The organism is Sporosarcina sp. Y1011 (assembly GCF_057669885.1).
Genome location: NZ_JBYHFP010000001.1, coordinates 57,672 through 115,342, shown reverse-complemented (window position 1 = coordinate 115,342; position 57,671 = coordinate 57,672). Strand labels below are relative to the sequence as shown.

58 protein-coding genes and 1 other annotated feature (2 of these 59 cut by a window edge) are annotated in these 57,671 nt (G+C 38.6%); of the genes, 19 read left to right on the top strand and 39 right to left on the bottom strand.

The annotated features are described in order from the left end of the window. The 3 genes from AC25Y5_RS00570 to AC25Y5_RS00560 all read right to left on the bottom strand — a co-directional run. Window positions 1-130 carry the start of a thioredoxin family protein gene (locus AC25Y5_RS00570; RefSeq protein WP_488138621.1) on the bottom strand. Its footprint begins 188 nt before the window's first position, so the window shows 130 of its 318 coding nt (coding positions 1-130); it begins with the start codon at window positions 128-130; its stop codon lies off the left edge, out of view. Window positions 131-235: 105 nt separating this feature from the next. Next, complete coding sequence (locus AC25Y5_RS00565; RefSeq protein WP_488138620.1) at window positions 236-1,033, bottom strand: GNAT family N-acetyltransferase; 798 nt, start codon at window positions 1,031-1,033, stop codon at window positions 236-238. A 109-nt stretch (window positions 1,034-1,142) separates the two neighbouring features. Beyond that, window positions 1,143-1,649: a DUF3231 family protein gene (locus AC25Y5_RS00560; RefSeq protein ID WP_488138619.1), complete on the bottom strand. Its 507-nt coding sequence runs from the start codon at window positions 1,647-1,649 to the stop codon at window positions 1,143-1,145. 201 nt (window positions 1,650-1,850) lie between these two features. On the opposite strand from AC25Y5_RS00560, the gene AC25Y5_RS00555 reads away from it, so the two are divergent. Next, window positions 1,851-2,813, top strand: a complete 963-nt coding sequence (locus tag AC25Y5_RS00555) for a M23 family metallopeptidase (RefSeq protein WP_488138909.1) — start codon at window positions 1,851-1,853, stop codon at window positions 2,811-2,813. A 171-nt stretch (window positions 2,814-2,984) separates the two neighbouring features. Here AC25Y5_RS00555 and AC25Y5_RS00550 read toward each other — a convergent pair whose 3' ends face one another. Continuing rightward, complete coding sequence (locus AC25Y5_RS00550; RefSeq protein ID WP_488138618.1) at window positions 2,985-4,001, bottom strand: LLM class flavin-dependent oxidoreductase; 1,017 nt, start codon at window positions 3,999-4,001, stop codon at window positions 2,985-2,987. Between the two features lie 156 nt (window positions 4,002-4,157). Then, window positions 4,158-4,385, top strand: a binding site (T-box leader). A 70-nt stretch (window positions 4,386-4,455) separates the two neighbouring features. Here AC25Y5_RS00550 and AC25Y5_RS00545 point away from each other — a divergent pair. Continuing rightward, window positions 4,456-5,616: a pyridoxal-phosphate-dependent aminotransferase family protein gene (locus AC25Y5_RS00545; RefSeq protein WP_488138908.1), complete on the top strand. Its 1,161-nt coding sequence runs from the start codon at window positions 4,456-4,458 to the stop codon at window positions 5,614-5,616. Next, a complete protein-coding gene (gene serA / locus AC25Y5_RS00540) occupies window positions 5,617-7,203 on the top strand; it encodes a phosphoglycerate dehydrogenase (protein WP_482099963.1) in 1,587 nt (528 codons plus the stop codon). A gap of 121 nt (window positions 7,204-7,324) precedes the next feature. On the opposite strand, the gene AC25Y5_RS00535 is transcribed toward serA, so the two are convergent. The 3 genes from AC25Y5_RS00535 to AC25Y5_RS00525 all read right to left on the bottom strand — a co-directional run bounded on the left by AC25Y5_RS00535 (window position 7,325) and on the right by AC25Y5_RS00525 (window position 9,942). Beyond that, the gene (locus tag AC25Y5_RS00535) at window positions 7,325-7,579 is read right to left on the bottom strand and encodes a GlsB/YeaQ/YmgE family stress response membrane protein (RefSeq protein ID WP_482105621.1); all 255 of its coding nucleotides are present in this window, start codon (window positions 7,577-7,579) and stop codon (window positions 7,325-7,327) included. A gap of 268 nt (window positions 7,580-7,847) precedes the next feature. Then, window positions 7,848-8,642, bottom strand: a complete 795-nt coding sequence (locus tag AC25Y5_RS00530; protein WP_488138617.1) for an HAD family hydrolase — start codon at window positions 8,640-8,642, stop codon at window positions 7,848-7,850. Between the two features lie 211 nt (window positions 8,643-8,853). After that, window positions 8,854-9,942 carry a branched-chain amino acid aminotransferase gene (locus AC25Y5_RS00525; RefSeq protein WP_488138616.1) on the bottom strand — a complete coding sequence of 363 codons (1,089 nt, stop codon included), beginning with the start codon at window positions 9,940-9,942 and terminating at the stop codon, window positions 8,854-8,856. A 313-nt stretch (window positions 9,943-10,255) separates the two neighbouring features. Between AC25Y5_RS00525 and thpR the strand changes: the two genes are divergently transcribed. Then, window positions 10,256-10,801, top strand: a complete 546-nt coding sequence (gene thpR, locus AC25Y5_RS00520; protein WP_488138615.1) for an RNA 2',3'-cyclic phosphodiesterase — start codon at window positions 10,256-10,258, stop codon at window positions 10,799-10,801. Window positions 10,802-10,943: 142 nt separating this feature from the next. Then, entirely contained in the window at window positions 10,944-11,645 is a 702-nt protein-coding gene (locus AC25Y5_RS00515) for a DUF421 domain-containing protein (protein WP_488138614.1), read from the top strand. Window positions 11,646-11,748: 103 nt separating this feature from the next. Here AC25Y5_RS00515 and AC25Y5_RS00510 read toward each other — a convergent pair whose 3' ends face one another. The 6 genes from AC25Y5_RS00510 to AC25Y5_RS00485 all read right to left on the bottom strand — a co-directional run bounded on the left by AC25Y5_RS00510 (window position 11,749) and on the right by AC25Y5_RS00485 (window position 19,088). Continuing rightward, window positions 11,749-12,198 (bottom strand): SRPBCC family protein, encoded by a 450-nt coding sequence (locus AC25Y5_RS00510; protein WP_488138613.1) that lies wholly within the window; start codon window positions 12,196-12,198, stop codon window positions 11,749-11,751. A gap of 153 nt (window positions 12,199-12,351) precedes the next feature. Further along, window positions 12,352-13,074, bottom strand: coding sequence for an amino acid ABC transporter ATP-binding protein (locus AC25Y5_RS00505; RefSeq protein WP_482105615.1), 723 nt, complete (start codon window positions 13,072-13,074; stop codon window positions 12,352-12,354). A gap of 16 nt (window positions 13,075-13,090) precedes the next feature. Next, complete coding sequence (locus tag AC25Y5_RS00500) at window positions 13,091-13,801, bottom strand: amino acid ABC transporter permease (RefSeq protein WP_488138612.1); 711 nt, start codon at window positions 13,799-13,801, stop codon at window positions 13,091-13,093. Window positions 13,802-13,856: 55 nt separating this feature from the next. Beyond that, window positions 13,857-14,651: a basic amino acid ABC transporter substrate-binding protein gene (locus AC25Y5_RS00495; protein WP_488138611.1), complete on the bottom strand. Its 795-nt coding sequence runs from the start codon at window positions 14,649-14,651 to the stop codon at window positions 13,857-13,859. 219 nt (window positions 14,652-14,870) lie between these two features. Then, window positions 14,871-17,096, bottom strand: coding sequence for an RNA polymerase recycling motor HelD (helD, locus tag AC25Y5_RS00490; protein WP_488138610.1), 2,226 nt, complete (start codon window positions 17,094-17,096; stop codon window positions 14,871-14,873). 243 nt (window positions 17,097-17,339) lie between these two features. Further along, entirely contained in the window at window positions 17,340-19,088 is a 1,749-nt protein-coding gene (locus tag AC25Y5_RS00485) for an EAL domain-containing protein (protein ID WP_488138907.1), read from the bottom strand. Window positions 19,089-19,315: 227 nt separating this feature from the next. On the opposite strand from AC25Y5_RS00485, the gene AC25Y5_RS00480 reads away from it, so the two are divergent. Next, window positions 19,316-19,897, top strand: a complete 582-nt coding sequence (locus tag AC25Y5_RS00480) for a hypothetical protein (RefSeq protein ID WP_488138609.1) — start codon at window positions 19,316-19,318, stop codon at window positions 19,895-19,897. 67 nt (window positions 19,898-19,964) lie between these two features. Here the strand turns inward: AC25Y5_RS00480 and AC25Y5_RS00475 are convergent, their stop codons facing one another. The 8 genes from AC25Y5_RS00475 to AC25Y5_RS00440 all read right to left on the bottom strand — a co-directional run bounded on the left by AC25Y5_RS00475 (window position 19,965) and on the right by AC25Y5_RS00440 (window position 27,371). Continuing rightward, window positions 19,965-20,639, bottom strand: a complete 675-nt coding sequence (locus AC25Y5_RS00475; protein ID WP_488138608.1) for a hypothetical protein — start codon at window positions 20,637-20,639, stop codon at window positions 19,965-19,967. A gap of 63 nt (window positions 20,640-20,702) precedes the next feature. Then, complete coding sequence (locus tag AC25Y5_RS00470; protein ID WP_488138607.1) at window positions 20,703-24,344, bottom strand: multicopper oxidase domain-containing protein; 3,642 nt, start codon at window positions 24,342-24,344, stop codon at window positions 20,703-20,705. 19 nt (window positions 24,345-24,363) lie between these two features. After that, window positions 24,364-24,666: a hypothetical protein gene (locus tag AC25Y5_RS00465; RefSeq protein ID WP_488138606.1), complete on the bottom strand. Its 303-nt coding sequence runs from the start codon at window positions 24,664-24,666 to the stop codon at window positions 24,364-24,366. A gap of 18 nt (window positions 24,667-24,684) precedes the next feature. After that, a complete protein-coding gene (locus AC25Y5_RS00460) occupies window positions 24,685-24,975 on the bottom strand; it encodes a hypothetical protein (RefSeq protein WP_488138605.1) in 291 nt (96 codons plus the stop codon). Between the two features lie 47 nt (window positions 24,976-25,022). Next, a complete protein-coding gene (locus AC25Y5_RS00455; RefSeq protein WP_488138604.1) occupies window positions 25,023-25,745 on the bottom strand; it encodes a hypothetical protein in 723 nt (240 codons plus the stop codon). A 117-nt stretch (window positions 25,746-25,862) separates the two neighbouring features. Next, complete coding sequence (locus tag AC25Y5_RS00450; RefSeq protein WP_488138603.1) at window positions 25,863-26,441, bottom strand: SCO family protein; 579 nt, start codon at window positions 26,439-26,441, stop codon at window positions 25,863-25,865. 40 nt (window positions 26,442-26,481) lie between these two features. Then, the gene (locus tag AC25Y5_RS00445) at window positions 26,482-26,952 is read right to left on the bottom strand and encodes a hypothetical protein (RefSeq protein ID WP_488138602.1); all 471 of its coding nucleotides are present in this window, start codon (window positions 26,950-26,952) and stop codon (window positions 26,482-26,484) included. After that, on the bottom strand, window positions 26,952-27,371 hold the full coding sequence (locus AC25Y5_RS00440; protein ID WP_488138601.1) for a hypothetical protein: 420 nt from the start codon (window positions 27,369-27,371) through the stop codon (window positions 26,952-26,954). The genes AC25Y5_RS00445 and AC25Y5_RS00440 overlap by 1 nt, the downstream gene beginning before the upstream one ends. Before the next feature lie 166 nt (window positions 27,372-27,537). On the opposite strand from AC25Y5_RS00440, the gene AC25Y5_RS00435 reads away from it, so the two are divergent. From AC25Y5_RS00435 to AC25Y5_RS00425, 3 genes are all read left to right on the top strand, one after another. Then, window positions 27,538-29,574 carry a PKD domain-containing protein gene (locus AC25Y5_RS00435; RefSeq protein ID WP_488138600.1) on the top strand — a complete coding sequence of 679 codons (2,037 nt, stop codon included), beginning with the start codon at window positions 27,538-27,540 and terminating at the stop codon, window positions 29,572-29,574. 29 nt (window positions 29,575-29,603) lie between these two features. Then, entirely contained in the window at window positions 29,604-30,338 is a 735-nt protein-coding gene (locus AC25Y5_RS00430; RefSeq protein ID WP_488138599.1) for a collagen-like protein, read from the top strand. Between the two features lie 846 nt (window positions 30,339-31,184). Beyond that, on the top strand, window positions 31,185-31,901 hold the full coding sequence (locus tag AC25Y5_RS00425; protein ID WP_488138598.1) for a 3-ketoacyl-ACP reductase: 717 nt from the start codon (window positions 31,185-31,187) through the stop codon (window positions 31,899-31,901). A gap of 106 nt (window positions 31,902-32,007) precedes the next feature. Here the strand turns inward: AC25Y5_RS00425 and AC25Y5_RS00420 are convergent, their stop codons facing one another. The 6 genes from AC25Y5_RS00420 to AC25Y5_RS00395 form a co-directional block, all read right to left on the bottom strand. Beyond that, entirely contained in the window at window positions 32,008-32,253 is a 246-nt protein-coding gene (locus AC25Y5_RS00420; protein ID WP_488138597.1) for a hypothetical protein, read from the bottom strand. Between the two features lie 88 nt (window positions 32,254-32,341). Continuing rightward, the gene (locus tag AC25Y5_RS00415; RefSeq protein WP_488138596.1) at window positions 32,342-32,530 is read right to left on the bottom strand and encodes a hypothetical protein; all 189 of its coding nucleotides are present in this window, start codon (window positions 32,528-32,530) and stop codon (window positions 32,342-32,344) included. Between the two features lie 183 nt (window positions 32,531-32,713). Continuing rightward, entirely contained in the window at window positions 32,714-32,935 is a 222-nt protein-coding gene (locus AC25Y5_RS00410; RefSeq protein WP_488138595.1) for a DUF6366 family protein, read from the bottom strand. Window positions 32,936-33,112: 177 nt separating this feature from the next. Further along, the gene (locus AC25Y5_RS00405; RefSeq protein ID WP_488138594.1) at window positions 33,113-33,565 is read right to left on the bottom strand and encodes a hypothetical protein; all 453 of its coding nucleotides are present in this window, start codon (window positions 33,563-33,565) and stop codon (window positions 33,113-33,115) included. 574 nt (window positions 33,566-34,139) lie between these two features. Further along, window positions 34,140-34,691, bottom strand: coding sequence for a DUF420 domain-containing protein (locus AC25Y5_RS00400; protein ID WP_488138593.1), 552 nt, complete (start codon window positions 34,689-34,691; stop codon window positions 34,140-34,142). 105 nt (window positions 34,692-34,796) lie between these two features. Then, on the bottom strand, window positions 34,797-35,594 hold the full coding sequence (locus tag AC25Y5_RS00395) for an ABC transporter ATP-binding protein (protein ID WP_488138592.1): 798 nt from the start codon (window positions 35,592-35,594) through the stop codon (window positions 34,797-34,799). Between the two features lie 223 nt (window positions 35,595-35,817). On the opposite strand from AC25Y5_RS00395, the gene AC25Y5_RS00390 reads away from it, so the two are divergent. The 3 genes from AC25Y5_RS00390 (at window position 35,818) to yyaC (ending at window position 38,477) form a co-directional block, all read left to right on the top strand. Next, window positions 35,818-36,723 carry an AEC family transporter gene (locus AC25Y5_RS00390; RefSeq protein ID WP_488138591.1) on the top strand — a complete coding sequence of 302 codons (906 nt, stop codon included), beginning with the start codon at window positions 35,818-35,820 and terminating at the stop codon, window positions 36,721-36,723. An 80-nt stretch (window positions 36,724-36,803) separates the two neighbouring features. After that, on the top strand, window positions 36,804-37,244 hold the full coding sequence (locus tag AC25Y5_RS00385; protein WP_488138906.1) for a YusW family protein: 441 nt from the start codon (window positions 36,804-36,806) through the stop codon (window positions 37,242-37,244). Window positions 37,245-37,865: 621 nt separating this feature from the next. Continuing rightward, a complete protein-coding gene (gene yyaC / locus AC25Y5_RS00380) occupies window positions 37,866-38,477 on the top strand; it encodes a spore protease YyaC (RefSeq protein WP_488138590.1) in 612 nt (203 codons plus the stop codon). 18 nt (window positions 38,478-38,495) lie between these two features. Here yyaC and AC25Y5_RS00375 read toward each other — a convergent pair whose 3' ends face one another. From AC25Y5_RS00375 to AC25Y5_RS00365, 3 genes are all read right to left on the bottom strand, one after another. Beyond that, window positions 38,496-39,818 carry a CitMHS family transporter gene (locus tag AC25Y5_RS00375; RefSeq protein WP_488138589.1) on the bottom strand — a complete coding sequence of 441 codons (1,323 nt, stop codon included), beginning with the start codon at window positions 39,816-39,818 and terminating at the stop codon, window positions 38,496-38,498. Window positions 39,819-40,056: 238 nt separating this feature from the next. Beyond that, a complete protein-coding gene (locus tag AC25Y5_RS00370; protein WP_488138588.1) occupies window positions 40,057-40,761 on the bottom strand; it encodes a response regulator in 705 nt (234 codons plus the stop codon). Between the two features lie 2 nt (window positions 40,762-40,763). Continuing rightward, window positions 40,764-42,392, bottom strand: a complete 1,629-nt coding sequence (locus AC25Y5_RS00365) for an ATP-binding protein (protein ID WP_488138587.1) — start codon at window positions 42,390-42,392, stop codon at window positions 40,764-40,766. 228 nt (window positions 42,393-42,620) lie between these two features. Between AC25Y5_RS00365 and pssA the strand changes: the two genes are divergently transcribed. Together pssA and asd are read left to right on the top strand one after the other, a co-directional pair. Next, on the top strand, window positions 42,621-43,154 hold the full coding sequence (gene pssA, locus AC25Y5_RS00360) for a CDP-diacylglycerol--serine O-phosphatidyltransferase (protein WP_488138586.1): 534 nt from the start codon (window positions 42,621-42,623) through the stop codon (window positions 43,152-43,154). Window positions 43,155-43,177: 23 nt separating this feature from the next. Next, window positions 43,178-43,954 (top strand): archaetidylserine decarboxylase, encoded by a 777-nt coding sequence (gene asd / locus AC25Y5_RS00355; protein ID WP_488138585.1) that lies wholly within the window; start codon window positions 43,178-43,180, stop codon window positions 43,952-43,954. Window positions 43,955-44,050: 96 nt separating this feature from the next. On the opposite strand, the gene AC25Y5_RS00350 is transcribed toward asd, so the two are convergent. Further along, window positions 44,051-44,923, bottom strand: coding sequence for a LysR family transcriptional regulator (locus AC25Y5_RS00350; RefSeq protein ID WP_488138584.1), 873 nt, complete (start codon window positions 44,921-44,923; stop codon window positions 44,051-44,053). Window positions 44,924-45,054: 131 nt separating this feature from the next. On the opposite strand from AC25Y5_RS00350, the gene AC25Y5_RS00345 reads away from it, so the two are divergent. Next, window positions 45,055-46,212: an AbrB family transcriptional regulator gene (locus AC25Y5_RS00345; RefSeq protein ID WP_488138905.1), complete on the top strand. Its 1,158-nt coding sequence runs from the start codon at window positions 45,055-45,057 to the stop codon at window positions 46,210-46,212. A gap of 204 nt (window positions 46,213-46,416) precedes the next feature. On the opposite strand, the gene AC25Y5_RS00340 is transcribed toward AC25Y5_RS00345, so the two are convergent. The 3 genes from AC25Y5_RS00340 to AC25Y5_RS00330 all read right to left on the bottom strand — a co-directional run bounded on the left by AC25Y5_RS00340 (window position 46,417) and on the right by AC25Y5_RS00330 (window position 49,895). Continuing rightward, window positions 46,417-47,862, bottom strand: coding sequence for a DEAD/DEAH box helicase (locus AC25Y5_RS00340; protein WP_488138904.1), 1,446 nt, complete (start codon window positions 47,860-47,862; stop codon window positions 46,417-46,419). Between the two features lie 290 nt (window positions 47,863-48,152). After that, complete coding sequence (locus AC25Y5_RS00335) at window positions 48,153-48,824, bottom strand: ABC transporter ATP-binding protein (RefSeq protein WP_488138583.1); 672 nt, start codon at window positions 48,822-48,824, stop codon at window positions 48,153-48,155. Window positions 48,825-48,827: 3 nt separating this feature from the next. Next, the gene (locus AC25Y5_RS00330; RefSeq protein WP_488138582.1) at window positions 48,828-49,895 is read right to left on the bottom strand and encodes an ABC transporter permease; all 1,068 of its coding nucleotides are present in this window, start codon (window positions 49,893-49,895) and stop codon (window positions 48,828-48,830) included. Window positions 49,896-50,165: 270 nt separating this feature from the next. Between AC25Y5_RS00330 and AC25Y5_RS00325 the strand changes: the two genes are divergently transcribed. Continuing rightward, complete coding sequence (locus AC25Y5_RS00325; protein WP_488138581.1) at window positions 50,166-51,194, top strand: EAL domain-containing protein; 1,029 nt, start codon at window positions 50,166-50,168, stop codon at window positions 51,192-51,194. A 79-nt stretch (window positions 51,195-51,273) separates the two neighbouring features. Further along, window positions 51,274-52,191: a MerR family transcriptional regulator gene (locus AC25Y5_RS00320; protein ID WP_488138580.1), complete on the top strand. Its 918-nt coding sequence runs from the start codon at window positions 51,274-51,276 to the stop codon at window positions 52,189-52,191. A 43-nt stretch (window positions 52,192-52,234) separates the two neighbouring features. Here the strand turns inward: AC25Y5_RS00320 and AC25Y5_RS00315 are convergent, their stop codons facing one another. Beyond that, window positions 52,235-52,648 (bottom strand): pyridoxamine 5'-phosphate oxidase family protein, encoded by a 414-nt coding sequence (locus tag AC25Y5_RS00315; protein ID WP_488138579.1) that lies wholly within the window; start codon window positions 52,646-52,648, stop codon window positions 52,235-52,237. 305 nt (window positions 52,649-52,953) lie between these two features. Next, entirely contained in the window at window positions 52,954-53,916 is a 963-nt protein-coding gene (gene corA / locus AC25Y5_RS00310; RefSeq protein ID WP_488138578.1) for a magnesium/cobalt transporter CorA, read from the bottom strand. A gap of 233 nt (window positions 53,917-54,149) precedes the next feature. Here corA and AC25Y5_RS00305 point away from each other — a divergent pair, with 233 nt between their 5' ends. Beyond that, window positions 54,150-54,491: a DUF5658 family protein gene (locus AC25Y5_RS00305; protein WP_488138577.1), complete on the top strand. Its 342-nt coding sequence runs from the start codon at window positions 54,150-54,152 to the stop codon at window positions 54,489-54,491. Window positions 54,492-54,580: 89 nt separating this feature from the next. Here the strand turns inward: AC25Y5_RS00305 and AC25Y5_RS00300 are convergent, their stop codons facing one another. Together AC25Y5_RS00300 and AC25Y5_RS00295 are read right to left on the bottom strand one after the other, a co-directional pair. Beyond that, the gene (locus tag AC25Y5_RS00300) at window positions 54,581-54,898 is read right to left on the bottom strand and encodes a spore coat protein (protein WP_482105582.1); all 318 of its coding nucleotides are present in this window, start codon (window positions 54,896-54,898) and stop codon (window positions 54,581-54,583) included. After that, window positions 54,895-55,824, bottom strand: coding sequence for a ferritin family protein (locus AC25Y5_RS00295; RefSeq protein WP_488138576.1), 930 nt, complete (start codon window positions 55,822-55,824; stop codon window positions 54,895-54,897). Before AC25Y5_RS00295 ends, AC25Y5_RS00300 begins: the two co-directional genes overlap by 4 nt. 174 nt (window positions 55,825-55,998) lie before the next feature. On the opposite strand from AC25Y5_RS00295, the gene AC25Y5_RS00290 reads away from it, so the two are divergent. Continuing rightward, window positions 55,999-56,622, top strand: a complete 624-nt coding sequence (locus AC25Y5_RS00290) for a YIP1 family protein (protein WP_488138575.1) — start codon at window positions 55,999-56,001, stop codon at window positions 56,620-56,622. Window positions 56,623-56,781: 159 nt separating this feature from the next. Here AC25Y5_RS00290 and AC25Y5_RS00285 read toward each other — a convergent pair whose 3' ends face one another. Beyond that, window positions 56,782-57,671, bottom strand: partial view of a Ger(x)C family spore germination protein gene (locus AC25Y5_RS00285; protein ID WP_488138574.1) — the 3' portion only. 235 nt of this gene lie beyond the right edge of the window; only the last 890 of its 1,125 coding nucleotides appear in the window; the start codon falls outside the window, past its right edge; the stop codon is at window positions 56,782-56,784.

Here is a 57,671-nt window from a genome sequence, read left to right as displayed (position 1 = left end):
CCGCTTCAATTCGAGGTAAAATCGGTTCAATGACACGGCAATCCCCACACCAATCAGCTGAGAACATAAAGATTATACGCTCCTCACTTTTCAATTTTTCAAATTGCTCGATCGATTGCAACTTCTCCATTCGAATCACTCCTTATTTTAAATTATCTATAATTTTAATTCTATCATCAAAAAAAGTGGCAGTCACCAACTCGGCCTTTAAACGACTCATTTTTTTAACAACCAACTATTTTTTGAAGCTCCACATGGACCATTTTCCGATGTCTACAAAGCCAATCCGTTTGTAAATAGAACCTGCATCGGGATTATCGTAAAACAGACATATCATCTTACCTTCTTTGAGAAGTTCTTCGCAGATCACCGACATACAAAATGAAGCCAACCCTCTTTTTTCGTGACCTGGTAACGTTCCTACACCTACAATCATTGCAGACTGGCTATTCTCAGCCGTACTCGATGCAGAACTAATTATTCGACCGCCCTCTTCGATGAAATAAGACCGTGCTGACCCATTGCTAAGTGAATCACGTTTATGTTCAACACTCATCGTACTCATTGCAAATTCAGGTATCCCTTGCATTTGATCAATGATTATTTCAGCGTCTTCAGGTACAGCTTTCTTCACAACTATTCGTGCGGGAACTACCGGCAAGTCATTTGCCTTCTCACATTTCGCATAATAAAGTACTCGAGGATTGGTTGGTTTCAAAGTCAAATGCGGTTCCAATTTAAGAACAATATGTTCAATTCCAGATATGAACTCGTATTTTTCATCAAAATTAATTATTTCTGCTATTCCTTGCGCATCGAATTCCCCAGGTGCATAGACTATGAAGTTTCCAGCATATTTTAACAGAACACCACGTAATTGATCATCCTCTGTGACATCTCCCCATAATTTCTGAATGGGATTATCAAACCCATAGGCTTCGATATCTCCAATAATAAAAAGGTTTTCTGTTGGTTTTTGAGAGACAAAATCTAAAGTTAGTTGCCTGTCTTCCTCAGTAAGTAGTCGAATCAATCAGAACACCTCTTTTACTTTTATTCCTAAGTTTACCAAGAGGTGCTCGATTTCACAATATGAAAAGGACCTTGTCAATAAAGCTGACAAGGTCCTTCTAATCCAGACGTTAGCTAGGAACACTTTTATGAAGCGGCGGAGGAATAATCCACCCTTTTTCTTTATTCAAAGTTAACAATTTAAAACCGAACAGCATTTTATCCGCGTGGAATTTACTGAACATCATTGCGACATCTTCCCGCAAGCATTGTCCCATTACTTGACTGCATGACACAAGACCCTGCCCGACATTAATGGACATTGCAGCACTGATTTCTGGGTCCATAAATCTCGCTCCGACCGGTATCTCTTCTGCATTCGCTTTAGGTCGTTCTGGCAATGAAGGGGGCAATGCGATTCCATTCTCTTTCAGAACATTTTCAAGCTGCTTGTTTTCTGATTTCATCGTTTTTATTGCCTCTTCTAGGAGTTCAATGAGATCTTCGTCACCTGCATGATTAACAAATGCTTCGTAGCCACTAATTAGCCCATTATTGGCCAAAACAAATGCCCATGATCCTATTACTTCTCCGTAGTGCAACGGTTGGTCTTTTGGATTTCCATCTAAAATTCCCAAATTAATTATCTCTCCTTTTTTCTCCACTTGTTTAAATGGATCTCAACCTTATTATGTGAAGATATAAAAGTTATATACATCATTTTGTCTAACTCGGAAATTTCACAATGCTACACAGTTATGAATTAATCAATTTAGGGAATTCTAATTAAATGGCTTAAAAGGGAGGGTATTTTTGTGCGACATTGGATTTTGTTTCCGATGTATATCATCACATTGTCGTTTCTATTCTTTACTGTTGTTGTAGCAAAGGAAGAACCATCAAGAGAAACAATTCTGGAAGAACGAATGCAATATTATTTACGTTTCGAGAATGTAACTGTTCCGTGGTATTATTTAGCAGCCGTCGATCAGTATGAACGTAATATCCAACAGGTTCGAACTGATATACCCAAGAAAGATGGAACCATCGCAATCCACTTTTTAGATGAGTATTGGATTGGCTCACTTAATCCAGATAAAGACGATACATCTTCTGAATCGATTGCCTACTTTGGCGGAAATGGCCTTGATGGTAATGGAGACGGTGTTGCAGATAATAATAATGCAGAAGATGTGCTTTTTACAATGGCCACTTACTTAAGTAAGTATGGACAAGATGAAGAGGATTTCAAATTAGCTTTAGAAAATTATTACAAGCGTGAAGAAACTGTTAGGCAAATCATGACGATCGCGAAACTGTATAAGCACTATGAAACGCTGGATTTGGATGAACATGCTTTCCCTATTCCCACCAATTATAATTATAGTTACAATGGAACCTGGGGGGCAAAAAGAGGCTGGGGCGGCCGAAGAATTCATGAAGGAACCGATTTATTTGCAGGTTATGGTGTCCCCGTGCGAGCCACGTCTTATGGAGTAGTTGAAATAATGGGCTGGAATGAATTTGGAGGTTGGCGGGTCGGTATTCGAGATACACATAATACGTACCACTATTTTGCCCATTTAGCTTATTTCAATAAAGATATCACAGAAGGTGACATCGTTGAACCAAGAACAATCATCGGTTCAGTAGGCAGCTCAGGTTATGGTAAAGAAGGGACATCAGGTCGTTTCCCTCCCCATCTCCACTACGGGATGTACAAATATAACGGACGGACAGAATGGGCTTTTGATCCGTATCCTTCGCTCAAAGTTTGGGAACGACAAGATAAGCAGAGATGAATAAAAGTGTAAAGCATCGGTTATCATACCGGTGCTTTTATTTTCGAATTTGTTTCCCCCTCTTATCTTCCCAACGTCTATCATCAATATTTACCATAAAAAGACTTTTATTGAGTAATTTTTCATGGTAAAAAGCCGCACCCCTTCATAAAGGTCGCGGCTTTTATTTATTCAATTCATCAATTCTGCAACAATTTCATAAGAACGCAATCGATCTTCATGATTGAATATTTGCGTGTTAATAATTAATTCGTCTGCTCTCGTTTCTTGAATGAAACTTTCGAGCTTTTGTTTTACAGTTTCCGGACTGCCGACGATTGTTGTACGAGAATCAAGCGTTTGCGCAATAGATGCCTTTTGTTGTGGTGACCAAAAGTCTTCGATATTGTCGACGGGTGGTTTTAGTTGTGACGGCATTCCCGTAGTGATACCAAGGAATTGTAGTTGCTGTGAAGTTGCCAACCATTGAGCCTTCTCATCCGTCTCCGCTGCGATGACGTTGACGCCAAGCATGGCATACGGTTCCTTAAGAAATTTAGATGGTTTGAAATTCTGATGGTAAAGCTGCATTGCTGCCATTGTATAGGCGGGTGCAAAATGACTTGCAAAAGAGAATGGCAAACCTTTCTGCGCTGCGAGCTGTGCACTGAAACCGGATGAACCAAGAAGCCATATCGGAATATCGAGTCCTTCACCTGGAAATGCGCGAACACGGGCTGATCTGTCCGGTTCAAAATAAGATTGAAGTTCTGCCAACTGTTCAGGGAAATCATCGCCAGTGCTTTGCAAAGTACGGCGTAGCGCAAAGGCTGTTGCCTGATCCGAACCGGGTGCACGACCTAAACCGAGGTCAATTCTTCCCGGATAGATTGATTCGAGTGTACCGAACTGCTCTGCAATGACAAGCGGCGCATGGTTAGGTAGCATAATTCCCCCCGAACCGACGCGAATCCGTTTTGTCGCTCCAGCAATATGCCCGATAAGGACTGATGTCGCAGAACTTCCAATACCTGGCATATTGTGATGCTCAGCAAGCCAGTAGCGGTTGAACCCCAATCGCTCTACGTGCTGTGCCAATTCCGCACTATTTTTGAAGGACTGCGTAGCGTTGCTGCCTTCATTTATCGGAGAAAGATCTAGAACTGAAAATGGAATCGAATTGAATTTTTTTATATTATCAACAACCAAATCTAATCACTCCTTATTTTGTTCTCACTAGAAAGGATACCGTTTCTGCATGTATTGTTCTATCAATTGGTCTCAGATAAAAAATTGATATCTTTAAAAATGATGCTTGACATTAGTTTTTCATTTGTTATGATTAATTCTAATTCCATAACTAATCTAACTATTTTGATGGAGACACACTTTATCTACTGAAATCTCAAGAGAGCTGATGGATGGTGCAAATCAGTGATTTCTTTGTAGAGTAGCACTCCGGAATAGATAAGCCGAAACATTTAGTAGGTTTATCCGTCACATGCGCGTTAAGCATGCTAACTAAGACTGTCGCTTTTATTGGACAGTAAAAAGGGTGGTACCGCGTGAGTATTAGAGCTTTTCGCCCCTTACATTCATTTGTAAGGGGAGGAAGGCTTTTTTTATATTTATTTTTATTTCCATAATCGAGAGGAGAATGAAGATGTTACAAGACCAAATGCTACTACGAATTCCGGGACCGAGCCCCATCTCACCAAGTGTACAACGGGCGATGAGTCAACCAATGATCGGCCACCGGGGACAAGAGACATCGACTATGCTTAGAAATATCAAGCCTGGACTGCAAAAGGTTTTTGGCACGAGTCAAGACGTTCTAATATTGACCGGCAGCGGGACAGCAGGTTTGGAAGCTGCCGTTGTAAATATTGTCAATCCCGGCGATGAAGTATTAGTCATTGTAACAGGAGCATTCGGTGAACGTTTCACAAAAATTTGTGAAGCTTACAATATCAAGGTTCATAGTGTGGATGTCGAATGGGGACAAGCACTGGATCCTTTGCAGATTAAAGGTCTATTGCAAAATAACCCCGATATTAAAGCCGTATTTTCTACATATTGTGAGACGTCATCGGGTGTATTGAATCCTATTAAGGAGCTGGCACAAGCAGTCCATGAAGTCTCGGATGCTTTAATCATTGTAGATGGCGTTTCTTGTGTCGGTGGTGTAGAGACGAAAATGGATGACTGGGGAATCGACGTATTAGTGACAGGTTCTCAAAAAGCGTTCATGCTTCCAGCAGGGCTCGCTTTTATCGCAGCGAGCGACCGCGCATGGAACATCATTGAAAACAATCCCCAACCTCGCTATTATTTGGATTTAATTAGATATCGTGACAATTTGTTAAAAGATACAACTCCATTTACACCTGCATTATCTTTGTTATTCGGTCTGGAACAAGTGCTTCAACTAATGGAGAATGAAGGATTCGAACAAGTGAACGCACGTCACACATTGATGATGAATATGACGCGCGCCGCTTTCCGTGCGTTAGGAATCCCTTTACTAACAAGTGACAAGGATGCCTCCCCCACTGTCACTGCCGTAAAACCGGATGACTTCGATGCAGAAGCGTTTAGAAAAGTCATTAAACAAGAATTTGGTTTAATTGTTGCAGGCGGACAACAACATTTAAGCGGCAAAATATTCCGTATTGGCCATATGGGTTACTGTTCACCGGCAGATGTTCTGCAAACGATAAGTGCAATGGAAATCGGCCTACTCAAAATCGGCAAAAAGATAGATTTAGGTAAAGGGACTGCAGCAGCACAGCAAGTCTACGTAAACGAAGGAGTGTTGGTCTAAATGACTTTTAATATACTAATCAGCGATCCATTAAGTGAAGATGGTATTTATCCGTTAAGACAAGCTGAAGGTTTGAACATCGTTATTGAAACAGGTTTCTCACCAGAACAATTGGCTGATAACATTAAAGATTATGACGCACTGCTTGTCCGTAGCCAAACACAAGTGACACGTGAAATCATTGAAAAAGCGACAAATTTGAAGATCATAGGACGTGCTGGTGTCGGCGTCGATAACATCGATTTGGATGCGGCAACTGAACACGGAATTATCGTCGTCAACGCTCCAGATGGCAATACGAACTCTGCTGCTGAACATACAATGGCAATGTTGATGGCTCTAGCACGTAAAATACCACAGGCATTCAATTCGTTGAAAAATCAACAATGGGACCGTAAATCATTTATTGGCGTTGAATTAAAAAACAAGACGCTGGGTGTTGTAGGACTAGGACGAATTGGAGCGGAAGTTGCAGCAAGAGCGAAAGGACAACGCATGAATGTCATTGCCTATGATCCTTTTTTAACTGAAGAAAAAGCGAAAAAAATGGGAATTACAGCAGGTTCTGTTGAAGACGTGCTAAAAGCCGCTGACTTCATAACAGTTCACACCCCACTTCTGAAAGATACTCGTCACATGATCAATAAAGAAGCATTCGACTTGATGAAAGATGGCGTCCAGATCATTAACTGTGCACGAGGCGGTATTATCGACGAAGATGCACTCTATGATGCCATTGTTGCTAAAAAAGTAGCAGGTGCTGCACTCGACGTTTTTGAAACAGAGCCATTTGTTGGTCATAAACTGCTGACACTTCCCGAAGTAATTGCAACTCCTCACCTAGGTGCAAGTACGATTGAAGCGCAAGAAAGTGTGGCAATCGACGTAAGCCAAGATGTTGTAACATTTTTAAACGGCGGAGCTGTCCAGAATCCTGTTAATCTGCCTTCCGTTTCTAAAGAAGCACTGGCCAAAGTTGAGCCATTCTTTAACTTAGTTGAAAAACTTGGTGTATTCCTGTCCCATTTAGCAGAAGGTGTCATTCAAGAGGTAAATATATATTACTCAGGAAATCTCGCAGAATCTGATGTCCGCCCTTTAACTCGAAACACGCTAAAAGGACTTTTAAAACGTAACCTCGGTACACATGTGAATGATGTAAACGCGAAATTTTTGGCAGACCGTTTTGACATCAAGGTAAATGAACATAAAACTTCAACATCTAAAGGCTTTTCAAATTTAGTTACTGTAGAAGTATCGACAACGAAAGGTTTAAGACGTGTTGCCGGAACTTTGCTTAACGGTTTAGGCGCACGTATTGTGAAAGTCGATGACAACCTCGTAGATGTTACACCTGAAGGTCACTTGTTGTTCATTAACCATAAAGATCAGCCCGGTGCCATCGGGCGAGTTGGAACGTTGCTAGCAATCGAAAACATCAATATTGCGACGATGCAGGTTGGTCGATCGAATGTCGGCGGAGATGCCATAATGATGCTAACCGTTGATAATCATGTTGAACAGAATAATGTTGATCGATTGAAAAAGCTTGAAGATATTTTCGATGTTATTGCAATAGACTTGTGAGTTTTATTTAGTAAACGGACTTACGTTATCACAAACTCCACTATTTCCATAAAAAGAACGAGCATCATTTTACATTGATGCTCGTTCTTTTTTCAGTATATAACTGATACATGTCTTTTGGTTAAAACGTTTTACGCATAGACTTCATGAGAAAGCTAACAATAATCACAAAAATTAGTGCCCCTATAATAGCAGGAACAATATAAAAGTCCGCAAGTTTAGGTCCCCAATTCCCCAGCAATCTTCCACCAATCCATGCACCAATTACACCAGCTATGACGTTACCTATGACTCCGCCCGGCATATCTTTACCTAAAATGATTCCTGCAAACCATCCAATAATTCCGCCTAGAATTAAAAATAATATCAAACCCATACTGTACATCTCCTTTTAAGTAATTTGGATTTTCATGAATCATTATTCCAATGACTATAGTAATTGAAACTTCGGGAAGGAGAACTAAACCTAAATCTCACACTAAATTAATACGCTTCAGAGACTATGAATATACCTTTTCGATAAAATCCTCAAAAAAAGATCTATTCACAAAAGTGAATAGATCCGGGAAATCCCTAAGTATTGAATTGTTTAATCTTCAAGTTTCAGAGTCCCACGCGTCACAGGTTCCCCACTATTTAACAGTTCACTTTTTCCTCAACTCTTCTAGTATGGGAAATAGTTCTTCTAAATGACGAATCTCATAAGTGGGTATTATTTCTTCACTTGGTTGTTTGTTCTCGCGGTTAATCCAAACGGAACGCATTTTCACTCGAGAGGCACCTAAAATATCTGTCATCAAATTATCTCCAACCATGATCGCTTCATCCGCGGTTACATCGGTTTGAGTGAGGACGTGCTGGAAAATGGATGGATCTGGCTTTCCAATTCCAAATGCGCCCGAAATGATAATCTTTTCAAAGTAAGGCGCTATTTCCGAAGTAATTTCCAGTTTCGTATATTGTAAACTTGGAGAACCATTCGTCAGTAGAACGAGTTTGTATGTATCTTTCAATAGATCTAGCACTTTTAATGATTCTTCATATACAAACGGACTTTTTTTCCGTTCTTCGGGGAATAGTTCGGCTAAATCACTTCCAAGTTTTACATCGTCAATACCAAGCCCCTTAAGTCCTCTTGTCCACGCTTCCTTCCGATAGCTTGGAACAATTTCTTTCATTCTCTGGAAGGAGTCGCCTTCATCATTAAAATTCCCCCAAAGACCTTCAAAAGGATTAATGCCAATTGTTTGTGTGAATTCATATATATCATAAGTTTCATAAATTTTCCTGGCTTCGAACCTGACAGCTTTTTCAAGTACCACCGGATCAATATCATGTTTCTGTGCGGCAATTTCACAGGTTTTCTTGAATGCAACTGCGACACTTTTATTATCCCATAGCAACGTATCATCCAAATCAAAAATAATTGCTTTAATCATAAATGACCATCCCCTATTTGTTTTATATATTAGTATACATTAGAATACAAATTCTTTATCCAAACTACAAATATCAGTATTGTTAAAAATGCATATAGTTGATATCAGTTTGGGCTGCTTGTCGTTTAACTACTAAATACTTTGCTTCATCCAAAGAAAAGGATAGCACCTTAGAGGGCTACCCTTTTCTACTTTCTAATTGAAGAAACGGTTACGCTTTTACCGGTTCAGTAACTTTGACTACCCAACCAAATGGATCTTCTACTTTTCCAGTTTGAATACCTGTGAGTGTATCATAAAGTTTTTTAGATAATTCACCGGTTTCATTATTATTAACGACCATTATATCATCGCCCCAATTAAGTTCTCCAATTGGTGATACAACTGCTGCCGTTCCTGTACCAAACGCTTCTTCTAACGTACCATCCATATGTGATTGCCTTAATTCTTCCATTGAAATTTTGCGTTCAACGACCGGAATATCCCAGTGTCTTAGTAACTGAAGGATTGACTTTCTCGTAATCCCTTCCAAAATACTGCCATTCAGAACTGGTGTTATGACTTCGCCGTTTATTTTGAAAAAGACGTTCATGCTACCAACTTCTTCAATGTACTTTCGCTCTACTCCATCAAGCCAAAGAACTTGTGAATAGCCTTTTTTACTTGCTATCTCCTGTGCTCTCAGTCCTGACGCATAGTTACCTGCTGTTTTTGCATTTCCCGTTCCGCCTGCAACTGCGCGCACATATTCATTCTCAACTAGAATTTTAACCGGATGGATTCCTTCTTTATAGTAAGATCCAACAGGTGAAAGAATAATGATAAATTTATATTTCTTAGATGGTGCAACACCAAGATACGGTTCAGTTGCGACCATGAAAGGTCTTATATAAAGTGAAGTTCCTTCTGTTTCTGGAATCCAGTCTTTATCGATATTAATTAATTGTTCCAAAGCTTCGATTGCAATCTCTTCGTTGAAATGTGGCATACACAAGCGTTCGCTTGATCTATTCATGCGTTTCATGTTTTCTTCCGGACGAAACAGCAGAACTTGACCATTCTGACCTACATAAGCTTTTAGTCCTTCAAATACTGTCTGGCCGTAGTGGAAAACAGTAGATGCTGGATCCAACTCAAGTGGTGCATACGGAACAATTCGATGATCCGTCCAACCTTGTCCTTCACAATAGTCAGCCACAAACATATGGTCAGAAAATACTCTTCCGAACTCCAATTGGTCGGATGATGGCTGTTGTTTTTTCGATTCGCTTAATGTGACTGTAATTGTATGGGTCGTCATGATATGTGCATCTCCCTATTCCTAATTTTCCGGCCATTCGCTTTGGCCATTTCCGTTTAGTTGTCGATTAAAAAGGAATACCAAGATAAGCGACGTGTAACCACTTCAATTATATCCCTTTATTTGGATATAATCGCGGAAATTATTATCTAATAATATTGATTATATCAACTTCTTTATAAATAAGCTATCTAATCCCCTAAAAAATATTTGTGAATGTAAATGTCTTTTCTATGAAATTGCTGAGTTGATGAAGATCTTCCGGGCCACACTAAGGATGAATCATCAATTCCATTTTAGAGGAGGAACAAGAGTGTCCAAACATTATTTCATCGGTATAAAAATACCATCGATTTTAGAAAATCATGTTGAGGGTTTTAAGAATAAATATGATCTTCAAACAGCTTATAAAGTGATTCCGCATATAGAAGATTTGCATGTAACTTTGCTGTATATAGGACCCCTGTCAGAGCAACATTTGCCTTTACTAACGGATAGACTTTCGGTAATTGCAGCTGGTCATCATTCATTTTCCATGCATATCAATGGATTATCCTATTTCGGTCCTTCGTCCGGTCCGCGAGTCGTCTATTTGACAGTTAGCGAAACCGTGGAATTACCACCTTTACAAAGAGAAATTGAGATTAATGTCGCCAAACAACTTGATATGCCAATCTCGGATCGATTCACTCCCCACGTCACAATTGCCAAAAAAAAGAGATCGAAGGATAAACTAACCATTCAAAAAGAAAATTTTGCACCGATTGAAGTTCCAGTCCTCTCGTTTTCCCTGTTCACGATACATCCGGATAAGTCTCCCAAATATGAGGCAATAAAAACATTCCAACTGCAATCATAGGTTGAATACTAAATCACAAAACATATTGTCTAGTGAAATTTAATATGAAATTCCCACCTTACTCATCACATAATTATCGTTTAATAGTCAATAATAATTAGTATTATTGACTATTAAACGATATGTAAGGATGTGAAGATATATGGATTTTTTTCATGGACAAGAAACACTCACGTCAATCCAGTGGATTTTACGGGCAATAATTTCATTTCTCTTCTTACTATTCGCGACTAAAATAATGGGAGCACGATCTATTTCACAGTTGAGACTAATCGATTTCACCGTTGCTTTAATTCTCGGAAATATTATTGCTCATCCATTATCGGATGAAAAATTGGGGATGAAAGGATCCTTGATAACAACCACAGTGTTAATTGTCTTATACATCATTTTTATTTTCCTGAGTTTAAAATGGGACACATTCAGAAAATGGTTTGAACCTTCTCCTTATCCACTGATTAAAAACGGTGAAATAGTTTTTACGAATTTGGCAAAAGCAAGGATTACAATCGATCATTTATTGTCGGAACTGCGAAAAGAAAAAATTGATGATGTCCAAAACGTTGCTCTAGCACAATGGGAACCAGATGGAACCATTTCATTTTTCCTGTCACCTCAACTCCAAGCTTTGACTCGTGAAGACATGCAATTGATTAAAAAACCATATTCTTTTCAAAGTATAATCATTAAAGAAGGAAAAATCGATTTTCAGGAGTTACATCATTTAGGGAAGGACAATCATTGGCTGGAAAGTAAATTCACAATCTATAACGTGGAATTAAATGATGTTTTACTCGCTACACTTGATGATAGCGACGATATTAAAATTTATTTGTATGACTAATTCAGCATGTGGGGTAGTTTCGAAGGAATAGCAAAGTTGCAAATACAAACTTTACATGTACTTGAAAAAGTTAACCCAAATCAATGGTGACTGGCACCGTGATTCAGTTTTCCGATTCAGCCACCCTTTTTACTCGTTCTAGAAATTCAACAACAACTTTATCGTTGGAAAACAGTAAAAACAACTTCACAAACCATTTTAAAGGACGATTCGTCATAGTATATGTAAAAGAGGTTCTATGCGCACTGAGCCTAACCAATTCATAATACGCTGTAATTTCAAACATATTAGCAAGCGTGAAACCGGCTTTCATCTTTTTTTCATTTGGGAAATCTTGATATTGCAATGTTTCTACTTCGTACTCCATCACGCGCTTACCTTCTTTATATTTTTGTAAATACACACTTCCTACTTTTTCTTCTGTTATTGTTATTGGTTTGTTATCAACCACTTGCGGCATAATTTTTCTCATATTTTCTGTAGTTCCATCAAAAAACTTCCAGACCTGTTCAATTGGTGCATCAATCTCGATTTCTCTTGTCCATTTTTTCAATATAAAAACCACCTTCAAAGTTTTTCCGCCTACTAGTTAGTATCTAACTTTATCACACCAAATGACTAAACAATTATTTACTTCCGAAAAAAGGAAAACAGTAAAAGTGAACTCACCTCACTCATCTGCTTTCCTTGCTATCTGTCGGCCAGACTAAAGCACTTTACTTAAAAATGCTTTTGTCCGCTCATTTTTGGGATTATTAAATACTTGGTCAGGTATACCTTCTTCCACAATAACTCCTTGATCCATGAACAATAGGCGGTCGCCCATCTCTCTTGCAAATCCCATTTCATGCGTGACAACGACCATCGTCATCCCTTCAATAGCTAGCTGTTTCATGACATCCAGCACTTCCTTCACCATTTCCGGATCGAGTGCAGAAGTTGGTTCATCAAATAGCATAATTTTTGGTTGCATCGCTAATGCCCTTGCAATCGCAACCCGCTGCATCTGCCCACCGGATAATTGTTCAGGGTATGAATTCGCTTTATCAGCAAGCCCAACCTTTTTTAACAATTGATGAGCCAAAAGTTCTGCATCAGCAGGATTCATTTTACGGATTTTTCTTGGTGAAATTGTAATGTTATCGATTACCCTCATATGTGGAAATAAGTTAAATTGTTGAAAAACCATTCCCACGTCTTTTCGAATTTCATTGATATCCGTTTTTGGATCATTTACTTTTACGCCATCAATATAGACATTCCCAGCTGTGATGTCTTCCAATAAGTTTATACAACGTAAAAATGTACTTTTCCCAGAACCGCTTGGACCAATAACGCAAATGACTTCCTTTTCCTTCACTTCATAATCGATTCCCTTTAAAACATCTAACTGCCCAAATGATTTATAAAGGCCTTGAACTTTAATCACTCGATCACCTCCCTACTTAACGCCTACTCGAAAATATTTTCTTTCTTTGTGTGGGAACATAACTATTACTGAACCGATTTTCAACATACGTTATAATTTTTCCAAAGATATACGTTAGACATAGATATAGAATGGCTACCGTGATATAGGGTTCCCAAAATCTTGAATAAGCTCCCGCGACTACTTTCCCTGCATATAATAAATCATTTGCAGCGATAATCGTGACTAATGAAGAATCTTTGAGAAGTGCAATTAATTCATTACCAAGCGGTGGAACCATTCGCCTAAAAGCCTGTGGGAGTATAATATTTTTCAATGCAACATTTTGTGTCATCCCCAAAGACCTTGCTGCTTCCATCTGTCCTTTCTCAATCGACTGAATGCCCGCTCGGATAATTTCCGCATTGTATGCAGCACTATTTAAAACAAGAGCAAGTGCACCCGAAACAAAATAACCTAATGAGTGACCGAAAATCCCAGGAATAAGTGCTAAATGTATTAGTAGAATCTGTACGAGTAATGGTGTTCCGCGAAAGAAGTCTACATAGTATTTGGAAGGGTAATAAATCCACTTTTTCTTGGATAATTTCCCCATGCCTACGAATAGGCCTAATACAAAACCTCCCAAATAACCAACAATGGTAAGTGCTAAAGTAATTCCTATTCCACGAATGAACAATTCGCGATAGTTCCAAATCATATCCCATCTTATATCTAGGAAATCCAATTCAATCACTCCCATGTAATGACTTGCTGTATGCAAACCGTTTTAATAAAAACGATTACTCAACATCAAATCCTGTGATTTCCTTCAATTCCCCTGATTCTTTTATTTTCTTTATTCCTTCATTTAACATATCAAGTATTTCCGCATTCCCTTTTTTAACCATTAATCCATAATACTCTTTTTCGAAACTGTCATCTTCTATCGTTTTAACCTTTACGTTCGGATTATTTGCTTTGTAATCAATAATGACTGCATTGTCGCCTATGGATGCATCAGCATTTCCGTTGATCATTTCACTAATTGCTAGAGGCATAGACTCTGTTGCAACGATTTTAGAACTTGTATTCCCTAAAAGTTCCTTTGTCACGATATGACCCGTTGTATTGATTTGAACAGATACTCGTTTGTCTTTCAATTCCTCAAAGTTCGTGACTTTTGAATCTTCAGGAACTAGAATCAATTGATTCGCTATGAAATAGGGATCAGAGAAATCATACGATTCCTTCCGTTCATCCGTAATTGTGATTGAAGAAACTGCGAAGTCTACTTCCCCACCTTTTAATGCTGGAAAAAGAGGCTCCCAACCATAGTTTTTAAATTCAACTTCAAATCCCGCTGCTTCTGCAATCGCTTTCACAATATCAATATCGATACCTACGATATTACCTTTTTCATCCATGTACTCCATCGGCGCATACGTAGCATCTGTCCCGACTTTTAATACTCTTTTTTCGCTAGCTCCATGTGTCGATGTCCCAGAATCTTCCTCAGCTGTTCCGCAGGCAAATAATAGAATGCTTACACTTGCCAATAATAGTCCTAGAGTTAAAATGCGCAATTTTTTTGTCATTCTTTTTTCCCCCTTGTATTTTCGAGTTTTCGAACACAAACCGATAGAGTTATCCGAAAGTTCAGGATAGTAATTTTATTATATACGAGTCGTCTTTCCTATACAATAGGGAGATTGGAGATATGAAGTTGAATTATTCAGGTATTTCTATAGTATAAGAGTCATGGATAAGAAATATAGTTAACACTTCGTCCATCGTGCGTTAAATCGCTTCGTAACTCAACGCAAGCTAACCATATTTGTAGCACTGGTAATATGCAGTTCATGCATCGGTCTAGTCATAGTCACATAAAGCAATTTCCGATCGATATAGTGATTGCGGAATGGCTCGTTAAAAGAGGCAACAATGACCGCATCGAATTCTAGCCCTTTCGCCAAATGACTTGGAATGATGAGTAGACACTCATCGCTGATACCAGATTGTTCTCCGAGCAATTGGACTGGCATCCCGAACTTTTCCAGATGGCTATGAATCTTCTTCGCATCTTTCCGTGTTTTGCAGATAAGCGCTACTGATTGATGTCCGCGTTCAATAATCCCATCATAGATGCCCTTAATCCTGACACTATCAAACTCAGGCATATCGTAGAATTCAGGATCTCTCCCATGGCGTACGACAGGCTCTACAAGCGGCATTTCTTCATCCATCTGCGTAAGCACTTGATTGGCCAGATTCATTATTTCAATTGTTGTCCGATAGCTTTTTTGAAGTGTCGTATAAGTTGCTCGCGGAAATAATGTCTTAACAGGTTCCCATGATGTTAATGATCTATAACTATGGATTCCCTGGGCTAGATCTCCAACCATCGTAAACATATCTGTCTCAAGTCCATCTTGTAATGCGGCAAGCTGAAACTCGCTATAATCCTGTACTTCGTCAATGAAGACAACCCTCATCTTCCACTTATCCGCAACTCCTTTTAATAACGCATGCAAGTAATAAATAGCTGCTAAATCCTCAATTTCCCACGTTTCTTTTTCATGTGTTGTGAAAAAAGCCTCTCTCTCACTGTCGGACCACTCAGGCGCGAGCTCTGTTTGCAACTGCTTATTTGACAGCCAATCCCGATACAATTTTTTCACATTAAATTTTTTGAATCTACGCATGTAGGCGGAAGTAGTCGTTTTTCCTTCCTTTTCAATGATGGGAAGCCTTTCGTCACGCTCCTCCAGAATTCTTGTGAGCTTGGTTCTCCGTTTCTCTTCATCCCGAATTCCGTAAAGTGCTTTATCAAGTGCGGCATCGTATTTTGTTGTCAGCATATTCATAAGCTGCTTCCGTTTTCGCTTTACGTCACCATCGATGATGATCTTAATCCGCTCAATTCGTTTTTCTACTGGCATATATGAAAAATCTTTGAGAAAGAGCTGTCTCAAACGGGAGGCTTTCACGATTCGATACTTTTCAATGTAGACATCTTCAAACTGTTGAGCCATGTCGAGTTCCAATTTTTCTACATAACGTTGCATCATTCCCCTGTATTGAAGTGAACCCTTTAAGCGTGTCACAAATAGCAAACCCTTTTCTAAGGTTTCAGATTCAGTTAGCAGTTCTAGCTTTGCATCCGGATCTGTCAGCTTCAGTTTTAGCCCTGTCGCGTTCAGCACGTATTCCGTGTACGTAGTCTGACAGATACGTCCTACTCCTAGTTCTGGCAGTACGTCCGCGATATAATCCATGAATAACTTACTGGGTGCCAAAATCATCAATTTTTCAGACGGAAAGTTTTCACCCATTGTATAGAGGAAGTAGGAGATTCGATGGAGAGCGATTGTGGTCTTTCCACTTCCGGCTGCCCCTTGTACAATTATGGGCTGTTTCAAATTTGCTCGAATGATGGCGTTTTGTTCACTCTGAATCGTCGATACAATTTCAGTTAGTCGTGTATCAGCTTTTCCCGCAAGTGCCTCCTGTAAAAGTTCGTCATTCGTTGTCAGATCCACATCACGGATATCAAGCAACTCGCCCTTTTCAATTCGGTATTGCCGTTTAGAATAAAGGTGTCCTTCGAATTCTTCATCTCTTACTTTATAAGAAAGAGCACCGAGTCTACCATCATAATAAACATTTGCCACAGGCGACCGCCAATCAACAATGATGGGCTCCTGCGTTTCACGGTGGAACAAAGAAGTCTTGCCGATATAAAGCATTTCATCTGCTTCATCTTCCTTTTGAAAATGAATGCGGGCAAAATAGGGCTTTTGCTGAATCGCTTCAAGCCCTTCTCTTTGGGATCGGGCCATTTCAAAAAATCTAGCGTTTGTTAAAATGTTGATGTAGCTTAAACTTGAGTCTAAATAATCCAAGTCTGCCATGGACTGTCGTATCTGCTCTTGAGAAGATTTCACATCACGAATTGATTCTTCCAGAAGTTTTTGCATATATTGTTTTGTGTAATCTAAACGTTCCGATTCAAATTCGAAATCAGGATGTTTCTGCATCATAACAGGCCCTCCATTTTACGTATTTGCGTTCTATTTTTGTCATTTCGTTTCATTTCGTTTGACAGTTTTTTGCGGAAATTGGATAGTATTGTATTTTATCATTGTTACCAACCCAGTGCAATCCACTTTTGCGCAGTACTAAAGCATTCAAAACTGGAAATGAATCATTAAATCTATTCTCCTACATGAAAGAAAAGCCGTTCATCACTAAATGATGAACGGCTTTTCTGCTTCTATGTTTTTTTAGTTTTCTGCAAATATAAAGTTACTGCCCATTAGTTGCTTACATTGTTTCTTCACTTCACTCACCGTTTTTGCCAAATCATATGTAGTTTGAAAATGATGATTCATTATACCGGCGATTGAAATTGTCAACAATGGAAACAACTCATCTTTTCCATGTCTATTTTTTGATGCAATCCATCCATTTTCAACGTCTTTTTTATTATAGAACTGTTTAACGGATGCTTCGAACTGGTCTATAATTTGCTCGCAATACATCACACTATTTTCTGAGGATACAACGACGATGAAGTCGTCTCCACCAATATGTCCTACAAATTCAGTCGGTAACACAATTCCCCTTAAAATATCGGCAAGTTTCATAAGCACTTTATCACCGTTTTCAAAACCATAAACATCGTTGAATGGTTTAAAATTATCTAGATCTAAATAAAGGATACCATAACCATCTGTTGTTTCAATACAGTGCTGCAACTGTTGCTCGATTAATAAATTCCCCGGTAATTCGGTAAGCGGGTTCATATGTTTCGCAAAGTTAACTTCAATTTCCATCGTTTTCTCTAACAATTCTTTCACAGTTACAATTCCATAATACTGTCCGTTCTTCGTTACAGTAATAAAGTCATATAGGCGTTTTGGATCTCTCTTCATCGCAAGCTCTGAAACCTTGTGAAGGGGTGTATTGACATCCACTTGTAAAAAGTCATGATCCATTATTTCTGTTATTGCCTTATTGCTAAACAAACTATATCCATAAGGACCACTAATTTTAAAATGTAACTGATTTCGTGTAATGACACCCACCAACCTATTTCGATTAACGATGCAATAGCCCGGTAGAGTATGGTCTAGTTCCATTAATGATTTGACTTCATCGATTAACATCGTTTCGTCAAGCGTTACTAAGGGCGTCGCTATTTTTTTCACGAATGTATCCGTTATTCGATTCCTAGATTTACTTTGTTTACGCTTGTTTTCATCTACAATCAATGTAATTACCTCTTCCCTTATCGGTAATAGGTTGGATTTTGGCTTCTGGATAAAGTAGCCTTGACCAAAATGAATGCCTAATTCAATAAGCTTAGACAATTCTTCCGTTGTTTCAATTCCTTCAGCAATGATACTTATCTGGGAAATTGACGCAAATTCACATAAACTTTTCACAAGCGACTGTTTTGTTATATCACTATTTATATTGCGGATTAAATGCATATCCAACTTCATAAAGTGAGGGTGAATATCTGTTAATATATTCAAGCCGGAATAGCCAGATCCAACATCATCAATTGCAATTTGATAAAACTGCTCTTTATAGTGATTGATTGTATCTTTAAAGTGGGACAGTCTGGAAATAGCTTCTCTTTCCGTTATTTCAAAAACAATTCTTCCCGAATCCATATTAAATTTACTTAAATATTCTCTAGTAAATCCATGCCTGAATTTTGGATCACTCATAATATTTGGGTTTACGTTTAAAAATAACTTGCCTTCTGATTGAAGTTTGTGAGCAGATTCCAATGCTTTTGAACGACATAAGTGTTCCAGATTCCAAAGTTGCCCCTGCTCCATTGCATAAGTAAAAAGTTTTTCAGGGTTTTGTAATGACGTATTGACTGGCCCTCGACTTAAAGCCTCATACCCCAGTACCTCACCATCTTCTAAAGAAATAATCGGTTGGAAGACCGTTTGAATGTCTTTGTTACGAATGATGCTGAAAAGTAACTCTTGCAAATGATTTTCTTTTAACATGATCAATAGTACTCTCCCCATTCAATAGGTCATTATAATTAGTATATATACTATTCATTAATCCTTTATCACAGGAAGGTAATTTTTACGTAAAGAATTTGTAAACTGATAAGTGACTTTCAATTTTAAATAGAATTACATAATAGTGCTCGTTGTGTAGGTTTATTGTCCATTGATTTTGTTTAAAAGTTCATATGCTAATAAGAATGAAGAAAGGAGGTTATTATATGGATAAGCATTATTATCCGGACTGCCATTGTCAAAAAGCAAGTCATCACCATGATTACGACCTTGATTACAAAAATCGTTCGTGTTCGCGATGTTGTTCGCATAAATGTAGTCCACTTCAAGGCTGTCATGAAAGATGTTCCTGCCACTGTCACCGTAGCCGTTGCAGTTGCCGTAAAGACTTATGCGATACTGATTTTTCAATTCGACTAAGCGGGTTACAAGACGGGTTAAACTTCCGCCTGCGTCAGCTACTATGGTGCGAAGCTGAGTTCGAGTTAGAAGCCGGAAATACAGTCAGAGGGACGATTGTCTCCGTAGGTTCCAATTTTGTTGAAGTACTTGTAGAAGAAACCTTTCCGTTAGAAAGCCCCGACCATGTTGAAGGGGAAATAGATGAGGCTTTCGAGGAAGACTTGGACAAAGAGTCAACAGAGAAAAAACCTGAAGAAGAAAACGAACTTGATGAGGAGTATGAAGAAAGGAAACATGAAAAAGGTAAGTCATGGATCTTTTCCGTTGATAAGATAGCAAATATTAAAGTGACTGGTTCTTGCCATCGTCAATGCACATGCTGTTAAATTTCTCAATATAAATAGCATGTCAGCCTAAATGAAGCGACACTTCATTTAGGCTGACTTTTTTATTTTATCGATTAATTGTAATGAGTGAAATCTTATCTATCGGGATGATATTTATTTCATCCTCCACTTTTAAAACAATCGTTTCTTTATTCACGTCTGTTAGAAGCCCTTCCACTGTTGAACCGTCAACTTTCACTTGAATTCGTTTAGCTTCTACTATAAGCAAATAAATATCTAACTGAATTCTGAAGAATAAGTGAATTAATTCTGGTGATGACGAAACGACCTCACCAAAGTTAAATGTTAAATTCCGACGTAAACAAGGATCTATCTCGGTTAATTTTGGATCAGGATAAGGCTCTGCATATCGGCCAGAAGGCTTTATCGTTTCAATTTGACTATAAGGCAAAATTGAAACAATTCCCTCTTCCTGTAGGACGACAAAAGTAAATCCAGCTAAGGTTACTATTCCTTCAATCGTCTCACTTAGTTGATTTGTAATTTCAACTCGTAAACCGATTAATCCGTCAAATACTTTTTGAAATGTTTCTTCTGGCGACCGCTCATCTGCTAATGCAAGATCCAGTAGCAGTTCATTTGCATCTCTAATTTTTTCAATAACTCTTTCTAAAACTTCTGTCGGCAGACAGTCCACGGGGGAAGGGAGTCGCGGAGAAGGAAATCGTTCTGGACAACATCGCTCTGGAATATAAAAATCATTTTTTTGTTCTTGTTCCATTTTCTCACCTCCTTTCTTAAGTCATTTATGTAGAAAAAAGAGAAGAATACTCTCTTCTCTTCTTTATTGCTCTAACGGTGGTAAGTGTTCATTTGGCTCACTGTGCACCCTCATAATCCCCCACATGCCTTGCTCGATGTCCCATTGAATATTTCCAGAACGGTACATATAATCTCCTGGGGAATTCCCGTAAGCACCAGCCCCGCCCAACAGCTCCATGTTCCGTGTAGCCCCAGCTACGTTAAATCCAACAAATGATTCTGTTCGAGTATTAATATCCTTGGTATCAAAACGCCAGCGATGACCATGAAGATGGAACGTGTGTGACCTTCGTCTTTCTGCTGGCGTGACCAACCGAATTGTTACTGGATCCCCTGCATAACTTTCAAACAGCGGAGTAGCTGGATCACCGAACACATGTGAACTAAATAAATCGTGCAACACCGGATGTTTTTGATAACGATTAATTAATCGTTCGCTTCGATAATTAAAGCCCCTCGATCCTTGATCATACGTATCAACTACTTCTTCTTCAGCATCTATCGGTGGCAAGAGAATTCCAGCAATTGGGTCGAGAATAACCCGATCGTTTTTATCAAGCAGTCTTACTCCATCATGCATGATGATGACAAATTCCCTTATATCCGGTAAAAATGGGTTGCGTAAAATGACATTCGCTCCAGTGCGAACCGGCTTTAGTGTATATGGATCCAAATATTCCGTTCCCCTCGGTTCTGCAATAAACGCCCCGAAGGCACCGTGAGATTTATGGTTACGGATATCTGCCATATCCCACATGCCACATGCCCCCACTTGATCTACCCACCAGCGATACGTCCTTTTCTCTCCCGGTCCAACGGTTTGGTCGCCATTGAACCCAACAGTTTCGCCTGCCGAGGTTTTCACATCATACTGAATCAATTGAGGATGCAGCGAGATACGTAAAGACGGTGGATAAAAGGCTTGCTCTTTCACCTCTGGATAAGGATATATGCCATCTTTGAAGGGAAATAAATCGAGCTTCAATTGACTTGTCAACGTCACTTCTACTGTATCTCCAACATTGGCCCGAATGATTAACGGCTCTAGCCTTTTTGTTCCTTTTAAAATAGCATCCTTATCTTCCTTGAGTGCAAAGATGATTCCATTCGGATCGTGATCACCGAAATCGTTGTAAATAATCGGGAGTTGAAAAGCCACAATATCAAAATACCGAATTGGCCCATTTTCGACAGGAACTAATGTGGGGTCTTCTGCTTGCGGCGGATTTGTTCCAGTACATTCAGGCAGCGGTTTTGTTCGCTTTAATGGCTCTGGTCGGTCCGTTAAAGGAATTAAATCCGGCACCTTTTCGTCAAATGCCCGAATTAGCCCCCAAAGTCCGTTCCATAAATCTTCTTCGGTCTCGAACGCCCACAAATAATCTCCAGCTCGTGGAATAAACGTTTCCATCGTAAACGATTCTGAAATACCGATATGCTGTTGCTCATCCATATTAGAATTCAGACTGCCGCGCTCCCTCATCCACCTTAATCCATGGACATTAAAGCTATGGGATTCTTCTTGAGCTCCTTGAAGGAGACGAAAGCGTATCGAATCCCCTTCATAAGCCTTCAAAATTGGGGTAATCGGATCACCATTCACATAGGAACTGAACGTAAAAGCAGGGTCGCAATCCGGACCTAAACGAAATTGCAGTGGTTCGTTTTTATAATTTACACCGAATAATCCAGGGTCATCTTCAGAACCTGGAAACTTTGGCGGTTGGAGCGGTTTTCCATTTTTATCAAACAACAAGGCAAAATCCTGAACAAATAACACAAAGTCACGGTAATCAGGAATTAATGGATTAGTCGCAGTAACTTGTGTGCCATGAACGACTTCCTCTCCTGATGTTGAGTCGAGAAATTTCGTAAAGCGAGGATGAATAACACCCGATCCAAATACACCATGCTGTTGATGAGCATTTGGATATAAATGATCATGGAAGAACCATGCTTTTAATTCGGAATCTGCATAATAGGAGTACTGTATTGTTTCACCCGGCAAAACGGAGGAATCATAATTCCATCCGACATTCGCTCCGTCATTCACAAGAACATCAAATTTGACAAAGTGGATATGACAGCCAGTTTCGTACGTTCTTGTGACAAGTTGGAATGCATCACCATCGAGAATATGAGGCAAACGATTCGTGAAATTAATTTTAATGCAAGTATGTTCTGGAGAATGGATTACGAGGGGCTCCGGTTCTTTTTTACCTGAACAAACATCTTCTAAATCTTTATCGAGAACATATATCCGTCCTTTTGGATCATGCCAACCGTGTTTGTTGTACGTGATTGGTAACTCGATTAACGAGAAGCTAAATTCATTCACCGGTGCCTCTTCAGGACAAGGATCAACAAATACCGCCCCAGGTCTCGGCTTTTCAATCGCCGCATGACGCTCCAGTTCAGTCAATCCTCGCCCGCCTTTTATACCTAGTGGTGGCCGCGGCGCTTTGTGTCCAACTTTACCAGGAATGAAATTCGGGAATCCAGGTTTTAATTTTGTCGGCTTTGGCGGTGCTTTTCGGTCCGGCAATGGCTGTAGCGATTTAATGGGAACACCATTAGGATAACACTGGCTTCCATCTTGAAGCGTATTAAAAACCCGGTTCATTCCCCACATTCCAACCGCAAAATGTGGATATAGATGGCAGTGAATAATAGCATCACCAAAAGAACCTTGCAAACTACCTAAACCATATAGCGGTTCAACCGTGTAATGAGACTGTGGACTGGTCGCTTGCGCATCAAAAATTTCAGATTCGAGGTCTTGCGGATCGCTTAACCATTGATGAACATGATAATGAAAGACATGTGTTTCTTTTGTACCGCCGTGCATGACTCGTATTTTGGCAGGGTCTCCTACATATCCCCGCAAAATCGGTGTGGATGGATCGCCAAATACCCATGAATCATGGTGAACTTCTTCTCCTTCAGTATTTGGACCAACGACCCCTTCTGCGATAAGCTGTTGGCGCCTGTTTATCGGTTCGAACCGGTAATTAGCACCGTGAAATGATTCCTCATCCTGATTCGTTAAATGATTGATGGGACGATTCCCGGTTAAATCATCCACTTCCATTTCATCATGAAAAATCCAAGCATATTCCCGGAAGGAAGGTAAAATCGGATGATGAACATCAGCATACACGCCACTATTCATCAGCTTCCCAGTCTCAGGATCCGTCCACCAGGAAAAACGTTTCTCGACAAACAACGCTCCAAACAGACCGTTTGAATTGGAACCATTCTCACTGCTGGACGGATTACCTAAATCAGAAAAGTAATATGTTCCTTCTTTCACAACATTTATTCGATACAAAATCGAATCGAAAGGAGCTACTGTACTGTCTTTGTTTAGTCCAACATTCGCTCCGTCAGCTTGGTCCACTTCATACTCTGCTTGCTGAAAATGCATACCTATGTTAAATGATAGTTTATTTTCAAGTAAAATTTCCACTGTTTCTCCTTCATTCGCCCGGATCACAAGAGGCTGAACAACATCAACTGGAGTGAATAGATTTTTTTTGACTAACTCCTTTACTTTCTGTTCATTTTCTTTTAACACATACATCATTCCATTTGGATTATGATCGCCAAATGTATTCAAGACGATTCGAATCGGAATGGCTACTACATGGTACTTTCTTATCATAATGACACCTCTTTTCTAACTAATCTTTTAAATTAGGAATTTTTGCTCCAGTCCCCGTTTCAATATAGAACACATCAATTGAATCGATATGCACGTACCATTCTTTTTTTTCTAAAGCTGGTACTGATGTCGTTTGCACATCTAATACGACGATATCTCCAAGTATTTCTTTTATTTTCCCTATAAACATAAATGGAAATGATTCAGTCAATATAAAAACTCTTCTCCCAATATTTTTACTAAAATGATTGACTAGAGCTACCTCTCTTGTCGCATTAACTGTTGTGGCATTAACTGTTCTAGCTTCATTCTGGTTAATCATTCGATCATCGCTCCTCTATTATGCTAATGGGAATACCAAGTCACTAGGCACTTCAACTGAATAAGAGACAATTTGCTCAAGCGGAATACTTAGTGGAAACGGGAATTTATAAAATGGAGCATTTACCATTTTAATGATGACGGGCGACAGCGTTATATGCCCTTGATGGACTTCGAAGATTGTTCCAGCGAAAACGGGTCGAAATACTTGCCCCAATAAGTTAAGCTGCACTGCCTCTGTGATAACAAGCACTTCTTCCCCCATCCACTTTTTCAATTCCAAAAATAACTTATCTTCAGTTTGTTCCAATCATAATGCCTCCCATTTTCAAAATTTATTACTATTCATTTGATCGTTTATTTAAAAATAGACTTTAACACCTTTTTCCATATAGGAAACATTCCAATCGTAGACACATATCGAATATCGCTTAATTTGATAACTATCTCTGTCTTAAACAATTGAAGGAATAGCTCTTTTTTCGTCGTCTTTGTTAGTTTTCCAAAAAATGCTTTATCAGCCATTTTCACTTCTACCCACATTCCTCCCCATGAGTGGAGATTTGTGCGTAAAGATTCTTCAAAAAACTGTTTAATTAGCGCTTCCCTTTTAGCCACTGTCTCGCCGAATTGGAGCACGAGCTTTTGCTGCAACTGGTTATCATATATAAAGTGTTGATGGGTGTTTGAATAGGTAGGGAAACCGAAGGGTATGTTTGCGGATTCGATTGCAGTATATGGGATCCAAATTCTTTTTTGAAGGTTAGTTAGCATTACGAAGTCTCTTCCGATTGTTGCGACTTTTCCGTCTGTCGTCACAATTACATCTTTTTCGATAACAGAAGATACTACCACTTGTTGATTTCGTTTCATTTTAAAAAACTGTTTCAACATAAGAGGCTTCCTGCGTGTTTCATCCCGATTAACTACGTTAAATAAATTTTTCTGACTATTGTATTCTGTAAGAATTCTCGTTTCTTCTAAGGAAACTGCACTTGTTGGAGACGAAAAAGATGGAGGACTCTTCGATTGTTCCTCTGTCTTCTTTTCCGTTTCCAAAATTTCAAGATCTTCTTGCACCGTGTTTACCTCCAAACTACTCCTTTTTCATAATGAATGAATAACGAATGAATGAATGAATAATGAAAAATTAAAAATCGGAATATTTCACCTCCTTCAAGAGAATGCATCTGCAGATTATTTTAATAGCTTCTGCAAATGATCTGCAATTTCTTCGATATTCACTCGTTTATTACCTATTGCCATATCGTGATAAGCTCTAACTCGATCATTTGTATCCACTACATACATAGACGTTGAATGAGTTACAAATCCCCCCTCACCTTTTTCATAGAAAAAATTGAAGTATTGAGTAAATTTCTTTGTTTCTACTTCCGAACCTCTTAAAAATAACCAATTGGGGCTATCAATTTCAAAATTTTCCTTATACTGTACTATCCTCTCTTCCGTATCGTATTCAGGATCTAACGTGACTGCTAGGATAAGATACTTATTTTCTGAAATACCTTTTTCCTTCATTAATTGCTGCAAATCTTTTAAGTCCCACATTGTAGTAGGACAAATGTCTGGACAGTTTGTAAAGAAGAAAGTAATTAGCTTCGGTTTTGTTTGAATGGACACATCTTTTCCACTCACTTCAGTCAGTGTCCATTCCTCTACAGTGCCAATTTTCGGCAAATCGATTGATTTTGGCCATAAGAAATAGAATGCAGTGAATCCGATAACTAATAAGAGTACACCTATAAATACTTTCACTAGAATTCTCCCCTCGGTCTCTTCATTTAAGGAAGTCATATTACACCTTTAATGAGTAGCGGATGAAATGACTTACGAGCGCATGAAGACAAGCAGTGAAAATAGCAAGACTATACATGTTTGTTGCAATCACTGCTTCAGACTCGATTGGGATGTTGCACAGAGCTGGATTTTGAAGAACAGCACCGAGCATCATTCCCATAATCCCTCCCATTGCGCCGTTATAAATACCGTTTAGAGCAGCCGGGGCTTTTATGGTTGAACCGAATTTCCAACCGATAAATAATCCAACTACTATAGGAAGGAGATAAAAAGCCTTTAGATCTGCTGGAAGCAACAGTTTAAGGTAAAGTGCCAAGACAAATGAAGATATCATGGTGATGGCCATACACATCGTCTGCGTAAAACGATCATCAAATAATAAATGTTTCTTTTTAAAAATCCTATATACAGAACTTACTTCAAATATGCTCCAGATAAACAATAGGAAGATGAGTAGCAAGGCTGACATCACGACCTTTTAATTGAAATAAAAATAGTGAATAAACTTAAAACCAAAAATCCATGAATGAACCAGATAAACAACGATGGCATTTCTATAACTGTTCCGATCATCGGTGACATCAACCCAATGATTATTCCATTCGTTAAACCCGTCACGAACGTTTGATAATCGAATAACAGACCAAACAATGCTCCAGTTAGTAATCCTGCCAGTGTGGAGATAACGGTAACTAAGGTGAAATGAAAGGGATATTGGAGTATCAGTAGTACACCAGACAGTAAAGCAATCATGCCCCCCATAACAATGCTAATATTCATCCCTAATTGAAACCCGATAAGCTTCTTGATTCTACGTAAATACAAATAAAAACCAAGAAATATGCATATATCCACATACATAAAAACCAAGATTGCAGTTTCAGACATGGCCCCACCTCTACATAAGTAATGCTATAGGAGGTGCAAACGAAACTTGTCTTAGTGGATAACGCATAGTAACCCTATCAATTTACATCCCCTCTACATAGACTATGTTGTGAAGGAATTAATTAAATAATTTCTAAACACTTCGTTAATTTAGAGGAGGAGTTTTATGGAAGTCGGACCAATTAATGCATTTGATGGTTTCCCCGTTTGGTATAAAGATGAGAATGGTTTACGCCTTCAACTAAACTTTGACCCTACTGACCCTTTCTCTGGCATTACATTTGCTGATTTACCTAATCCAACACAACCCGTTTCTTTTCCTGACAATTATCCGGGTGAAGCTTTTTATCATCAAGTCGAAGCTGAGATGACTACGGGTACGGGTGAAAGAGCGAGGCTCGTTTTAGCATTAGAAGCTGCATTTGTGAATGAAGTGCCAAGGGTCGATGAACAAGTTGTATTTGGTAGAGTTCGTATTCGTATTTTCGGATTACAGCCAAATGCAGAATATACCGTCACTCACCCGTACGGAGTCGATACATTCATCGCGGAATCTGATGATGGAACTGGCGAAATTAATTTCACAGAAGATATTGGTGGATTTAATGGTGGAGATTTTGAACTTGCACTGAACAGCCGTGTATTTCCATTTTTGCAATGGGATCCGAACATTGCACCTGCAGCACCTGAAGGTTATATTGGCGATCTAAATGTTCCACACGAAATAGTAGGTAGCTTGTTTGTGGATCAATTTGGGCAACCTCAAAACTTCTTTAGGATTGAAGGCCCTGGAATTGGTATAGGTTCACCGGATCGTTCAACAACACCAGGGATCACACCTGATAATTGTATTGAAACCAGATTATTTACAGTCGTTGGTAAAATTTCAACAATCTCTGGTGTTGACGTTTTGAGAGCCACTTACACACAAACCGTAAGTACAGACGGATTAATAGATGTTTTTGCTACATCAGATGATACTTCTCAAATTATTGAAGTGACTGGTAACGGTATTAATCCAACGCAATTACAAGGCAATGATGGACACTATTTTGCACGTGTTGGATATTCTGGAGAAACGCCTCCCGCTTCGATTACTGTCACTAATCTAAGTGATAATCCAAACAGTATAAAAGAAGTAGTACCTGTAGATTTTATTACTGCGACCGCTAATTTTGATACGGATTCGCAAAATCTTTCGATTACAGCTTCATCAAGCGATTCTGTTCGGACGCCTATCCTAGTTGTCTCGGATTTTGGATTGGGAGAACTAACTATTCCTTCAGAAGGAATTCTTAATACGAATCTAACGTTTACACCTCCTCATGTAATTATTACGTCTTCTGCTGGAGGCGAAAGAACGATACCCGTATCAGTAACAGGATTACCGAATGGTCCGATACCCGTAACAGCCCATGCTGGTGATGACCAAACAGTCCTATTCGGTTCACCAGTTACACTTAATGGTCTCAATTCAACTGGTATCATTACTACATTTAGTTGGACTCAACTATTAGGGACCGAAATTACGCTAGAAGGCGCGGATACGGCAACACCAACCTTTACAGCGCCAAGTTCTGAAACAACACTACTATTTGAATTAACCGTCGATGGAGAAGGAGGACCTTCCATTGATACTGTAGTCGTCAACATTATCGAATTTGCCTCAATACCGATTGCCAATGCAGGACCCAACCAAAGTGTCCAACAGGGAGAAGTTGTTACGTTGTCTGGGAGTGCAACTGGTACTGTTACAAACTATCAATGGGAACAAATCTCAGGCCCTACTGTTCAGTTAACAAATGCAAATACGGCAACAGCAACATTTCAATTTCCCAATCAAACAGCTCCACTTTCTTTTCGACTAACAGTTAACGGACCCGGTGGCACTTCATTTGACGAAATCCAAGTGACGACTGTCCCCTTGATTCTTTCAATAACTCGTGCTGAGTATCGAACAGACGATGCGGAATGGCGAATTAGTGGAAATTCGGATGTGATTGGAATTGGTGCTACTATTTCTATCTATATTGGCAATTCGTTGAGTGGTCTCCTTCTTTCTCAAGTAGCGGTTGATGCACTGGGAGAATGGGCATATCGAATAGAAGATTCTATTGTGCAACCCGACGAAACGAGATCAGTTTCTATTCAATCCAGCTCAAGTGCAACACTCATAAATGTTCCACTCGATATTAGAAGGTAATAGTGATGAAGGTAAAGGGAGGTTAATAAATGGAAAACTGTAAAAACTGCGGAGGGGGCCAGCCCTGTAAGTGTCAACGTGGCCCTAGAGGCCCGAGGGGTTATCAAGGCTTTACTGGATTAGATGGTGAAAAAGGAGAAAAAGGCGAAACAGGAAAACAAGGCGTCAAAGGGGATCGAGGTCCCCGGGGCTATGAAGGACCACCTGGATTAGTTGGAGAACGAGGGGAAAAAGGAGAGCAAGGCGAAAAAGGTCATAAAGGTGATCAAGGTCCCCGGGGCTATGAAGGACTGCCTGGATTAGTTGGAGAACGAGGAGAAAAAGGAGAACAAGGCCCCCAAGGGATTCAAGGAGATAAAGGTGATACAGGACCTGCAGGACCAATTAATGTTGCTTATGGCTTCGCCTATACGGAATTGGAAAGTTCTGTAAATGGCAATGTGAAATTTAGTATTGCTACGCCGCTGCAGGATGTTGAAAAATCCCACGAAGGCTTAGTGATAGGTATAGACGGAATTTATCAAATCAGTTATAAAGTATTATTGGTATCAAAAACGATTACATGTGTTCCTTCAAAGTTTCATATAGAAATCAATGATAAAATTAAGGTATCATCATCAATGACTGAATCCACTACCGCTAATACACTCACTTCCAGTTTCTTGCTTTCGTTACAAGAAGGAGATCTTGTAAAACTTGTTGCTGACTTACAAGAAAACTTTAGCTATAAGCTGGCGACATTACAACTAGTTCGTGTGGGATAAACTTTTTAGATAGTAGTTTTCAAATATGGATTAAGTAAAGTAAACAGGTCTGTTGATTGACCATTTACTAGCATAAATTGCTGGAGAGTAGGGCTTAAAAACCACCATTTCCACTGGATTATTTTCGGCCCGCTTTCGGCTAATTAATCACGACAGTTTTATCGAGGGGCAGGTGTGGCTAGAAGTGACTTCGTCACTTCTAGCCACACTCTTTTCGGTTATCCTGTTGTGAATAATTGCCTGCCGCGATCCTACAATATTTAAGTGAAAAATGCAGTTTCTTTATAGAAAAGAATAGATTACTTTCTATAAAGAGCGTAAGTGCCTGAAGATGCAATTTCGGGCACTCTAGCACGTTTTACATTGTATTCTCTGCTTATTTTAGCAAAGATTAAGTTATGTTCTAATAAGAAGGTGACACTTCCCTAAACTAAAAATAGAGATACTATAGGAGAAGGCTTGAGCGGTCAAAATTGTATCTTTGACCGCTTTTCTTCAGGTGAGAAGCGATTTATTCTTTCGTCCCGAAAAGCTTTGGCACTTCTTGTAGCTGTTTCTTTGGACAGCGATGGATGAACAAAAAACATACGGTTACCGAAAAAGTAAGTAGGGATGCGACTTTGTCGCATCCCTACTTACTTAGACCTCCCGAAAAGCGTATAGATGTTGTTCAATTCAAAGCAATCCAAGAGCAACTATACAAGTAGCGCACAGTATTTGATTATATTTACTGGTTACTTTTAGTTAATCAACAGGCGTGTAAAGTTAACATAAATCGCTTCAGACGCTAATCCACTCTGCTTTTGTTATACTCTAAGAAGTATGTACTAGAATGGAGTGAGCAAAATGCAAACTATAAAAGGTAAAAACGCAATAATTACTGGAGCAGGTAGAGGTATCGGTCGTGCGACAGCAATCGCTTTTGCGAAAGAAGGTATAAACGTTGGTCTTATCGGGAAAACAGCTGCTAATCTTGAGAAGGTTGCAGAAGAACTTCGTCAATACGATGTTGAAGTGACGATGGCTACCGCTGATGTATCAGATAACGAATCCGTCATCGCCGCTGTCGAACATGTTAAATCTGAACTTGGCCCAATTGATATCCTCATTAACAACGCAGGCATCGGTAAATTCGGCAAGTTCCTTGAACTATCACCGGAAGAATTCAAAAATATTATCGATGTCAACTTGATGGGCGTCTATTATGTCACAAGAGCAGTTCTGCCAGAAATGATTGAAAGAGAATCAGGCGACATTATTAATATCTCCTCTACCGCCGGACAAAAAGGTGCGCCTGTTACAAGCGCATACAGTGCCTCAAAATTCGGCGTTCTCGGACTTACGGAATCCCTTATGCTTGAAGTAAGAAAGCATAACATCCGTGTTAGCGCATTGACACCGAGTACGGTAGCAACAGATTTGGCGATAGAAGAAAATCTTACGGACGGTAATCCTGACAAAGTGATGCAGCCGGAAGATCTAGCTGAAGTAATGGTTGCCCAGTTGAAACTGCATCCACGAATTCTTGTTAAATCGGCAGGTTTATGGTCAACGAATCCTTAATAAAACTTAATACATTTCTTCAAAACAAAAGGATCTTTTCATAAAGGTCCTTTGTTTTTGTGTTTCTTATAGCTAATGATAATATTATTTTCGCTAAACTTAAACCTCACCCTGATCCATAACTCCGTTTTCTCCTCAAAAGTATTAATAAAGCGATAGCAAAACAAATTATTGAAAAAAGCCCTAAATACTGTATAGGAGGCTCTCCACCATAAAAGTATAAAGAATATGGCATTGAAACAATACCAAACCCTAAAAAACTTTTCCAACTCCGAACTATTATTGCTTGAAACAAAGCAATAACTGAAATCATAAATGAAAATCCAAATAAAACAGGCAGTAAAATCTCCATATTTACCTCCCTCTAAACGTTCTGTTCGTTTAGTTAAATAACTTACTTTTATAAGCTAGTTCGGCATCCTTACACGATTTTTCTTTATTTAAAACGGTCCATTTTGCTCGTCTCGCCACGCCGCCTCTCGTAGTGAATCTGATCCCGCTGAGTTCTGATTTAATGATTTTTCCTGCTCATTAAAACTGTATTTCCGCCCAGTCAGAAAATCCACAAGATAGCCGCCTACTATCAAAGTTACCATGGAGCCCCAGAAAACCCACATCACCCAATGCATAACATACCCTCCCCATTTCAACAGATACGTAGCTTTTGGCTAATTGTTACGTTTAATTTACTAAAGAAATAACCAGCCTTATTAGTTTAAATACTCCTCTACTGATTGCGGAAAATCTCCCATTATCTAGTGGAATGAGATTTATTTCAGCTTTTCATATGATGGTCAAACTATTAATCAAATTCAAAAAAATAACTTGTAAATTACATATCCAACTAGTAATGAAATTATTAATAGCCCCATACCTTTCCAACCCAGTCCACCTGCTAAATCAACTAAATTGCCATTTTCAGCTCGATTTAATCCTTCTCTCAATGCACCTGTTGGATTTTTTTTGAGTTCTTCTTGTCTTAATCTCTCTCTTTTATCTGCCGGAGTTTCTTGTCGATTATTCAAACCAAACACCCCCTAAACAATACTGTACTATCAGGTTTTTTGCTGTTAATAGAAGAAGTAAAACTTAAATCCTGATTAAATGCCCAAGCATATTCCCCTGTTTCAGTATCGAATTTACTTTTTTAATAATCAAAGAGAAATAACGTTTGTTGTTTAAGTGGAGCGCCCGGTAAGTTAATAGTAGGTCTATTGAACTTCAATAATGAACACATAACTTGAATCACCTTCTTCCCACCTCGCATGAACGTCATATACATAAACACCTTTCTTGCTAGGCACTGTCAGTATATTTCCTTTTAAGTTTACGTTGTCTGCTTTAGCATCGTTTATCCATATATTCGCACCTAATGTACTCTTTTTAGGTTTATTCTTAAAATCTATTTTCAAATTGGCTTCAGGCGAAACGACAACTGCTTTCAAATCATGATGTGCTACGATTCCAGGTGGAGAAATCATATCTACACAGATTGAGTTCAAGAAACCCTCCCAGCAATAAGTTCCTTGCGCTGTGGTTATTTTCATGTCACCAACAGTTATCGTCGGTGAAGGTGGTTTGGAGGAATCGGATATTCGGATAATGCCATAAACTACAAGACATATAACAATCAATAGTAAAGCGAGGCGTAAAATCTTAGCCATATAGTTCCTCCTTGGCTTTATAAACTTATTCCCTTCTCAACATCCGACTTCTCTTTGGAAGAAATAATGACGCCCATTGCGTGACCCAATTCATGTTAAACTTCAGACTCTGGGATTCCTACTAAATAAAAAAGAGAAAATGAAATCAATTTTCTATCCCCCTGGATTTATATGACTCAGAAACCATTAACAATCATTCTAAAACCTGACTCGTAGTAGATTCTTTTTTTAAAAAATACAACCATTTATTGGAAAATAATAGATACTTGTTCTATACTCCCAATATTCGACTCAGTGAATACGAATACCTTTTTACTCTTTGTTTACTTTTTGAACAGAAACCCTATCATCCTTTTGCTGAAGCGTAATCTAAGGAAATCTTTGCATCGACCTATTTAGGATTGTATGCAAATTGAAAAGGCTGATTCCTTTCCATATTTATTAATTCCCTAAAAATAATATAAAAAAATCAACACTGTCGATTGGCAGTGTTGATTCATGTTCTACTATGAAGTTAATTAAACTGGGAATCCATCTTTGTTTGAAGCGATTCTAAATGACTACCTTCACTCACTTAATAATACGGCGATATCAGGATATACACCAACACGCCTGTAAAGCTGACGTATAGCCAAATCGGCATTGTCCATCTGGCAATTTTCTTATGACGCTCGTTCTCCATATTCCATGCACGTGCCACGCTCGTCAGCGCAAGTGGAACGATGGCTGCCGCAAGAATGATATGTGTAATTAGGATGAAATAGTAGAATCCAGCCATAAATCCTTCTCCTCCATAAGATGTGGATGGCGATAGATAATGGTAAGAGACGTACGTGATCAGAAACAGAAATGTTGTGGAAAAAGCAGCATAAATAAAACGGCGATGAACTGTTATATTCCGCTTTAATATGGCGATAAGAGCACAGACAAGGAATACAAAAGTAAAACTGTTAAAGATTGCATTCATCATAGGCAGGATTGTTATATCGAATGCATCGAAATCTTTAACTCCCCTCATTCCCGAAAGAACAGCGATTGCACCGATCAGTATAACGGAAAGTATAATAATCATTGGTTTATAATTGCGTTTTTTAAACGGCTTTGCAGAGCTCCCATTATTATTCATGACAATCACTCCATTATTGGTTAGGTAAACACTATCCTTTAATTGTATAGTAAGATACCAAGCGGTGCCGTATAAAAAGGCACTTTTTTGTGAACAGGTGACCGATTACTTTACTGCTTCACTTCTGTTCACTACTAACCAAGGTCTATCTTCTCTCCACTGAATACTGACAGGAATCCGGTATGTTTCACTCAGCAGATTGTCGCTAACTACTTCTTCTTTCGGTCCGCCTGCTACGACTTTCCCATCTTTAAGTAGAAGCACATGCGATATCCCTGGGACAAGCTCTTCAATATGATGGGTTACGTATACAATATGACACCCGTTCCCCATTACGCTATCAAGTGATTGTAGGAACTGTTCCCGAGATAAAATATCCAATCCTGAACATGGTTCATCCAATACAAGCATTTTGGGGTTGCTCATTAAGGCACGGGCGATGAGTACTCTTCTTTGCTCCCCTTCGGACAGTTGCAGATAGGGCTTTCCTATTAAATACGTTAGATTTAAACTTTCCAGTAAAGAATTTGCTTTCTCCCAATCCTCGTTTTCCACTTGTTCATAAATACCGAAACTCGCAAACTTTCCGCTCACTACAACTCTTTCTATCTTTTCATTATTGAAATATTCCGCAAAGCGATCCAAGGAACTACTGACAAAACCAATTTCTTTACGCAGTTCCGGTAAGTTGGTTTTTCCAAACAGATTACCAAGAACTGAAACTTTACCGCTTGAGGGGAAATTAAAACCGGACATGATATTAAGAAGAGACGTTTTCCCTGAACCATTCAAGCCAAGTATTCCCCAATGCTCATTTTGTTGAATGGACCAATTGACATCCTTTAATATTTCTCGGTTGCCTCGTTGGAACGATACATCTTTAAATGAAACAATTTCCTTCATATTAAGCACCCTCACTTTCACAACAAAATAGGCTGACTTTTTATCATCATACCACTTCGAAATGAACCATGTTTCTTTTCCGAGAAATTTTAGTAACGTATATCGGACGATGTAATTTGTTCACTTTAAATAATGTACTACTTACACAATGTCAAGTTATATAGTTGATTAGTCGGAATTCTGCTATGCTAGTAGAATGACATATTGTTGGAGTTGAATCGAATTGAACTTGATTTTGATCATTTTACCCGTATTTATCATTTTTTTCATTGGCTTTTTAGGTCAGAGATTAATAGGCTTTGATATCAAGTCGATATCAACAGCTGCCCTATATTTAATGTCCCCCTTTTTGGCATTCCGGACATTCTACACAAATGAATTGACCATAGACTATTTTTACATCATCCTATTCAGTTTACTTCTTACAATCATTCTTCTTGTTGTTGTGTGGGTTACTTCTATCTTCATGAAAGCAACACGGCCACAGCTGTCGGCAATGATTCTTGGCGGTGTATTCATGAACAGCGGAAACTACGGAGCACCGGTTGTCCTGTTCGCATTCGGCGCTGTCGGATTTGACTATGCTGTGGTCATGATGGTGTTCCAATCGCTGCTAATGAATACAGTCGGGATTTTCTTTGCGTCCATCGGTGGTGAGGAAAAAGCTACTTTACGGCAGTCATTTCAGCGCGTAATCCGTATGCCACTTATTTACGCAGCTATTTTAGGTATTGGACTTCAATTAGTTTCGGTATCTATCCCATCCGTATTAATGGAAGGCATCAGTCTGGTGGCAGATGCCTCGATTCCGACTGTCATGCTTGTACTTGGTATGCAGCTTGCGGTCATTTCCAGAAAGAGAGTAGCTTACCGTTATGTGACTGCAGTTACTGTCATCAGGATGTTTGCCTCTCCTATGCTTGCAGTGGGTATTTTGTATTTCATGCCAGTGAACGACCTGCTTAAAGCTGTCATTATTGTCCAAGCATCAATGCCAGCTGCAGCGAATACGACGATGTTTGCATTGCAATTCGGGACGGAACCTGATTTAGTGTCCTTTACGACATTTATCACCACTCTGTTAAGTATCATAACTATTCCTATTGTCCTTTTCTTCGTAGGTGTATAACCAACTATATCGTATAACTTTCTTCTTCCACGGTTAGATTGATTGTACGATGCCGGGAGAGGATGACCAACTTGGAAAAGATGCGGATCATACAGTTAATCGTACTGTTTTCTACTTTAGTTTTAATTATAGGCTGTAGCAATAGGAATATAGTGACTGAAATGGAGGACAAAACGGATACACCTAAGGAATCCATCGGTGACACATATGGTTTTACAATTTTTAATTTAACAATTGATACAAAAGATACGAAGAATGCAATTGTTGCCAATTACGATGAAAAAAGCGATAAAACAGAAGCTATCTATGAAAATAAATTGGAGGAATCCTTCTTGCACGGTAACAAAGCGATGGATAAGCTCAATACGATTTTCAAGGAGCTTTCGTTAGAACCCGATATGGATGCCGAAGATATGATCAAGAAAGCTTCGGAGGCATTCGAAGTGATTGATTATACAACTTTGAAATTGGATGTGAAGTTTAAAGGTCATGACATGAAAAAATTGATGATGTCGAAGTAGTTGCTATAAGCGTAAAGTGGAGACTTTTCATAATATAAGCTTTGTGTTCATTATTAGAGTGTCATAATTCGGTGTGTGGATTATAGATCGCTTGGCGCTCTGGGGATGCCTCTGGCCGTAAGCCTGGATTAACGCTTCGCATCCAGTCTCACGGCTTCGGCCACCCCTTTGCCGCGCTTTCGCTGGGGTGAACATTATCAATAGGGTCGTTATTTGGAGATGAATAGATTGAGATTATTATGTGATAACTATTTGATACTGACGTAATTCAAGAAGAATGCATTACAGGTTGCAGGTCTAATCCCCGATAAAGAAAATGCTTTCTTAAAGATATTATCCAGCGTAGGCGCGTCTTCGTGGTAGCTGAAGCTGTCTAAGCAGTTTTTCTACTTCATTCTCTTGTTAAGAGACTTCTACAGTAGCCCTCCCATAAGTCAGATAACTTTTTCATCAGTCTTATTAGAGCCTGCGCTCAGTATAAATACTGTATTAAATCAGAAACTATCCATCTAGTTAACAGATACATTGAACTTTTTGTTCTAAATCTGTTGTTAACGCTTTCAATAGTCTGATTAATCTGTTAACATTATATAAAAGCGATTTATGAAGGGGGCTCACCGGTTGTTTCCTTTTAAGAACAGAAAAACAGCGCATGTAAAAGAGGCTAAGTTGTATTACAGTTATTCATCGGAATCCTCAACGAAAGAAGATATGGATGAAATGTCCTTTCTGTTAACGACACTATGCAAGTCGTATAACAGAGAAATCATTTTTGTATGTATCGGTTCGGATCGATCTACAGGTGATTCATTTGGACCCTTTGTCGGAACGATGTTGAAAGAAAACCATTTCCCTTATCATGTCTTTGGAACAATTGCAGATCCTGTTCACGCACTGAATTTAAATCAAGTAATAAAAGACATTAATAACCGATTTTCTGAACCAATCATTTTCAGCATAGATGCCTGTTTGGGTGATAGTCATCAGATTGGTTCCATTCTATTAAAAGAGGGCCCTCTTATCCCTGGATGTGCCATCAATAATGCTCTCCCTGAACTGGGCAACTATCATTTGAAAGCAGTTGTAAATTATTTGGATTCCATAAACCCCGTTAGTTCTTTGAATTCTACACGCTTGGATACGGTACTGACTCTTGCAAAAATCACTTCTACGATCATATTGAATTCAACAAAAAATAAAAGCCATGCAAAAATGACGACGAATCATTATTGATTCGTCGTCATTTTAATTTCAACCAATTGTTATAACACCTAATCCTAATGCAGCTAGAGTCATAACGACTACGGTTCCGAATGCCCACTTCACAGCAAAACGTTGTAGATCACCAAACTCCGTTTCAACTAAGCCAATCAATAAATGAGCTGCTGCAACTAGTGGGCTCAGCACGTGAATCGGCTGACCTATCAAAGACGCCCTCCCTATTTCAACAGCGCTCACTCCATAAGCTTCGCCTGCTTGTGCCAAAATAGGTAACACGCCGAAGTAAAATGCATTATTCGACATAAAGAAAGTGAATGGCGCACTTAGAAATGCTACGATTACCGCTAAATATGGGCCCAGTGCATCGGGAATAATCATAACCATTGTTTTTGCCATCTCATCAATCATTTCCGTACCACTCATAATACCAGAAAAGATACCTGCAGCAATAACGATAGAGACAACTGCTAATGCATTTTTCGAATGGACCGCGATACGTTCTTGCTGCTGTTTCAATTCTGGATAGTTGACGAGCAATGCAATTGCAAATGCAATCATAAAGAGAACTCCCAATGACATAAAGTCAATGATCAAACAAGCCATAAGGGCTACCGTCAATGAAAGGTTGAACCAAACGAGTTTCGGGCGGCGGTAATCGGCTAATTCTGCAGTTGCCGCCAATTCCATATTCGCTCCAGTTTGTTTTGAATCAGTTTTTTTAATGGGTTCAAGTTCAACAACACCCAATCTCTTGCGTTCCATTTTCCCTAACATGAAAGCGGAAATCAGTACCCAAATCAAGCCGAATCCCATGACCGGAATCATCGGGATGAATAGCTCCGAAGAATCGAGTCCTAACGAAGCCATCGCCATAGCAGAGGCACCGCCCCACGGCGTCATATTCATGACACCCATCGAGAGCATTGCCGTTGTAGCCAATACCAACCGATTCATACCAAGACGTTTATATAAAGGCAGCAATGCGGAGACCGTGATGATATAAGTCGTCGTCCCATCTCCGTCTAGCGCTACCATCATGGAAAGAACGGCTGTCCCAATAACAATCTTTAATGGATCGCCTTTTACTATTTGTAAGATCTTCGCTATTAAAGGATCAAACAGACCCGTATCGATCATTATTCCGAAGTATAGAATCGCAAATAAGATCATTATTGCTGTCATTGCAACATTTTCTACACCCGCCTGCATCATCGGTCCAAGCTCAGTTAGGAATCCCCCAAGAATTCCGAATACGATAGGCACGACCATAATCGCAACCAAAGCAGAAAGGCGCTTCGACATGATTAAATACATAAATACGGCAATCATTGAAAAACCTAATACTGATAACATATTTCATCCCCCTATTTTTTCGTTTATTAGATCACAGCTTCATTTTGTTCGGTAAATGCAAAAACTAGTGATAGCGCTTTCTTGATAGAATATTATCAGTAATTAGAACTAAGGAATAGATAAAGAAAGTAATTGTTATTCTTTTTATTGTTTAAGTTTTTTTCATACTTTTCACGGAGGCTATATAATTGAAAAAACCGATTGACCGGTCGTAAATAACGACTGATCAATCGGTTTTTCATTTGGTTGTCCGTTTATATTTTCTCTCTGGTCTTCCAACGCTTCCATATAAGATTTCAATTTCCATTTCTTCAAGGGATACAAGATATTCCAAATACCTACGCATCGTTGAATAACTAATTCCAGCCATTTGGCCGAGTTCATCTGCACTTAGACTTCCTTCCATGTCTCCTATCTTACCTCTGACCAGTTTCAGCGTATGTTTGTCAATTCCTTTAGGGTATGTCTCTTTTTTAGGTCCATCCGCCGCTAGCACCTTATTATTCGAACGAAATAGGTCATCTATATTGTCCTGATTAACTAATTGATTTTGATAAAGTTGTCCTCTGACAACGTCATATTGCGTAAGCGTAGCAATTAACTTGTCGATTATTATCGGCTTTATCAAGTAACCGAAAGCACCTCCGCGTATTGCTTCACTGACCGTTTCTGTATCATTAGCAGCAGTTATCATAATAACATCAATGCCACGATACTCTTTTCGAATTTCGCGGAGAAGTTCAATTCCATTCATATCTGGTAAATAGACATCCAGTAATAGCAGTTGAGGTTGTATGACTTCCAATAGTTGCAAGGCTTGTCTACCTGAACTTGCTGTTGCAATAACATTGAAATGATCGATTTGATTGGTAAACTGCTTGTAGATTTTTGCTGCGTCTTCATCATCTTCAACGATAACAACGTTAATCGTTCCATTAGACATTTTCACACATCCTTTTCAGTCCAGCTCTCTTGTGGAATAACAATTGTAAATCTTGCTCCACCTAACTCACTTTTATCGACATAGATTTGACCATTCAGTAATCCAATTGCATTTTTCACAATCGATAGACCGATTCCATGATTCTCCCCACTTTTTGTCGTGTAGCCATCTAGGAAAATAACATCTTCCATCATTATTGGTATTCCCGCTCCGTTATCTTCAATATCAAAAATGATTTCATTACCCAAATCTGTAAATGAAACATTGACGATTCCTTTATTGCCATTCTTTGCTCTTGCAGCTTCCATCGCATTGTCGATGACATTACCAATGATTGGAACAAAATGATTCGACTTTGCATTATCTGAAACACTATCCAAGCGGCTTTCAGAGTCAATATCCAAACGTACTTGTAATTCCTTAGAACGGTTTACTTTACCAAGTAAACAAGCTGCAATCAATGGGTCTTTTACTGACGACATCAGAAAAGAAATGATATCTTGACGTTCACTAACTTCTGAAGACACAATCTTAATAGCACGATCATACTCTTTTAACATAAGCAATCCATAAATCGTGTTTAATTTATTTAGAAACTCATGGTTTTGAGCACGCATACTTTCAGAAAATGTTTTTATCTTCGAAAACTCTTCCGTCAATTGTTCAATTTCTGTTACTGTCCGTATTGTTAAAACGATTCCCATAACTTCATCTGCCAGTATAATTGGAGATGTATCTAAAATATAAAGTTGTTGACCAAACAACAGCTTTTTATTTATATCACTTTCCTTTGTTTCGAGAACATTATCGATATAATTCCCCAAATGATTATCTGTAATAACTGAGCCCACAATTAGTTGTTGATCGTCGAATAATTCACGTGCCCGCTTATTCATTGAGGTGATTTCTTTTTCATTATTAACAGTAATTGTTGCATCACGAATTGACTCAAGTGTCGCCTCTTTTTCTGTAAAGAGGAGCGAAATCTCCTGCGGTTCCAAACCGAAAATAAGTTTTTTCAAACGTCTTGCTATCAAAATCGCCCCAATTATTCCTACAAGGAGAGGAATAATTGCCAACAAAATGATGCGTTTTCTATAATCAAGCACTTGCTGCTCGATATTATTCACTAAAAAACCGACGGATGAGACACCGATAACTTCCCCTATGTCATTCCAAATGGGTGTCTTCGCTTTAATGGCAGGTCCAGATATCCCATTTCCCCGATAAATGATAGACTGATGCAATTCAAGCACTTGATCATTACCCGTAGCTGTTGGTTTCCCTATATTTTCTGGATTGGGATGCGAGTAACGCAGTCCTTTATCATTAGCGATGGTTACGTAGTCTGCACCTGTTGACCGACGAATTGTTTCAGCAATCGGTTGGATTATCTGTGATGGTTTTCCATCGTTAAATGCTAAAATTATTGCTGGATGTTGGGCCGTTAACTTCGCTACTGTCATCGCTTGTTTTCCCATATAACTTTCAACTATATCGTCAATCATTGTATAAAAAAGAATACTTACCAGAAGCGTACTGATCAAAACAACGATTGTTATAAGTGATGTTATTTGAGTTAACAGAGTCATTCTAGATTTCTTAACAACTCTGACCATCTGTTCATTCACAACCTTTACGTCTTACTTTACTATTTCGGATAATCCTTCTATATTTCCCACTGTGTGAGCCTTATCTTTATAATACATCATAATTTAAAAAACGAATTGTAACAGTAGCTATTAAATATTGAATTAAAATTGCGACTCCATCTGTATTCAAGTATAATTAAGTATTAATGATTACAAATAATGGCTTTAAATCAATAATATAATCATAATATAATTGGGAGGTATAGCATGTATTTACCTAGGTACTTCGAACATTCCAAAGTCAAAGCACAGTTGGCGAATGCAATTACCTTGATGAACTTAAGTTTTGGCGTTATAGCTATTATCCTTATTATAAAAGGCTTAGGCCATATGAGTTTACTATTTATATTCCTTGCTGCGTTATTCGATCGTTTTGATGGGATGGTTGCAAGACGTTATAATGCAGAATCACTTTTCGGAAAAGAACTAGACTCGTTGTGTGATCTGGTTTCATTCGGACTTGCACCTGCTTTATTAATTTATGAAACAACACTTTACACCTCACCTTGGTTAGGAACCATTGCTACCGTTTCTTATGTTTTATCTGGAGCAGTTCGGCTTGCCCGCTACAATTCAAGTGAATTCGATGGTGCATTTTATGGAGTACCGATCACAGCGGCGGGTGTGGTTATGACATTAAGCTTTTTCCTTGTTCCTTATATGGCTCCATTATTTTTCGTTGTACTGATGTTTATTATGTCGTTATTAATGATAAGTAACATTCGAATTGCGAAAGTGTAAATGAATACTACGGAGGATACTAAATGAAAAAAGCACTCTTTAAATCTTTTGTTGAGTTGACGGGAAATCCTGTTTCTTCTGCTCTGTTAAAATCTTTTTCTAGTTCAATAGTAAGTCGGCCGTTGATTCGGCCTTTCAGCAATTTTTATCGTATTAGTAATGATGAAATGGAATACCCTATTTCACACTATAAAAGTTTACAGTCACTTTTCACACGAAACCTTAAACCAGGTATCCGTCAAATAAACCCTTCACCTCACGCTCTCATTTCTCCGGTGGATGGTATAGTCAGCGGTGCTGGAAAAATTGCTAACGACCAAACTTTCCTCATAAAAGGCCACCAGTACAGGATAAACGAAATAATGGGCACTGAAAAAAAAGCAGCTCCCTATAAAGATGGCTCGTATTTTATTTTTTATCTTTCTCCGAGTCATTATCATCATTTCCACTATCCAGTAACGGGCAAACTGGTTTCACGTTACGCACTTGGCGGAGTTTCTTATCCCGTGAACAGTTTAGGATTACGTCTTGGTCAGAGCCCCTTTTCTACAAACCATCGTCTCATATCTGAAATAGAGACTGCTTTTGGAAAAGTGGCGATTGTAAAAGTCGGTGCTTTAAATGTGAATAGTATACAACTCCTTAATTCATCGAAAGATTGTATTAAGGGAAATGACTTCGGCTATTTCAGTTTTGGTTCTACTGTTATTCTATTTCTGGAGAACAACCCACACTTCACTCCGACAATAGAGTTGAATAGCGAGGTAAGAGTGGGACAACCAGTTGGCAATTGGTTGTAACGGCTAAATTAAAAGCAATCCTTGATCAGTGTACATACTGTTCAAGGATTGCTTTTTAATGATTCTTTTAATCAACATCTAAAAAAACGTTAACTTTTATATCCCATCTTCCAAGTTTATTTGTTCAACAAAGTTAACAAAGGCCTTAACAATATTTAATTCCAAGGAATCTTCATGAAATAACATCCATGTTTTTCGAATGATTGGCATGCCATCTTTCGTTTTGATAACGATTTTATGGATGTCCTCTACGTCATTTAAAATCATACTTGGTAATATCGCATAACCTAATCCGTTGACAACCATTTTTTTACACGTATCGACTTTATCAACCTCTATGCTGACCAATGATGGCTGGCTGAAATTCTCATACCACCAATTATCGACAGAAGTTTTAAGTAATGGATCAGTACGATAATCAATTCTTGGCAAGGAAGGTAGGTTATTAATATCAATTTTTTCTTTGGAAGCAATGCATAATGTTTCCTCAAATAGCAATCGTTTTTGATCTTTCCAACCGTATTCTCCTTTTACAAAACCAACATGGACATCCTGATTATAAATTAAATGTACAATATGACTGCTGAAGTCCGTCGTTACTTTAAATTCAATATTGGGATACTGTTCCTTAAAAAGTTTTAATAGATAAGGAAGCTTATAATCCGTGAAGTAGTTCGAAACACCTAATCGTAATATCCCCTCTACTTTATCTTCCATATTCAGGACATTTTCTTTAATTTTCTGAAGGCTCAAAAGCATATCGTCTGCACATTTTGCTAAATACTCTCCTTGTGGAGTAAATTGAACTCCACGTCTTCCTCTACTTACGATTCTTACATTGAACTTCTTTTCTAATTGTTGAAGGCGATGCGTCAATGCTGGTTGTGAAATAAATAATTTTTGAGCTGCTTTTGTTATATTTTTTTCGCGATAGAGCATTTGTAAAACTACCCAATCCTGCTCGTCCATACAAATATCACCCTTCAGCTATCAATATACTTTATGTCTATTCATCAATAATCGATATTATTTTTATTTCTTATATTGTACTATACTTAATAAGACTTGCAAATACAGTGGGTAGACAAAATATATTAAAAATGTTATTGAAAGAAGGTATATTATTGTTAAGTAAAAATGAATTCATAAAAACTTCCACATTTGTTGTCATCAGTGGAATGGGGGGATTTTTTCTTGCACTTACAGGCCTTCCAGTCGGTTGGATGATTGGAACCCTTCTAACTGCAACCCTCATTTGTATTTTTAGTCCCACTTTATTAAACATGTCTATCCCACAAAAAGGTATTCCGAAATACTGGATGGCTATTGGACAATGTATCCTAGGAATTGAACTTGGACAGAAAATGAATGATTCTGTTTTATTCGTTTTTATGGAAAACTGGTTAACTGTAAGTACTATGCTTTTACTATCTATCTTGTTTTCTTTGTTATCCGGACTCGTATTATGGAAGTTTAGCAATTTAGATATGTTAACTAGTTTTTTTGCTACTGCACCAGGGGGACTATCTTCAATCCCTAGTATTGCGGAAGAAGTTGGTGCTAATACAGGAGTTGTCAGTATCATTCAAACGATGCGTATATTTTTAGTTGTCCTTTCCATCCCACTCATATTATCTATTTGGGTAAGTAATCCTGTTGATACTATGCCTATCCCTAGCACTACTTCGATAATGGGACATCAATCTGAACATATTGTTTCGACCGCTTTGCTTGTTGCTGTTGCATTCCTCGGATATTACGTGGGGAAACTATTAAAATTCCCTGCTCCATGGCTAATCGGCAGTATGGTTTGCATTGCAATTGTAAAGTCTTTCAGTTCAATAGTTATTGGCTATACGATTGTGGCCTGGTGGCCTTCAGGGTTAATCATAATTTCCCAAGTGCTCATTGGTGCAAGTATCGGTTCTCGAATTCATAAAAGTATGTTTATAGGATTAAAGAAAACGTTAGCCATTTCATTTTTAAGTACAATCTTTCTTATATTTTCCATGTTCCTATGTGCGTATATTGTTTCAGTGATATCAGGATTACCCTTGATTACTTCGGCTTTGGCTTTTGCTCCCGGCGGCATCGCTGAAATGACGACCACTGCAGTTGTCCTTGATGCGGACTCTACATTTGTCGTAGCCGTACAAGTGCTTAGAGTAATAGCTGTTTGTATGATTCTACCGCCCTTTTTCAAATTCCTGAATCGCTTGAATCTCAAAAAGAACACCCCCGCTCAATTATCCGCTTAGGTTATAGCAATGTTTATATATTGAAATAAAGAATCTCTCAAAATCGACTTCGGCGCTAGGGGCAACATACGCTGGATTCATATGCTCAACTTATATAGTTAGTTTTTGAAGTAACAGTTTAGTTTACAGGATGCAGCAATTAACCAAAAAGCAATCCTTGATCAGTGTATCTACTGATCAAGGATTGCTTTTTAAATTAGATGATTATTTATTCGCTCTGTGTACTTTCAATAACTTTCCTTTAACCGTTGTCGTTTTCATTTCATTCAAAACGAGTTTCCCTTTACCATTAAGTATATCAATATACGTCACAGTATCCTGGATTTTGATGATGCCAATGTCTTCAGCGGATACGCCGGGAATTTTTGTAATTGTACCGACAAAGTCAACAGCACGAAGTTTTTTCTTTTTGCCACCATTGAAATACAATTTCATAATATCCTTATTTACCAATTCGTTTTTATTCTTTTTTAATTCAGGTAAGCTTTCCAGTTTTTCAGTGAATGCATCTTTTGCTGCAGCTACTGCCGCCTTCGAAGGTGCGTTTCGTTGTTGAATTTCAAAACCGATGTACGCTTCGATTTCTTCTAAAAAATGATTTTCATTCGGTGTCACGAAAGAAATTGCTTTCCCTCTTTTACCTGCACGTCCCGTTCTTCCTACTCTATGCACATAGCTTTCAGTTTCCACTGGCAGGTCATAGTTAATGACATGTGTGATACTGTCAATATCTATGCCACGTGCAGCAACATCTGTTGCAACCAAGTAACGGAATTCACCTCGTTTAAAATCATCCATTACAGAAAAACGATCTTCCTGCATCATACCTCCATGTAGCTTATCGCAAGTATAGTGAAGTTGCTCAAGTTGTTCAGTTACATTATCCACCTGATCTTTTGTACGACAAAAGATAATACAACTGTCCGGATTTTCAACTACAGTCACATCGCGTAACATATCAAACTTTTGGGGATCTCTAACGATAATTAGAGAGTGGTCTATTTGATCCGTCAACGTAACGGTTGATGCTATTTCAATATTTTTGGGATCTTTCATATATTTACTGCTAAGCTTTCCAATTTTCTCAGGAAGTGTCGCCGAAAAAAGCATTGTCGTTCTATTTTTCGGAAGTTTATTGATAATGGATTCAACTTGATCAATAAAACCCATGTTTAGCATTTCATCCGCTTCATCAAGAACAAGATATTCAATCTGATCAAGAGCAATTGAGCCTCTTTCAATATGATCAAATACACGCCCAGGCGTTCCAACAACGACGTGGCATTTTTGCTTCAGTTCTTCTTTTTGATAAGCAAATGGAGATTTCCCGTAGACCGCGGCAGCTTTTATCCGCTTAAAACGGCCAATGTTTGTAATATCTTCCTTGACCTGATCTGCAAGTTCACGTGTCGGCGTTAAGATTAACGCCTGTGGTTTGTTCTCATCCCAGTTCACCATTTCGCATATCGGAATACCAAATGCAGCTGTCTTACCGCTTCCCGTTTGTGATTTAACAACTAAATCTGTCTTTGTAAGAGCAGCAGGAATTACTTTCTCCTGGACTTCTGTAGGTGAAGAATACCCGAGCCCGTCGAGCGCTCGAGTAATCTCCTTGCTCAGGTTATAATTTTGAAATGTCATTGTAATCAGCCTCTCATTCTTAGTGTATTATCTCACAAACAGAGGTCTTTCGTCATTTAATGGAGTATTATGATTTGTTTTTGACTTGTCCAAATATGGTTTATTCTTTTGATTCAGGAAAGCTCTAGATGAAAAGAGCAGATTTGCAGGAAATGAACGAACTTCTATGCAATCGTCCATCACTATCTAAGTATTTACTGTTTATTTGATTTCATGACATATTCAAAAATCACCCTACATAATTCATTTTCTATGTATGTAAATGGACGCCTTAACCATTGGAAAGGCGTCCCGACTTCTTATACTTCTTGAACGAGTACACCGTCTGTCATTTTGAAAACCTTGTCGCAATAGCCTACCAGACGTATATCATGTGTGACGACAATGGTTGTGGTGTTTTTGTTCTTTGTTTCATTTTTCAGTAGTTCCATTACTTCATAGGCACGATCTGAGTCAAGAGATGCTGTTGGTTCATCAGCTAAAATAATGGAAGGATTGCTGTATAACGCTTTAGCAATTGCCACACGCTGACGTTCCCCGCCAGATAAGTCTGCAGGATATTTAGTTCGTAAATCCCCAATACCCAAGTCATCATATAACTCTTCCAATTGTTTTTTCGTCATGTTTTTTTTCTTCACTTGGTCCAATAGTTTCAACTGATTGGCGACCGTTAAAAAGGGAACTAGATTCGATGCTTGTAGAATGAACCCAATTTCCTTCAACCGAATTTTTGAGCGCTCTTTCTCATTTAAATCCGCTAGATTCTTATCATTTATGACCACAGACCCTGACGTGGGTGTGAGAAGCCCGCCGACAATTGTTAGAAATGTGCTTTTCCCGGAACCAGACGGACCGATAATAGCTATCAGCTCGCCCCTGTCTGCAGTAAAATTTGTTTCCTTCATTGCTTCTATTTCTTTATGGCCACTGCCAAATGTCTTTTTCACTTGTTTTAATTCTAAAACTGCCATCATTTACCCTCCTATTGCTTTCAATGGATCGATTCGAACAATTGTAAGAACTGAGAACACCGCACCCAATATCGCAACTGCTATTAGAACGAGTCCGTAGATGAGCATTGTTACAAGATCGAATGCTACTGGTACCGCACTTGGTAAAAATGCACCGGTGATTAACGTCAATCCGAAACCTACTGCCACACCAATTGCAGCTAATATAAATGTTTGTGCAATGACTGAACGTGACAGATAGTTATTCGAGATACCTTGAGCTTTCATGACGCCAAACATACTAATCTTCTGGACGGTCAATACGTAAAGGAAGATTGCTACAATGACCGCTGAAATACCAAACAAGAAATAAATCATGAAGTTCAATGTTAAATTCTGTTCCGTGTACCCTGGTAAATTCCGTATAAATGTTTCAATTTCAATTGATTCCAGTGAATCATTCTTCATGTTAGCTGTAGGTTCATCCGCACGAACAACAATTCCACTTATACTTTCCTTATTTGCTTCGGCTGCTTCACCGAATTTCACTGATTGGAAAGTAGACAAATCTCCATATAGCACTGGAGCCGCATTAAACCTTGCTTTGTCTGTGAAACCTACAATAGTTAATACTTCGTCAGATGATGATAATTGCAATTCATCACCTACTTTAAATCCATCTTCTTTTAATGCATCACTGGCGAGAACTTCATTGCTTTCAGCAAATTCTATGCCTTCCGTCACATTTGGCATAATGAATTCATCTTTGTTTATCCCAAAAATAGATACGTTCGTTTTATTATCACCATTGCCGGCAACTGCATTTATTTGACCGATTACGGCAATTTCTTCAGCATCGATTTCATTTGCATCTTCAATTGTTAATGAAGATTGGTACATGCTCTTATCCGATTCCTCTGTCAAAATGATATCTGTTGCTTTCCATTTATCAACAGATTCACGATTCAGATTTTCCAGGCCTGTAGCAAGACCCGATAGAAAAAACACTAAATAAGATACGAGCATTAACACACCAATGATCAATGTAAAGCGTAATTTGTTTTTCTTAATTTCATTTAAAGCTAAAAACATCTTTTCACATCCTTATGTATTTTTTAGTTTTAGTAGTTCACAATTCCGAGATTCTTTGACACTGGTTTTGCCTATTAAATTTATCATTTCAAAACTGATTTCCCCGTTCATTACCTCTCAATTCATTTCTATTTCTTAACACTATTAAAACAGAGTAAAAATAATTTGTCAAATCTTTGTATATCCTAAATCACAAAACATTATACAAACATTAAGGGTTGCTATATAATAGATTTAGATGATTCTAACCAGAGATTAGGAGGAGACTCTATGCACAAATGTACTTCATGTAACCCAACAGAACTGTTTTACAAAATCCTCATTTCGGGGGAAAGTAATTTAACTCACCTTTCTCAACTTCAGTCTTATCTTAAAAGTAACGGCTTATTGGTAAACGCACGAGAAAATATCATTGTTGTAAGAGAGGCTGCAGTTGCAGGGTTATACGATTATTTCAGCGATGTAATGGAAGTAAAGTCTATTTATTTCAAAGTGGATGGAAGTGACTGGAAACCGATTAATGAAGTAGTTGAATTGCTAGAATTAAAATGGATTGACCAGGTCATACTTAAAAACAACGTCACATTTCACATACAACCAATCGTTACGAAAAGCCAAGAGGTCTTTGCTTTAGAAATGTTGGCCCGATTCCAGGATGATAACGGAATTTCTGTAGCCCCAAGTAATGTATTTACAGCGGCAAAAAAACGAAACCGTACTTATGCGTTAGATCGCGTTTGCAGAATGGCTGCCGTTAGGAACGCCGCTACTATTCATAAGAAAGTGTTCATTAACTTTATTCCAACTTCAATCTACTCTCCAGAACATTGTCTAAGAACAACCGTTCAACTTGCAAATCAGTTGGGTATCCCCTTTTCTCAATTAGTATTTGAAGTAGTTGAGACAGAAAGTGTAGATGATATTGAGCATTTGAAAAAAATATTGAGTTTTTACAGAGATAGGGGTTTACACTACGCGCTTGATGATGTGGGTGCAGGCTTTAGTACAATTGAAGTGCTTGAACAATTAATGCCTAATTATATGAAGTTAGACATGAAATTTGTACAGGGAGTATCTGGTGATTTAACTAAACAGGTAGCTGCTAAAAAGTTTTTATCGGCTGCGTTACAAGTTGGTGCAATCCCTCTTGCTGAAGGGATTGAAAAGAGAGAAGACTTTGAATGGTTGAAAGAGGTCGGATACGAATTATTCCAAGGCTATTTGTTTGGAAAGCCAGCACCTATCACAACAGCTCTAGCTAAATATACTGTTTTGTCGTCGAATACCCCCTTTGTATAACGTTTAAAATACAACACTGTACAAAACGCCAAAAATCTTTATACTTACACAAAGACTCCTAGTTTGTCGAAAGGATGTAATGAACATAATCACTCCAACAGATTCGAATGGAATGTATTTTATACAACAAGTTTCTGACATGACAGGATTATCGAAACAAGTTATCCGCAAGTGGGAAGAACGTTATAATCTTGTACAACCCAATCGATTAGAAAATGGCTATCGTATATATAGTGAATCAGATATCAACTCTCTATTAAACGTGAAGACTCTTTCCGAGCAAGGACATACCATTAAGCGTGCTGTCGAACTTACAAAAGAAAGAGGTAATTTATTAGATACTGTCCCAGATCCAATCCATGCAATTCAACATCAAGAATTGCTCAATGATTATGTCTTTCAGCTTCTAGAAAAAGGATCTCATTGTGATGAATTGGAATTATATCTAGTGTTGCAACAGGCTTATCATTCTTTCGGATTAAACAATTTTTTGACATCCGTTATCGTTCCATTTTTAAATGAGGTCGGGAACAAATGGCACAGGAGGGAATGGAGTGAGTATCATGAGTCTGTCTCAAGTTTGGTCGTACGAGACTTTCTAGTGCAAATTCGTCGTAACTATCAAAGCAGTGACGATGCACCTTTAGTCTTAGGAGCATGCCTGCCTTATGAACGACATGAAATCCCTTTGCACATACTATTATTGCAATTTATGATGAAAGGCTGGAAAACAGTTTTGGTTGGTACCTCTCCTGCTCCCGGCGCTATAGAGTCACTGGTAGAAAAATTGAAGCCAGCAAAAGTACTGCTATCAGCAACGACGACGACTCCTTTTATAAATGATCCAGATTTACTGGAGAGTTTAGATCGGTTTGCCGCTAATAATAAACAAATTGATTTTTACCTAGGCGGCACGGGTGCACTCGACTACGCAACGAACAAAACACTTCAGGCTATCCAAGTCACCAGTTCACTTGAAGAAGCCTTACGCCGATAAAACCGAAAAGAAGGTACCAGCTTCTAACGCTGGTACCTTCAAATCACGGTGTAATCTCTTTTGGTTCCTCACCTTTTTTATTTATCAAACGAATTGAATCAGGTGAAATTTTCAAAATGACAAGATCGGGATCCTCAGGACCACTAAACCATGGTTTCATATGCTTATTCCATACTTTTTCTTTTACACTTTCATCATCAGAAATACTGACAGTACCTTCTATTTCAAGGTATTCGTCACCCATACCTTTTCCTTCATAACCGATTAAGATATGCGTATGTGGATTTGCTTCAAGTTCATCCACTTTCTGCGTTTGTTTTGATGTTGCGGTGTAAAGCGTAAATTCATCACTGAAAAATGTCATGTAACGTGTGTGCGGCTTGTTCTGTTGAACGGTCGCCATCGTTCCTACGAAGCTGTCCTTTAAGATTTTTAGCGCTGTTTCTTTTGCATTCACAAAGATCTACTCCCTTTCTCAATGTTAATGTAGTTTACCTCTTTAAGTAAGAAGCTAAACATCACTAACAGGGATAGATATATATCGGTAATTTGGTATTAGATAATGTGATTAAAATCCACAATTCATATCAATGAAGCAATTTCATAATTGCTTATTTTAATTGAAAACCCTGATATTAACTGAATTTCGTAATTGATTATTCGTTTACATGGATGAGTTCCATTGATTGTAACGTAACAAAAAGGCACCAGCGTGTTGAAAGCTGATACCTCTAGACTATACAGGATTAGACTATTGACAGATTAAGATTTAAACATCCGCAGCCATCCTTTATGTTTGAACAGCAATAACATAGCTATCCCTATTGAAAACATAATGACTAATACATTTATATATCCATAACGCCAAGAAAGTTCAGGCATAAAGTCAAAATTCATACCGTAGACACCGGCAATAAAAGTCAATGGTATAAAAATCGATGAAACAATTGTCAAGATCATCATAATCCGATTCATCTGATTCGAATTTATGGATAATTGACTATCTCTAATATCTGCCGTTAATTCACGATTTGCTTCTAGGATATCACCGAGTCGTAACAAATTATCATAGATATCACTAAAATAGGCTTGTTCATCCACGGATAATTTCAGCGATCCGGAAGTGATCATCCGGTGTAGAAGTTCGCGCATCGGTACGATTGTCCTTCGTAAACGAAGTAAATTGCTGCGGACATCAAATACAGAATCCATGGATAAATGGACGGTGGATGGCGCAAGGCTGTCTTCGATTTCATTTAGATGATCTTCTATTTTAAGAAGTACCGGAAAGTAATCATCGACAACTTTATCGATGATTTGGTGAGTAACAAATATATGACCTTGCTCCCACTTATTCGGGTTCTCAACAATACGTTTCTTGGCATTTTCTAGCTCTTGAATTTTTGTGGAGTGATAGGTAATGACATAATTCATCCCTAGAAAGAGATTCAACTCCTCAGCTTTTAGATTATCATCGCATAAGGAATGCAATACCAAAAATGCGTATTCGTCATAAAAATCCACTTTCGGTCTTTGAAGGCGGTTCAAACAATCTTCGATGGTTAGCGGATGGAAATGAAAAAACGAATCCAATAAGGCGGTTTCTGTATCATCAGGCTGATCAAAGTCAATCCAATACCACTTAAATGCTCGAGTATGTATTTCTGATAACGGAAATTCAAAAATCATCTTATTCTCTATTGTCAGTCCCATTGTCCGAATCAAGTAAACACCTTCTTTCTAACTCTGACGCATCAGCGCTTGAATTCCCCTGTAAGTAGCGCATTATATTCATGCACACACGATTAACACTAGTCCCAATACTACACGTACTTATATGTGCAAGTATAGTATACAAAAGAAATTTATTCTTCTCATCTTTTTTCTGTTTTTATCAAGGGTTTAATTCGTTACATTATTCCCATCCTAGTTGTATGGCGTTCAATATTGTCAGGAGAGTGGGAGGACTAATAATCGATGTAAAGCAACCGATTCTAAACAATCACAAACTAATTGCCTTGGGGATTGCCCTATTGCTGTTGGCCACAGCTGATTCCTTTTTTACCGACTTCGGTATTCAACAAAAGCATATTACGGAAGCAAATCCATTAATGCGTTTTGTCTATGATCGAAGCGTTTGGGGATTCTATGGAATTAAAATTTGTCTGCCGTTTGTGTTGCTGGTTTTATTGGCACGGATTGAAGCGAGAAGGTATTTACAGTTTTTAATGGGATTTAGCCTTCTTCTATATAGTTTGGTCTTATTTCAGCATATTTTGTGGATTTCCTTAGTATTGTAAAATGAAAGATATTGAATTTTATACAAACAGACTAAAAAGTAAATACCACTCAATCTACGTCAATTGAGTGGTATTTACTTTTGTATGTCTTATTTAAGCTGCTGCCTGTAATCCGCGAACTCTTGCTTAAGTGCTTCAACTTCCTCGGGGGCAGCTGGGACTAGCGAACTCCAACCGTGTTGGAACTGTAATTCAAGCAACTTTCGATGTAGTAGAGAAGTCTCTTTCAGCAAATCGAAAAATAATGAATAGAACATATTTTGACCGACTTCATGCATTGCCGTTACGTAGGTGATGTCCAAGCTTTTTTCAGTAGCTAATGCAGCACTGAGTAAATCATGGTCATTGACACCGGCCTTTTGTGAATGCGGTCTCTTTGGATTTTCAATTTTTTTAGAAGATGTCATTGAGCTTGACCTCCATTTTCCGACAAGAAACTTAGCAATTTATCATATTGCGACAAATGCAATTGACCCGCTTCCTCGAATTGACGCTTTAAATCTGGCATCTGACAGTTTTGAGCGGCCTGTCGATATTGTTTCACCGCAAGTAAGTTCGCGCTCAGCAAATTTTGCAAATAGCCTATGTGCAAAGTGGATATCACTTTCGGGGGCTCAAGATAAGAGGGAGGCTCCATTGCTTTGTCTTTTGTTTTGGGTTGTGATTTTTGCTCTTGCTGTTGTTGTTCGGGTGCCTTTGGCTGTGCTGCTTGTGCCGGCTGTCCTGTCTTTGCTGGTTGTTCTGTTTGTACCGGCTGTTCTGCCTGTGTCGGTTGTTCTGTCTGTGCCGGCTGTTCTGCTTGTGCCGGTTGTTCTGCCTGTGTTGGCTGTTCTGTCTGTGTCGGTTGTTCTGTCTGTGCCGGCTGTTCTGCTTGTGTTGGTTGTTCTGTCTGTGCCGGCTGTTCTGTCTGTGTCGGTTGTTCTGTCTGTGCCGGCTTTTCTGCTTGTGTTGGTTGTTCAGTCTGTGCCGGCTGTTCCGTTTGTGTAGGTTGTTCCGCTTGTGTCGGCTGTTCTGTCTGTGTCCGTTGTTCCGCTTGTCCTGTCTGTGCCGGCTTTTCTGTCTGTGTCGATTGTTCTGCTTGTGCCGGCTTTTCTGCTTGTGTCGATTGTCCTGTCTCTGTCGGCTGTTCTGCCTGTGTCGATTGTTCTGCTTGTACCGGTTGTGCGGACTCAGGCTTTGGTTGTTTTTGAATTTGTCTGGACTGTGGTTGTTGTGCTGCCGATTTTTTTATCTGTTCCTCTTGTTGAAGTTGTATTTGAAGTTCAAGTTGCTGCAATTGTATTTGTAGTTGTTTAAGTTGCTGAAGCTGTTGTAGCGACTGTAAAGACTCCACTCTCTTCGCTCCTTTCATGCAATTTGCATGTAGTATGATTCCAGTGATGGAAATTATACGGTATGGATGGAATTTATCATGATGAATGGGAATCGACAATTTATATAATCATGAAAATAACATAGAGTACTACAATTCTATATAATGCGTATCATAGTAAAAAGGAGAAATTTAATGAATCCGTTTTTCTCGATTTGGTCACAACCAAGCAAAACGATTCGCTACATTATTGAGCAAAAATCCATTTTCTATTCGTTCATGCTCATCTCCATTTCTTCTCTCGGAAGCAGCTTCATGGCATTTGCGGATACAGGTCTATTTGCTGAATTGTCATTATCGACCACCATCACATTTATTTTATTTCTGAGTTTATTATCTGGAATCGCTGGATGGGGAATTACGTCATTTGCATATACTTGGTTTGGTAAATTGCTAGGTGGAACAGGAACACCGCAAAAAATGGCACGCGCAATTGGTGCCAGTACAATACCCGCCATTTGGACAGCGCCTATTGGTATTATTGCGGTTTCCTTATACGGCAAGCAGCTTTTTGAGGCACCGAGTAATCTGTTTGGCACGAATATGGATTTCAGTTTTTTCTTTTTGCAAACGTGGATTATAATAGGGATATCTATTTTTGGGATTATTCTCCTCAGTAAAGGAATTGGTATTGTCCATAACTTTTCGGCTTTGCGTGGATTTGGAACAATCATGTTATTTGCCGGTTTCATGTTCGTTATTTCAATCATTATTCTAGGGTCCTTGTTTTCAATACTTCTGTTTATTGGAGTACGGTAAAAAACGTTATGAGGATTTCCAACAAATAATATCGTAGATAGACTGTAATAACTCTAAAAACAGTTGTAAAACGAAATGTTTGCGCTGCATAATGAGAGATTTCTTCACAACTTCTTGTCTGTCTTGACAGTCAATCATTCATGATAAGGTGCATACTTATTATTCAAAAGTCCCACCCCTAAGGACTGTAAAGTCAACATGGACATTAACTTTCATTGTCTTGAACATTTCATCCCACTCTTTTTCCGTCAGGTTGGAGTGACGTAAAGAGCTTCTGTAAAATTCACCAAATCCAAAAACGTCAGAACCAACTTCTTGGCAGTCAGCAAGTACCCTTGAAAATTCCCTTGCCAGGCTCTTACTAATTACTTTTTCTATTTCTTCCTTGTTATGGGCTTCCCCTATTTCAATAGACGGTTTTATTTCTAATAATCTTGCTTGCATTGAAATGCGTAAATCAATTTCAGGAGTTGTTGGATCGACTAATTTTAAATCTTTATGTGTTGTAAGTGGATCGAATACCAAATTGATTTTATCAGGGGGATTCTTCAGTAATGATGATGGTACATCATGGCCTTTTATTTGTAACTCATATGTTCCAGCATGAAAATCATCCCGACTTAGGTTCACGTAAAAACTATCATCAACAGAAAGTTTTCCAATCATTTTGTCCTTTTTAAACAATGCAATTCCGGAAACCATCACCAACTCCGCTTCTCTTTTTATGATGGGCATCGCAATGTCTCTGCCTACGGAATAATAATCATGGGCTACTTCATGAAGTGTGGATGAAACAACCTCCTCACTTTCAATGTTTTGATTTAGCATTTTAAAAATATGTTCTCCAATGTCATCGATATTTGGGTATTTGTATTCAAGTAAAGTCTTTGACTCGCCCTCAACAACTGCCAAAAGCGTTCCCCCACTAACTGCAGGATTTCTCAACATGGCATCAATGTAATGACCAATACCTTCTTTCGTAAACTCATCGCCAAATAAGACGCTCCTCAATTGTCCTGACAGAATCTTCTCAGCTGCCCTGTGATTGA

What these genes read in the sequence shown, in the direction of transcription:
- AC25Y5_RS00290 (WP_488138575.1), top strand. Translation starts at nt 55,999, where the DNA reads ATGAATCCGTTTTTCTCGATTTGGTCACAACCAAGCAAAACGATTCGC.
- AC25Y5_RS00440 (WP_488138601.1), bottom strand. Translation starts at nt 27,371, where the DNA reads ATGTCTGAAACTGCAATCTTGGTTTTTATGTATGTGGATATATGCATA.
- AC25Y5_RS00445 (WP_488138602.1), bottom strand. Translation starts at nt 26,952, where the DNA reads ATGTCAGCCTTGCTACTCATCTTCCTATTGTTTATCTGGAGCATATTT.
- AC25Y5_RS00320 (WP_488138580.1), top strand. Translation starts at nt 51,274, where the DNA reads ATGAACATAATCACTCCAACAGATTCGAATGGAATGTATTTTATACAA.
- AC25Y5_RS00325 (WP_488138581.1), top strand. Translation starts at nt 50,166, where the DNA reads ATGCACAAATGTACTTCATGTAACCCAACAGAACTGTTTTACAAAATC.
- asd (WP_488138585.1), top strand. Translation starts at nt 43,178, where the DNA reads ATGAAAAAAGCACTCTTTAAATCTTTTGTTGAGTTGACGGGAAATCCT.
- AC25Y5_RS00435 (WP_488138600.1), top strand. Translation starts at nt 27,538, where the DNA reads ATGGAAGTCGGACCAATTAATGCATTTGATGGTTTCCCCGTTTGGTAT.
- AC25Y5_RS00420 (WP_488138597.1), bottom strand. Translation starts at nt 32,253, where the DNA reads ATGGAGATTTTACTGCCTGTTTTATTTGGATTTTCATTTATGATTTCA.
- AC25Y5_RS00425 (WP_488138598.1), top strand. Translation starts at nt 31,185, where the DNA reads ATGCAAACTATAAAAGGTAAAAACGCAATAATTACTGGAGCAGGTAGA.
- AC25Y5_RS00515 (WP_488138614.1), top strand. Translation starts at nt 10,944, where the DNA reads ATGGATTTTTTTCATGGACAAGAAACACTCACGTCAATCCAGTGGATT.
- AC25Y5_RS00530 (WP_488138617.1), bottom strand. Translation starts at nt 8,642, where the DNA reads ATGATTAAAGCAATTATTTTTGATTTGGATGATACGTTGCTATGGGAT.
- AC25Y5_RS00480 (WP_488138609.1), top strand. Translation starts at nt 19,316, where the DNA reads ATGGATAAGCATTATTATCCGGACTGCCATTGTCAAAAAGCAAGTCAT.
- AC25Y5_RS00395 (WP_488138592.1), bottom strand. Translation starts at nt 35,594, where the DNA reads ATGAAGGAAATTGTTTCATTTAAAGATGTATCGTTCCAACGAGGCAAC.
- AC25Y5_RS00555 (WP_488138909.1), top strand. Translation starts at nt 1,851, where the DNA reads ATGTATATCATCACATTGTCGTTTCTATTCTTTACTGTTGTTGTAGCA.
- pssA (WP_488138586.1), top strand. Translation starts at nt 42,621, where the DNA reads ATGTATTTACCTAGGTACTTCGAACATTCCAAAGTCAAAGCACAGTTG.
- AC25Y5_RS00370 (WP_488138588.1), bottom strand. Translation starts at nt 40,761, where the DNA reads ATGTCTAATGGAACGATTAACGTTGTTATCGTTGAAGATGATGAAGAC.
- AC25Y5_RS00525 (WP_488138616.1), bottom strand. Translation starts at nt 9,942, where the DNA reads ATGACGACCCATACAATTACAGTCACATTAAGCGAATCGAAAAAACAA.
- AC25Y5_RS00300 (WP_482105582.1), bottom strand. Translation starts at nt 54,898, where the DNA reads ATGACATCTTCTAAAAAAATTGAAAATCCAAAGAGACCGCATTCACAA.
- AC25Y5_RS00475 (WP_488138608.1), bottom strand. Translation starts at nt 20,639, where the DNA reads ATGGAACAAGAACAAAAAAATGATTTTTATATTCCAGAGCGATGTTGT.
- AC25Y5_RS00415 (WP_488138596.1), bottom strand. Translation starts at nt 32,530, where the DNA reads ATGCATTGGGTGATGTGGGTTTTCTGGGGCTCCATGGTAACTTTGATA.
- AC25Y5_RS00545 (WP_488138908.1), top strand. Translation starts at nt 4,456, where the DNA reads ATGTTACAAGACCAAATGCTACTACGAATTCCGGGACCGAGCCCCATC.
- AC25Y5_RS00400 (WP_488138593.1), bottom strand. Translation starts at nt 34,691, where the DNA reads ATGAATAATAATGGGAGCTCTGCAAAGCCGTTTAAAAAACGCAATTAT.
- AC25Y5_RS00535 (WP_482105621.1), bottom strand. Translation starts at nt 7,579, where the DNA reads ATGGGTTTGATATTATTTTTAATTCTAGGCGGAATTATTGGATGGTTT.
- AC25Y5_RS00335 (WP_488138583.1), bottom strand. Translation starts at nt 48,824, where the DNA reads ATGGCAGTTTTAGAATTAAAACAAGTGAAAAAGACATTTGGCAGTGGC.
- AC25Y5_RS00495 (WP_488138611.1), bottom strand. Translation starts at nt 14,651, where the DNA reads ATGACAAAAAAATTGCGCATTTTAACTCTAGGACTATTATTGGCAAGT.
- AC25Y5_RS00345 (WP_488138905.1), top strand. Translation starts at nt 45,055, where the DNA reads ATGTTATTGAAAGAAGGTATATTATTGTTAAGTAAAAATGAATTCATA.
- AC25Y5_RS00485 (WP_488138907.1), bottom strand. Translation starts at nt 19,088, where the DNA reads ATGTTAAAAGAAAATCATTTGCAAGAGTTACTTTTCAGCATCATTCGT.
- AC25Y5_RS00430 (WP_488138599.1), top strand. Translation starts at nt 29,604, where the DNA reads ATGGAAAACTGTAAAAACTGCGGAGGGGGCCAGCCCTGTAAGTGTCAA.
- AC25Y5_RS00405 (WP_488138594.1), bottom strand. Translation starts at nt 33,565, where the DNA reads ATGGCTAAGATTTTACGCCTCGCTTTACTATTGATTGTTATATGTCTT.
- AC25Y5_RS00350 (WP_488138584.1), bottom strand. Translation starts at nt 44,923, where the DNA reads ATGGACGAGCAGGATTGGGTAGTTTTACAAATGCTCTATCGCGAAAAA.
- AC25Y5_RS00330 (WP_488138582.1), bottom strand. Translation starts at nt 49,895, where the DNA reads ATGTTTTTAGCTTTAAATGAAATTAAGAAAAACAAATTACGCTTTACA.
- AC25Y5_RS00375 (WP_488138589.1), bottom strand. Translation starts at nt 39,818, where the DNA reads ATGTTATCAGTATTAGGTTTTTCAATGATTGCCGTATTTATGTATTTA.
- serA (WP_482099963.1), top strand. Translation starts at nt 5,617, where the DNA reads ATGACTTTTAATATACTAATCAGCGATCCATTAAGTGAAGATGGTATT.
- AC25Y5_RS00470 (WP_488138607.1), bottom strand. Translation starts at nt 24,344, where the DNA reads ATGATAAGAAAGTACCATGTAGTAGCCATTCCGATTCGAATCGTCTTG.
- helD (WP_488138610.1), bottom strand. Translation starts at nt 17,096, where the DNA reads ATGATGCAGAAACATCCTGATTTCGAATTTGAATCGGAACGTTTAGAT.
- AC25Y5_RS00465 (WP_488138606.1), bottom strand. Translation starts at nt 24,666, where the DNA reads ATGATTAACCAGAATGAAGCTAGAACAGTTAATGCCACAACAGTTAAT.
- AC25Y5_RS00385 (WP_488138906.1), top strand. Translation starts at nt 36,804, where the DNA reads ATGCGGATCATACAGTTAATCGTACTGTTTTCTACTTTAGTTTTAATT.